This is a genomic window from Novosphingobium umbonatum (assembly GCF_004005905.1).
GTDB classification, from domain to species: Bacteria; Pseudomonadota; Alphaproteobacteria; order Sphingomonadales; family Sphingomonadaceae; genus Novosphingobium; species Novosphingobium umbonatum.
Genome location: NZ_SACO01000010.1, coordinates 1 through 57,671 on the forward strand (window position 1 = coordinate 1; position 57,671 = coordinate 57,671).

At 61.8% G+C, this 57,671-nt stretch carries 45 protein-coding genes (1 of these 45 running past the window's edge); 30 read left to right on the forward strand and 15 right to left on the reverse strand.

Translation table 11 applies throughout. The features are described 5' to 3' along the window. The first annotated feature begins 116 nt into the window (after window positions 1-116). Together EOE18_RS12685 and EOE18_RS12690 are read left to right on the forward strand one after the other, a co-directional pair. On the forward strand, window positions 117-1,001 hold the full coding sequence (locus tag EOE18_RS12685) for a 3'-5' exonuclease (protein WP_127710093.1): 885 nt from the start codon (window positions 117-119) through the stop codon (window positions 999-1,001). Between the two features lie 297 nt (window positions 1,002-1,298). After that, on the forward strand, window positions 1,299-2,102 hold the full coding sequence (locus tag EOE18_RS12690) for a 3'-5' exonuclease family protein (RefSeq protein WP_127710095.1): 804 nt from the start codon (window positions 1,299-1,301) through the stop codon (window positions 2,100-2,102). Between the two features lie 499 nt (window positions 2,103-2,601). Here EOE18_RS12690 and EOE18_RS12695 read toward each other — a convergent pair whose 3' ends face one another. Together EOE18_RS12695 and EOE18_RS12700 are read right to left on the reverse strand one after the other, a co-directional pair. Next, on the reverse strand, window positions 2,602-3,198 hold the full coding sequence (locus EOE18_RS12695) for an SOS response-associated peptidase (RefSeq protein ID WP_127710097.1): 597 nt from the start codon (window positions 3,196-3,198) through the stop codon (window positions 2,602-2,604). Between the two features lie 108 nt (window positions 3,199-3,306). Beyond that, complete coding sequence (locus EOE18_RS12700; protein WP_127710099.1) at window positions 3,307-3,669, reverse strand: excalibur calcium-binding domain-containing protein; 363 nt, start codon at window positions 3,667-3,669, stop codon at window positions 3,307-3,309. A gap of 133 nt (window positions 3,670-3,802) precedes the next feature. On the opposite strand from EOE18_RS12700, the gene EOE18_RS12705 reads away from it, so the two are divergent. From EOE18_RS12705 to EOE18_RS12765, 13 genes are all read left to right on the forward strand, one after another. Beyond that, window positions 3,803-4,633, forward strand: a complete 831-nt coding sequence (locus EOE18_RS12705; protein WP_127710101.1) for an IS5 family transposase — start codon at window positions 3,803-3,805, stop codon at window positions 4,631-4,633. A gap of 129 nt (window positions 4,634-4,762) precedes the next feature. Then, a complete protein-coding gene (locus EOE18_RS12710; protein WP_127710103.1) occupies window positions 4,763-4,954 on the forward strand; it encodes a DUF6771 family protein in 192 nt (63 codons plus the stop codon). A gap of 1 nt (window position 4,955) precedes the next feature. Next, window positions 4,956-5,282, forward strand: a complete 327-nt coding sequence (locus EOE18_RS12715) for a hypothetical protein (protein ID WP_127710105.1) — start codon at window positions 4,956-4,958, stop codon at window positions 5,280-5,282. A 364-nt stretch (window positions 5,283-5,646) separates the two neighbouring features. Continuing rightward, a complete protein-coding gene (locus EOE18_RS12720) occupies window positions 5,647-6,420 on the forward strand; it encodes a 3'-5' exonuclease family protein (protein WP_127710107.1) in 774 nt (257 codons plus the stop codon). Window positions 6,421-6,598: 178 nt separating this feature from the next. After that, window positions 6,599-8,194 carry a class I SAM-dependent DNA methyltransferase gene (locus tag EOE18_RS12725; RefSeq protein ID WP_127710109.1) on the forward strand — a complete coding sequence of 532 codons (1,596 nt, stop codon included), beginning with the start codon at window positions 6,599-6,601 and terminating at the stop codon, window positions 8,192-8,194. After that, window positions 8,187-9,473, forward strand: a complete 1,287-nt coding sequence (locus EOE18_RS12730; protein ID WP_127710110.1) for a restriction endonuclease subunit S — start codon at window positions 8,187-8,189, stop codon at window positions 9,471-9,473. The genes EOE18_RS12725 and EOE18_RS12730 overlap by 8 nt, the downstream gene beginning before the upstream one ends. Further along, entirely contained in the window at window positions 9,473-10,660 is a 1,188-nt protein-coding gene (locus EOE18_RS12735) for an FRG domain-containing protein (protein WP_127710112.1), read from the forward strand. The genes EOE18_RS12730 and EOE18_RS12735 overlap by 1 nt, the downstream gene beginning before the upstream one ends. After that, window positions 10,653-11,612 (forward strand): pentapeptide repeat-containing protein, encoded by a 960-nt coding sequence (locus EOE18_RS12740; protein WP_127710114.1) that lies wholly within the window; start codon window positions 10,653-10,655, stop codon window positions 11,610-11,612. Before EOE18_RS12735 ends, EOE18_RS12740 begins: the two co-directional genes overlap by 8 nt. Before the next feature lie 45 nt (window positions 11,613-11,657). Continuing rightward, complete coding sequence (locus EOE18_RS12745) at window positions 11,658-14,795, forward strand: type I restriction endonuclease subunit R (RefSeq protein WP_127710116.1); 3,138 nt, start codon at window positions 11,658-11,660, stop codon at window positions 14,793-14,795. A gap of 388 nt (window positions 14,796-15,183) precedes the next feature. Beyond that, window positions 15,184-16,080, forward strand: a complete 897-nt coding sequence (locus EOE18_RS12750; protein ID WP_164852747.1) for a DUF459 domain-containing protein — start codon at window positions 15,184-15,186, stop codon at window positions 16,078-16,080. Further along, window positions 16,077-17,288, forward strand: a complete 1,212-nt coding sequence (locus EOE18_RS12755; protein WP_127710120.1) for a GDSL-type esterase/lipase family protein — start codon at window positions 16,077-16,079, stop codon at window positions 17,286-17,288. Before EOE18_RS12750 ends, EOE18_RS12755 begins: the two co-directional genes overlap by 4 nt. Window positions 17,289-17,297: 9 nt before the next feature. Then, window positions 17,298-18,701, forward strand: coding sequence for an MBOAT family O-acyltransferase (locus EOE18_RS12760; protein WP_127710122.1), 1,404 nt, complete (start codon window positions 17,298-17,300; stop codon window positions 18,699-18,701). 13 nt (window positions 18,702-18,714) lie between these two features. Then, window positions 18,715-19,107, forward strand: a complete 393-nt coding sequence (locus tag EOE18_RS12765; protein ID WP_127710124.1) for a hypothetical protein — start codon at window positions 18,715-18,717, stop codon at window positions 19,105-19,107. 16 nt (window positions 19,108-19,123) lie between these two features. Here EOE18_RS12765 and EOE18_RS12770 read toward each other — a convergent pair whose 3' ends face one another. Further along, on the reverse strand, window positions 19,124-19,678 hold the full coding sequence (locus tag EOE18_RS12770; RefSeq protein WP_127710126.1) for a cell wall hydrolase: 555 nt from the start codon (window positions 19,676-19,678) through the stop codon (window positions 19,124-19,126). Window positions 19,679-20,122: 444 nt separating this feature from the next. Between EOE18_RS12770 and EOE18_RS12775 the strand changes: the two genes are divergently transcribed. The 5 genes from EOE18_RS12775 (at window position 20,123) to EOE18_RS12795 (ending at window position 26,951) form a co-directional block, all read left to right on the forward strand. Beyond that, entirely contained in the window at window positions 20,123-20,719 is a 597-nt protein-coding gene (locus EOE18_RS12775; RefSeq protein ID WP_246027429.1) for an RNA polymerase sigma factor, read from the forward strand. Then, on the forward strand, window positions 20,713-21,654 hold the full coding sequence (locus EOE18_RS12780; protein ID WP_127710128.1) for a FecR family protein: 942 nt from the start codon (window positions 20,713-20,715) through the stop codon (window positions 21,652-21,654). The genes EOE18_RS12775 and EOE18_RS12780 overlap by 7 nt, the downstream gene beginning before the upstream one ends. A gap of 118 nt (window positions 21,655-21,772) precedes the next feature. Further along, on the forward strand, window positions 21,773-24,799 hold the full coding sequence (locus EOE18_RS12785; protein WP_246027430.1) for a TonB-dependent receptor: 3,027 nt from the start codon (window positions 21,773-21,775) through the stop codon (window positions 24,797-24,799). A 120-nt stretch (window positions 24,800-24,919) separates the two neighbouring features. Continuing rightward, window positions 24,920-25,858 carry an alpha/beta hydrolase gene (locus tag EOE18_RS12790; protein ID WP_246027431.1) on the forward strand — a complete coding sequence of 313 codons (939 nt, stop codon included), beginning with the start codon at window positions 24,920-24,922 and terminating at the stop codon, window positions 25,856-25,858. A gap of 10 nt (window positions 25,859-25,868) precedes the next feature. After that, window positions 25,869-26,951 (forward strand): pectinesterase family protein, encoded by a 1,083-nt coding sequence (locus EOE18_RS12795; RefSeq protein WP_127710130.1) that lies wholly within the window; start codon window positions 25,869-25,871, stop codon window positions 26,949-26,951. Between the two features lie 2 nt (window positions 26,952-26,953). Here the strand turns inward: EOE18_RS12795 and EOE18_RS12800 are convergent, their stop codons facing one another. Beyond that, on the reverse strand, window positions 26,954-28,294 hold the full coding sequence (locus EOE18_RS12800) for a sigma-54-dependent transcriptional regulator (protein ID WP_127710132.1): 1,341 nt from the start codon (window positions 28,292-28,294) through the stop codon (window positions 26,954-26,956). Then, window positions 28,291-30,009: a sensor histidine kinase gene (locus tag EOE18_RS12805; RefSeq protein WP_127710134.1), complete on the reverse strand. Its 1,719-nt coding sequence runs from the start codon at window positions 30,007-30,009 to the stop codon at window positions 28,291-28,293. The genes EOE18_RS12800 and EOE18_RS12805 overlap by 4 nt, the downstream gene beginning before the upstream one ends. 259 nt (window positions 30,010-30,268) lie before the next feature. On the opposite strand from EOE18_RS12805, the gene EOE18_RS12810 reads away from it, so the two are divergent. From EOE18_RS12810 to EOE18_RS12820, 3 genes are read left to right on the forward strand one after another with little or no spacing between them, the layout of a single operon-like run. After that, window positions 30,269-31,549, forward strand: a complete 1,281-nt coding sequence (locus tag EOE18_RS12810) for a dicarboxylate/amino acid:cation symporter (RefSeq protein ID WP_127710136.1) — start codon at window positions 30,269-30,271, stop codon at window positions 31,547-31,549. Window positions 31,550-31,575: 26 nt separating this feature from the next. Continuing rightward, window positions 31,576-33,024 (forward strand): alginate export family protein, encoded by a 1,449-nt coding sequence (locus EOE18_RS12815; RefSeq protein ID WP_127710138.1) that lies wholly within the window; start codon window positions 31,576-31,578, stop codon window positions 33,022-33,024. Between the two features lie 17 nt (window positions 33,025-33,041). Beyond that, entirely contained in the window at window positions 33,042-34,658 is a 1,617-nt protein-coding gene (locus EOE18_RS12820; RefSeq protein WP_220446009.1) for an NAD-dependent malic enzyme, read from the forward strand. Between the two features lie 72 nt (window positions 34,659-34,730). Here EOE18_RS12820 and EOE18_RS12825 read toward each other — a convergent pair whose 3' ends face one another. From EOE18_RS12825 to EOE18_RS12840, 4 genes are read right to left on the reverse strand one after another with little or no spacing between them, the layout of a single operon-like run. Further along, a complete protein-coding gene (locus EOE18_RS12825; protein ID WP_127710142.1) occupies window positions 34,731-35,657 on the reverse strand; it encodes a Gfo/Idh/MocA family protein in 927 nt (308 codons plus the stop codon). Between the two features lie 4 nt (window positions 35,658-35,661). Continuing rightward, entirely contained in the window at window positions 35,662-36,654 is a 993-nt protein-coding gene (gene araD1, locus EOE18_RS12830; protein ID WP_127710144.1) for an AraD1 family protein, read from the reverse strand. Between the two features lie 60 nt (window positions 36,655-36,714). Next, entirely contained in the window at window positions 36,715-38,241 is a 1,527-nt protein-coding gene (locus EOE18_RS12835) for an aldehyde dehydrogenase (NADP(+)) (protein WP_127710146.1), read from the reverse strand. 42 nt (window positions 38,242-38,283) lie between these two features. Continuing rightward, window positions 38,284-39,594 carry a sugar MFS transporter gene (locus tag EOE18_RS12840; protein ID WP_127710148.1) on the reverse strand — a complete coding sequence of 437 codons (1,311 nt, stop codon included), beginning with the start codon at window positions 39,592-39,594 and terminating at the stop codon, window positions 38,284-38,286. Window positions 39,595-39,758: 164 nt separating this feature from the next. Between EOE18_RS12840 and EOE18_RS12845 the strand changes: the two genes are divergently transcribed. Further along, complete coding sequence (locus EOE18_RS12845; RefSeq protein ID WP_127710150.1) at window positions 39,759-40,907, forward strand: aldose epimerase family protein; 1,149 nt, start codon at window positions 39,759-39,761, stop codon at window positions 40,905-40,907. Window positions 40,908-40,936: 29 nt separating this feature from the next. Then, on the forward strand, window positions 40,937-42,733 hold the full coding sequence (locus tag EOE18_RS12850; RefSeq protein ID WP_127710152.1) for an IlvD/Edd family dehydratase: 1,797 nt from the start codon (window positions 40,937-40,939) through the stop codon (window positions 42,731-42,733). A 55-nt stretch (window positions 42,734-42,788) separates the two neighbouring features. Here the strand turns inward: EOE18_RS12850 and EOE18_RS12855 are convergent, their stop codons facing one another. Next, a complete protein-coding gene (locus EOE18_RS12855) occupies window positions 42,789-43,544 on the reverse strand; it encodes a FadR/GntR family transcriptional regulator (protein WP_246027432.1) in 756 nt (251 codons plus the stop codon). Window positions 43,545-43,630: 86 nt separating this feature from the next. Then, window positions 43,631-45,787: a beta-galactosidase gene (locus tag EOE18_RS12860; RefSeq protein ID WP_246027433.1), complete on the reverse strand. Its 2,157-nt coding sequence runs from the start codon at window positions 45,785-45,787 to the stop codon at window positions 43,631-43,633. Window positions 45,788-46,123: 336 nt separating this feature from the next. On the opposite strand from EOE18_RS12860, the gene EOE18_RS12865 reads away from it, so the two are divergent. From EOE18_RS12865 to EOE18_RS12875, 3 genes are all read left to right on the forward strand, one after another. After that, window positions 46,124-48,361, forward strand: a complete 2,238-nt coding sequence (locus EOE18_RS12865; RefSeq protein ID WP_246027434.1) for a TonB-dependent receptor — start codon at window positions 46,124-46,126, stop codon at window positions 48,359-48,361. 141 nt (window positions 48,362-48,502) lie between these two features. After that, the gene (locus EOE18_RS12870) at window positions 48,503-50,722 is read left to right on the forward strand and encodes a beta-glucosidase family protein (RefSeq protein ID WP_425464295.1); all 2,220 of its coding nucleotides are present in this window, start codon (window positions 48,503-48,505) and stop codon (window positions 50,720-50,722) included. Between the two features lie 5 nt (window positions 50,723-50,727). Beyond that, entirely contained in the window at window positions 50,728-52,299 is a 1,572-nt protein-coding gene (locus EOE18_RS12875) for an alpha-N-arabinofuranosidase (RefSeq protein WP_127710158.1), read from the forward strand. Window positions 52,300-52,358: 59 nt separating this feature from the next. On the opposite strand, the gene EOE18_RS12880 is transcribed toward EOE18_RS12875, so the two are convergent. Beyond that, window positions 52,359-52,742 carry a copper resistance CopC family protein gene (locus EOE18_RS12880; RefSeq protein WP_127710160.1) on the reverse strand — a complete coding sequence of 128 codons (384 nt, stop codon included), beginning with the start codon at window positions 52,740-52,742 and terminating at the stop codon, window positions 52,359-52,361. A 153-nt stretch (window positions 52,743-52,895) separates the two neighbouring features. Between EOE18_RS12880 and EOE18_RS12885 the strand changes: the two genes are divergently transcribed. Further along, window positions 52,896-54,563, forward strand: a complete 1,668-nt coding sequence (locus tag EOE18_RS12885; protein WP_246027435.1) for a copper resistance system multicopper oxidase — start codon at window positions 52,896-52,898, stop codon at window positions 54,561-54,563. Next, window positions 54,560-55,387 carry a copper resistance protein B gene (locus tag EOE18_RS12890; protein WP_127710162.1) on the forward strand — a complete coding sequence of 276 codons (828 nt, stop codon included), beginning with the start codon at window positions 54,560-54,562 and terminating at the stop codon, window positions 55,385-55,387. The genes EOE18_RS12885 and EOE18_RS12890 overlap by 4 nt, the downstream gene beginning before the upstream one ends. Here the strand turns inward: EOE18_RS12890 and EOE18_RS12895 are convergent. The 3 genes in view from EOE18_RS12895 to lldD are tightly spaced (at most 56 nt apart) and all read right to left on the reverse strand, a layout consistent with a single transcriptional unit that may run on beyond the window. Further along, on the reverse strand, window positions 55,384-56,169 hold the full coding sequence (locus EOE18_RS12895; RefSeq protein ID WP_127710164.1) for a DeoR/GlpR family DNA-binding transcription regulator: 786 nt from the start codon (window positions 56,167-56,169) through the stop codon (window positions 55,384-55,386). The two genes, EOE18_RS12890 and EOE18_RS12895, sit on opposite strands and share 4 nt — an antisense overlap. A gap of 56 nt (window positions 56,170-56,225) precedes the next feature. After that, window positions 56,226-57,293, reverse strand: a complete 1,068-nt coding sequence (gene rhaT, locus EOE18_RS12900) for an L-rhamnose/proton symporter RhaT (RefSeq protein ID WP_127710166.1) — start codon at window positions 57,291-57,293, stop codon at window positions 56,226-56,228. 22 nt (window positions 57,294-57,315) lie between these two features. After that, window positions 57,316-57,671, reverse strand: the final stretch of a protein-coding gene (gene lldD, locus EOE18_RS12905) for an FMN-dependent L-lactate dehydrogenase LldD (RefSeq protein WP_127710168.1). 787 nt of this gene lie beyond the right edge of the window; 356 of the gene's 1,143 nt are visible here — the last part of the coding sequence; its start codon lies beyond the right edge, outside the window; the stop codon is at window positions 57,316-57,318.

Consider the following 57,671-nt stretch of genomic DNA (forward strand, 5'->3'; position numbering starts at 1 on the left):
CATTCCTATTACGATTTAGCAGACAAAGTACCATTCTGGATTGGCCTTTGGGCCGATGGGATATTTTGGAAAATACCTCATTGGTCATCTCAAATGACAATCGAGAAGGCATTTCTATGAAAAAGGACATTGTTTTTAATCAGCCTGCAAGCAATGGCGCGCTGGCTCCTGAATGCGATACCATTATTCTGCGCCGCGTTAACAGGCTGGACCAGTTTCCTCTGGCGGCAGATCCCCGCCCGCCCTTCATGGCGGTCGCGTTGGTAGATTGCGAAACCACGGGCCTGTCGCATGAAACGGACGAGATCATTGACCTTGCCGTGGTTCTTCTGGAGATCGATGCCTATGGGCGCGTGGTCCAGATCCTTGGTTCGGCTCAAAGTCTGCGGCGGCCCGTGGAGGCAACGATCAGCGCGAAGATTTCGCGGCTTACGGGTATTACCCCTGCCGATGTGGCCGATGTCCACTTTGATCCTGCGCCATTCGAGCAATTGTTGGGGGCCGCAGACGTCAGCATTGCCCATAATGCTGCCTTTGATTTGCCTTTCATCGAGCGTCTGATGCCGCAATTGGCGGGCATGCCATGGGCCTGTTCGATGAAGGAATTTGACTGGCTGGAAGGTGGCTTTGACGGCTGCAAGCTCGGCCATCTGCTGATGCAAATCGGGCGTTTCAATGCGGGGCATCGGGCCATGGCCGATGTGGTGAGCCTCCTGCATGTTCTGACCTATGAGCCGGCAGGTGTCGGGACCATCCTCGCCGATATTGTCAAAATGGCGCAGGCGCCCACCGTCGCTATCGAGGCCACCGGCGCGCATTTCGATATGCGTGAGGTGCTCAAATCCGCCGGTTACCGCTGGAATCCGGACAAGAGGGTCTGGTGGCAGGAGGTTTCGGGCGACCTTGCCCCTGGTGAAATCGATTGGCTGCGCTCCAGCGTGATCCCGGCGCGCTATGTGCCCAGGACCTATTCCGTCACCTGGAAAACGCGCCACCGGTAATTTGCCACCGGCAGCGCTCGGGCCGCCGTTCTCGCCGGTTTGAGGTTGGCCAATGCCACAGGTGCTTATGCATTTGTGGCATTGGTCGCCTGCAGCCTCGAGTTTTGATCGGCCGCTACATGCGGCCAAGAAGCACGCGCAACCAGCGCATGCTGCCACGGGTTGGCCCTGCTGCGCGGGCCCCATTCCCTTTGAGATCCGAGATGACTGCTTTGGAGGAGGGGAAAAGACTTCTCCGCCTGCAGGCGGTCCGTGTCGCCAGCAAGGCGGCATGTCCACTGATAACAGGACAAAACCATGATCAAGTTCCTTGTATATGATGCCGAATATAGCCGTGATGTGGCGGGCCATGCGCTTTACCAGCAGGCCGAGCGTTATGAGCCCACCCATGGGCTGAAGCTGCCGACCAAAGATCCGCTCGTCTCCCCGCGCTGGCCCTTCCGGACTGTTGCGGCCATTGCCTGGCTCGAGATTGAAGTGGCTGATGACGGGCAGATCTTCCTCGGCCAACTTGGCGCCGTCTGTGGTCCGGAGTTGACCGAAGCACAAATGCTCCAGCGCTTCTTCAAGACCGTCGATCAACTTCCGGCCCATGCCATGCTGGTGGGCTGGGGAACGGGCAGCTCGGATGATATCCAGATCCGGCTTGCAGCCACCCGCTGCGGCGTTCGTTTGCCCCAGCGGATGATCGTGCCCTTGCAGCCCGGCAAGCGCTATGCTGCTGGCCAGCTTGATCTCATGGTGCATGTTGGCGGCGATGGCGCGCGGGTGCACCTCGCTGAATATTGCGCGGCGTTGCGCATTCCGGCCAAAGTGGTGGCCGCACCGACTGCTGTCAGCGGCCTTATTGCCAGCGGCAATTGGAGTCTGGTTCAGGCGGTGTGTGAAGGCGATGTTCTCTCGACGGCGGCTGTTCTGCTGTATCAATTGCCCTGCCATTTTGATGGCGCGCGTTCGCTGGGGGCATTGCTCAGTCTGGCGCGTCTGGGGGCTGCGAGAATGGACCGGCCTTATGCCGGTGCCTTTGCCGCCTGGCAGGCTGAACTTGTCCGTCGGGAGAGTGGGCGGGTGGTGGAGGCTTTGGCAGCGCTCCACGGTTGAGGTGAGGGGGCTTATCTTGCTTTTTTAGTCTGGGGCGGCTCGCAACTTGCGAGCCGCCTGTATTTCTTAATCGCCATCTGCAAATTTAGACAAACATAACAATGCTATGTCGATCCACGGCATGTGCTGCGACGCAGGCTTGGGCGGCATACTTTGGGTGAGGCGATGGTTGTGCTTTTTGCTTAGGCTAAGCGGCGGCACGATCCGAGTCGGGCTTGAATCCGGTTGTCGCCCTAATTGTGGGAAAAGCTGGGTAGCCCCGTGGTGTGCGTCGTGCCCTTGATAACCGTGATCACTAAACGTCCCGCTCCAGCGAGGTTGTCGCGATGTTTAAGTTCCATATTGTTGATATCGGAGAAAACTGGCTGCGGTGAAGGGAGGTAGGCGCTTACAATTCTCCTGTCTGTGTTCAGACCGGAGCAGGAGCGAATGGCTAAGCCATTTTTCCTTCACTGACCCCGGTCATCGACTGGGGTTCAACGAAGGGGCGGGTTTCTGATTATCCGACCCAGCGGTCCTGTGTGCGCTGGGCCGCCAAGGTGCCTTCCCACGTCTGGCAAAGGGCAAAGGCTTCCTCTGGCTGACCATCAAGCCAGACGGCCCAATCTTCTGTGCGCAGGATCACCGGCATACGGTCATGGACCTGTGCCATCTGGTCGCAACTGGGCACCATGACCATCGTGTAGCATTTGCCCCAATTGTCCGTGGGGCGCCACAGACCAGCCACCGCAAACAGGGCTTGGCCCTCTGGCGCATACCATGTGCGCGTCATCTGGCCATCATCGCCCTCTGGCTCTGCCCATTGCGTCACCGGAATGAGGCAGCGGCGGCGTTCAAAGCTGCTTTTCCAGAATTGGCTATGCAGCTTGTCGTCCCTTGCGTTGGTGACAGGTCTGGGCTTCAAGGACTGCCCCTTCTTGCCTGTCAGCACGAGGGGGAAGCCCCAGTTCATCACCCGTATGTCTTTGCCATTGGTGACAAGGCCGGGATAGCCGGGGTAGACCTCCTGCGGCGTGTTGGCTCCAACTGGGACTTGCGCCCCAAACAGGGCCGCCACTTCGGCGGGGCCGGATCTCATGCGGTATAAATTGCACACGACCAGAGTTTTTCTAGCCAGCACTTACCTGTCAAGCAGGCAATGGCGCGTCGTTCATGACTGGGCTTGGCGGGAATAGGCTGGCTTGGCAGTCAGGGTGCTGAAGCATTACCCATGCGATTCACAGGCAATGCCGTCGCTGTCGCCGTCCATATCGCTGCGATAGCCTGGTTCGCCTGCGTAGATGGGGGCCGTACCGGCTGCTCTGGCGTCATTGCAGCCCGCCCAATAGTCGCCCGATTGAGGCTCTCTGACCCTTGTTAAACCAACTGAAACCGCCACGGGACGAGCTTTGGCCAACCACGCCGATGCACCTGTGGGGTTGGACAGAATACCGGCACCGGCACCGATTACTGCCGCCAAGAGCAGTATTGGCCACCAGCTTCCGCTTTCTTCATTGCGACGCTGCTGGCGAATTGGGTTGGGGCGCGGCCTTCTTTTGCGGCTATGCTCTGGGTAATGCTTAGTCATCACGAAAGGATTTATGGTAGCAAGGTAAACGTAAGGTTGCGAAATCTGTCGGCCTTAGAGGCCGTTTCGAAAGGGGTTGAGCGGCTGAGGTTCCTGTGATTCCGGGGTTTTTGCAGACAACCCGGAGATCTTGATGTGGACCCCAGCCACCCGCGCGCAGCATACGCGGGTTTCGAAGCGTTACCAGACGGATTTGAGCGATGCCGAGTGGGCGCTGATCGCGGCATTTGTTCCAGAGGCGCGCACGACGGGGCGACGACGGCAATGGCCGATGCGCGAAATCGTGAACGCAATCTTCTACGTTCTGCGCGGCGGGATTGCATGGCGGTTGCTGCCCAAGGACTTCCCGCCTTGGCAGACGGTTTACCGCTGGTTTGCCCGGTTCCGTGACGAATGCCTGTTCGAGCAGATCAACCATGCGCTGGTCGCGCTCGACCGCGAGCGAGCCGGAAGGGACGCCTCGCCAAGCGCAGCCATCATCGACAGTCAGAGCGTCAAGACCACCGAGAGCGGCGGGCCGCGCGGCTATGATGCTGGCAAGAAGATCAAAGGTCGAAAGCGCCATGCTCTGGTCGATACTGACGGCAGGCCGCTGCTTGTCGAGCCGCACACCGCCGATGTCCAGGATCGTGATGGCGGCGGCGCGTTGCTGCAAGTCTCGCGCGGCCTCTTCCCGTTCATCGAGAAGGTCTGGGCCGATGGCGGCTATAACCATCACCGTGTCACCGAGGCGACCAGCATCACCGTCGAGATTGTCAGCAAGATCGCCGGACAGTCCGGCTTCGTCGTCCTCCCTCGGCGCTGGGTGGTCGAGCGGTTCTTCGCTTGGATCAATCGAAACCGCCGTCTGGCCAAGGACGTGGAAGCCACCCTCAAATCCGCCGCAGCCTTCCTCTACGCCGCCGCCGCCATGCTCATTCTACGCCGTTTGGCTCGGTGTAGCGCGACAGCTCGGTCAGCGTGAGTTTCGAAACCGACTCTTATGAAACCGGCCTGTGTGGGCCGGTTCTCGCTTGATGGTTGCATTCTTGCCAATTGCGCTCTGCGTTGGGCAGGGCTTGCGATGTCGTTCTATATATGTTCCATTGCGCCTATGAAACGAATCGACCCCACCCAGATCGCAAAGGCCATTCTGGCAGCGCCAGGATGGGCTCGTGTTGGTATCACCGCCCCATCGCCAGTCATGCGTGATGATGCTGCCGACGAGATGGCGCGTGTCATCCTCAACCATATCGAGCAGCCTCCCATGGAAACTGATGAGCGCCAGATAGGGCTGGCCCTGTGACGTGGGGCGCTGGTCTGCGGATGGCTTGCCCATCGCCACGCATCTGTTTGAAGCGGCAGCTTGGCATCAGGCTATAAAGCCGGTCTGTGCCTGTGGGCACAGCAACACCTTCGATCCCCATGGTCTGTGGTGGCATTTTGAACGCCGCCATTGGGACACACGCCTTGAAGCTGTTCGCTTGCGGTTCTGGTGCCTGATGTGCAAATCCAGCACCAGCCAGCGCCGCCATCCCCAAAAGATCGAACTTGTTCGCCCCAGCGATGCTGATGTGCAATTGCCCCTGCCGCCCATGCATGTGTGGAAGAGGGCAAAGCGGGCGTTCCGGTAAGCCCGGTTATATGCCGATGCAGGGCAAAGCTTTGCCTTATTCTGATGGATCATACTGACAGAATTGTACATTCCGACGCTCGCCCCGGCGCGTGTATCGTCACCATGCCTTGGCTTTCAAAACTAACCGGTAAGGGGAAGGCGCCCCGCTGTCAGGCAATTCAGCATGTGGTGGCCCCCAAAGAGCCTGCCCTTACCAGCGTCCATATCAACAAAAACCCATACCACGGTGCACTGACCAGCAGGCCGATTACCAAACCAACCCACGACGGGGGCGCCACCAGCAAGGTGAGCGCCCCCGTCGCGCATCCAGAGCACACCATTCAACGCGCGGGCGCCATGAGCAGCCCCCAAGGGAGGAAAACATGCCAAAATTCGTAATCTTCGACGTCGAGACCACCGCCGATCACACCTATATGGCCGATTATCGCATCATCGACCCCAAGCCGTCTCCTTATCTGCGTGATGCCGCCCGGCGCATTACTGCTGCTGCCTGTCTGGCGGTGGAAATCAACGCCCAAGGTGTCCTCGAGATCGGGCGTCTCGACGCCTGGTCCTGGGGAAGCGTGGGCGGCGAGGCCGGAGTGGTCGAGCGTCTGTGCCGCTTCATGGAACAGCACGCTGACCATGGTGCTGTTTCATGGTCGGGTCTGGCCCATGACCAGCCAATCGCGACCATGGCGGCAATGCGACATGGTATCACCCTGCCGCAGCAACTGCGTCTCCATCACCGCAAGCCCAGCGCCGATGACCAACTGCGTGGTATCAAGGTGCCGCGCTACGCCTTGGGGCCGCACTATGACCTTGCCCTCGCCATGAAGGGCAAGTCGGGACATTATTGCCATCTCGCCGAGGTCTTGCTGAATCTGGGCATCCCAGCCGCGATGCTGCGCCATAAGTTGTGGTATCAGAACCCACATACCGCCGCAGACTGGACTTTTCTCGAAGGCCATGTGGCGCAAGACTGTGTCTTCACCGGCATGGCACTGGCGTCGTGGCTCGCCGCGCAGGGGCTAGCCAAGGTCAATCCCCGCATCGCTATCGGCCAGTTGGCCGCGATGTATGCAAAGGCGGGTCGGTCGCAGGGGCTCGTCAGCAACAGGTTCCACAAGCTCAGCGTGAGGATGTTGACGGTTTGAAAGCGTATGGGCTTACCGAGAGGGCTTGGCAGTTCGGTCGCCTTTCCGTGAATTCCTCATGACGTTTCGTCGAGCGCTAGGCCCGCCACCTTTTCCCCGGCAGGTGGCGTGCGATTGTTTGGTTGCTCAACCGTATGCCTTTCCTATAAGCCGGTTCTGCAAAGGGGAAGATGATTCAATGGCATCTCAATTGAATAGCGGCAGTGATCTTGGGTTTGAAGCCGATCTCTTTAAGGCAGCGGACAAGCTGCGCGGCAATCTTGAACCATCTGAATACAAGCACGTCGCCCTTGGCCTGATTTTCCTGAAGTACATCTCCGAAGCATTCTCTGCCCACTACAAGAAATTGGGCGAGGAAGAATATGCCGATCAGGAAGACCCGGAGGAATATCTCGCCGCCAATGTGTTCTGGGTGCCGCCCGAAGCGCGCTGGGAACATTTGCAGGCCAACGCCAAGCGCCCGCAGATCAATTTCACCGATGTGAACACCGGCAAGGAGCGGGTGGGCGACATCGGAAACCTGATCGACAACGCGATGGACTCCATCGAGCGCGCCAACGCCGCCGTGCTCAAGGACGTGCTGCCCAAGGAATATGGCCGCCCGCAACTCGACAAGACGATGCTGGGCGAACTGATCGACCTGTTTTCCAAGGTCGGGATGCACAGCGCCGATGGCAAATCGAAAGACCTGCTGGGCCGCGCCTATGAGTATTTCATCAGCCAGTTTGCCGGGGCCGAAGGGCGGCGCGGGGGCGAGTTTTTCACCCCACGATCCGTTGTGCAGACCATCGTGGAGATGCTGGAGCCGCATCATGGTCGGGTTTACGATCCCGCTTGCGGTTCCGGCGGCATGTTTGTGCAGTCCGAACGGTTCATTGAAAACCATCAGGGCCGCCGCAGCGACATCGCCATCTATGGGCAGGAGCGCAACCATACCACGTGGAAGCTCTGTAAGATGAACCTCGCCGTGCGCGGCATCGATGCGGACATCAAGTGGAACAACGAAGGTTCGTTCCTCAGCGACGCCTTCCCCACGCTCAAGTTCGACTATGCGATGGCCAACCCGCCGTTCAACATTTCGGATTGGTGGCAGCCCCAGCTTGAGGGCGACGTTCGCTGGAAATACGGCCAGCCCCCAGCGGGCAACGCCAACTTCGCGTGGTTGCAGCATATCATCCACCACCTGGCCCCACGCGGCACGGCGGGCGTGGTGCTGGCCAACGGTTCGATGTCGTCGCAGCAATCGGGCGAGGGCGACATTCGCAAGGCGATGATCGAGGGCGACGTGGTGGACTGTATGGTCGCGCTGCCCGGCCAGCTTTTCTATTCCACGCAGATTCCCGCCTGCCTGTGGTTTTTGGCCCGCGATAAAAGCGCGAACGGCCACCGGGATCGTCGCGGCGAAATCCTGTTCATCGATGCCCGCAACCTTGGCCACATGGTGGACCGCACCCGCCGTGAGTTTTCGACAAGCGACATCGCCACGATTGCGAATATCTATCACTGCTGGCGGGCCAAGCCGGATGCGGGACTGGGCGCGTATCAGGACATCCCCGGCTTCTGCAAATCGGCCACGCTTGAGGAAGTCCGCAAGCACGGCCATGTCCTCACCCCCGGTCGCTATGTCGGGGCGGAAGATGCCGAGGACGATGGCGTGCCCTTCGCCGAACGCTTCGCCGCGCTGACCGCGACCTTGGAAGACCAATTCAACGAAAGTGACCGGCTGACCGCGCTAATCCGCGAGAAGCTGTCAATGGTGCGCTACGATGTCTGATGCTTGGGAGACGATGACACTCGGTAAGGCGGGAGTGGAATTGATCGATTGTGTCCATGCCACGCCCAAGCCCGCACCTATCGGCTATCCGTATATTGCTATTCCTGAAATGAAGGATGGCAGGCTGAATTTCGACGCGGCGCGGAAAATCACCAGCGACGATTTCGTTGCGTGGACGCGCAAAGCACGGCCACGCAGGCACGACGTTGTTCTCTCCCGCCGCACCAATCCCGGTGTGACGGCTCCAGTTGGCGAACAGGCAGATTTTGCATTGGGGCAAAATCTGGTGCTGCTGCGCACAGATGGAACGAGGGTTGCGCCGGAATTTCTGCGTTGGTTGGTTTCCAGCCCGCAATGGTGGAACCAGATCCAGAAATTCATGAATGTCGGAGCCGTATTCGATAGCCTTAAGTGTGCCGACGTTCCTAAATTTGAGCTGCCCATCCCGTCTAAGGAGGCGCAGGCAAACATTGCATCGGTCCTTTCGGCGCTGGACGACAAGATCGAACTCAACCGGCGGATGAATGAGACTCTGGAGGGGATGGCGCAGGCGATCTTTCGGGATTGGTTTGTCGATTTCGGCCCCGTTCGTCGTAAAATTGCGCTGCAAGGCAGCGCGGGCCGCAAGGCGGCTGGCGAGGCCGATCCGGTGGCGATCATGGGCGGCTTGACCCCAGACCCCGCCCGCGCCGCCGAACTCGCCGCCCTCTTCCCCGCCGCCTTCGGCGACGATGGCTTGCCGGTGGGGTGGTCTCGCCGAACCGTCGAAAGCATTATGGAACTCGCTTACGGGAAGGCATTGCCCAAGACGGTGCGCAAGGATGGCCCATATCCGGTTTATGGGTCTGGCGGGATTTCCGGGACGCACTCCATTCCACTTGCCAGCGGCCCCGGCATCATCGTCGGGCGCAAAGGGACCGTGGGTAGCCTCTATTGGGAGGCCGGGGATTTCTTCGCAATCGATACCGTTTTCTATGTCGTTCCGAAGGATGGCGTCCGGCTCAACTTCGCTTGGTATTTGCTTCAAACGCTGGGCTTGGAAAACATGAACACGGACGCCGCCGTTCCCGGCTTAAACCGTGGCAACGCCTACCGATTGGAATTTGCCTATGGTGGTGCACCATTGCTTGAGGCTTTCGAGGCGTTCGTTGGCCCGTTGCGAGCAAGGCAGGATGCCTGCAATGCCGAAACACGAACCCTCGCCGAAACCCGCGACTACCTTCTGCCCCGGCTGATGTCCGGCGCGGTGCGCGTCGCGCCGAAGGTTGAGGCCGCCTGATGGCCGATCCCTATTTCCGCTCCTTGCCGCTGTTTCCCACCTACACATTCGGGGATGTGGCGATTGACGGGCTGGTGCCCGCCTGCCGGGTGGAAAGCTGGCAAGACTTTATCGAGGCGATGCGCTCACCCGATCACAACCGGGCGGCGGGTGAATTCGTCTATCGCGGGCAGGCGGGGCACAACTGGCACCTGTCGTCCACGCTCGCCCGCCTGTTCGATGGCGGCGCGGTGCCGGGGCAGCATCAGGAAAAACTGCTGGCGCAATTCCGCCTCGCCATGCGCGGGCGCGGGCTGGATTGCAGCAAGCTGGAGGATGAGGAGGTTTGGGCCTTCGGTCAGCACCACGGATTGCGCACCCCGCTGATCGACTGGACCAAATCGCCCTATGTCGCGCTGTTCTTCGCCTTTGACGAACCCGACGTGGAAGGCGTGGAGAACCCTTCGCGCGCGGTGTTCTGCCTGAACATGGCGGCGATCCGTGCCGATGAAAACCTCTCGCAAATCATCTTTGAGCCGACGCACCACGAAAACGCGCGGCTGGTCAATCAGGCCGGGCTGTTCACGATCACCCCCAGCGGCAAGGACAATCTGGTTTCGGCGATCCTCAACGAACTGGCCGAGAACGAGGTCATCACCCCCGACGATCCGATGGACGTGGCCCGCTATATCGCCAAGATCCATGTGCCGAACGAGAACCGGGTGGAATGCCTTAACACCCTACGCAAGATGAATATCCACCACGCCAATCTCTTCCCCGATCCGGGCGGCGCATCGAAATATTGCAACGACTGGCTGGCGCGCCTGATCGACGAGGAAAAGCGCGACGCGGCGGAAGCCCGCGCTCTGGAAGTGGCGGCGGATCAGGCAGCGGCGGAGCCTGATGTCGCACTGATCGCAGACAGCGAAATTTCGGCAGATGCCATTGCCGGTTTGCTGCGCAATACGCTGCGCAATGACAGCGAATTCCCGCCGGAAACGCTGGCCGGATGGGCGCCAAAGCTGATCGCGCTCTATGAGCGGCTGGCCGATACCGACTGGCCGGAGCGCGCCGCATCGGAAACCCGGCTCAAGATCGAATTCCGCAAATGGCTGATGAGCAACGGCGTCCACCGTGCCGTCGCCGAAACCGGCACGCGGCGCTTGGTGGAGTTCTTCAAGGCCAGTTGGAAGGCGGCGAATGCGTAGTAAGCCGACACGCCTTGAGCGGTGGCGCAAGCGAATAGGCCAATCGCGCTTCGTGGTCGGTGGCACGAACTATTGCCGGGAGACCAATTTCCCGTATGCCGTGGGCCTGCTCGCCGTCTGCGCGTCGATCACGGTTGGCTGGTGGTGGATCCAGCCACAGAGCGTCAGCAATTTGTGGCCCGAAATGGGCGGCATGACGCTGGACGTGTTCTTCATCCTGATCGTGTTCGCTTGGTTCGAGCATCGCGGCGAAAAACGGCAGGACATTGCCCGGCAGCGCGAGATCATCGACGATTACAAGCGGTGGGACCAGCCGGAAGCCCATTATCGGATCGCGGGGGCCATTCGCCGACTAAACCGCTTGGGTGTATTCGCGCTGCACATGGCCGGTGCTCGGCTGAGCAAGTTCGCCTTTGCAGAGCAGGGCATCGAGAAAATTGATGGATCAATGTTCTTTAATGGCCAGTGGGGCGAGCGTTTCGGCGATAGCACCGTGCACATGGTCGAAGTTGATTTCGACCGGATCAGTTGCCGGAGTGTCATCTTCTCGCCGTTTAACCCGCTTGGAGGATTTGGCCTTTCTGGCTCAAATTATGCGCGCTTCGAGGACTGCTCGTTCAACGAAACAGATTTGAGCAGAGCCATATTCAATGGTGCGGAATTGACTTGGTCAGAGTCGCCTCCGGAAGAAATTGGGTATGCTGAAGATATGGGCGATGGCCAATGGTGCTGGAATCAAACGCACTATGGCCCCTTTTATCTTGCCGATCTTCAACAAGCCTCATTCAAAGATTGCTGGTTTAAGAACGCCGATTTCCGTAACGTCGATAATATCTTGGAAGCCGACTTTACCGGCGCGAAGGGCCTGGAGGACGCTTTCTTCGACAATGACGAAATCAGGGTGGCCGTGCTGGCCCAAGCCGTTGGCAGGCCAGCACCCGCTACGCAGTAACCAGCCCATGACCAATCCCTATCGTATGAACGGCGAACCGTCGAGATGAGCATAACCGAAGACATTGTCGAACTGGCGGCCCTGGAAACGTTACAAGAGCTTGGCTGGTCCTACCTCCACGGCTCCGTGATCGCGCCCGATGGCAGCGCGCCGGAGCGGCGTTCGTTCGGGGATGTCGTGCTTGTCGGGCGGCTAGAAGCGGCAGTCGCGCGGATCAATTCCGATGCGCCCGAAGCCGCGCGCAATGAGGCCATCCGCCGCGTGCTGACCGGCGAACTTCCGTCGATGGTTGAGGAAAACCGGCGTATCCACAAGCTGTTGACCGATGGCATCGATGTCGAATTCCGAGACGATAATGGCAAAACCACCGCCACCAAAATCTGGCTGATCGATTTTGGCCGCGCGGATGCCAACGACTGGCTGGCGGTCAATCAGTTCACCGTGGTTGAAAATCGCGCCAATCGCCGCCCGGACGTAGTGCTGTTTGTAAACGGGCTGCCACTCGCAGTGATTGAGTTGAAGAACGCGGCGGCGCAGAATGCCACGATTGCCGACGCCTTCAACCAGCTTCAGACCTATCTGCACCAAATCCCCAGCCTGTTCAGTACCAACGCGGTGTTGATCACCTCTGACGGCATGGAAGCCCGCATTGGGTCGATCACTGCCGATGCTGAGCGCTTCATGCCGTGGCGAACGGTGGATGGGCAGGAATTTGCCCATAGGGGCACGCCGGAACTCGAAACCCTGCTGCGCGGCGTGTTCACCCGCGAAAACTTGCTCGCGCTGATCCGCGATTTCATTGTGTTTGGCGATAAGGGCGATGGGCCGTTCAAAATCATCGCGGGCTATCACCAGTTTCACGGCGCGCAAAAGGCGGTGGGCCAAGCGATTGAGGCAACGCGCCCTGATGGTGACCGCAAGATCGGCGTTATTTGGCACACCCAAGGATCAGGCAAGAGCCTGTTGATGGCATTTTTCGCTGGGCTTGCCGTCAAATCGCAGGCGCTGGAAAACCCGACGCTGGTTGTTTTGACAGATCGCAACGATCTGGACGATCAGCTTTTCGGCACCTTTGGCTTGTGCCGGGACTTGATCCGCCAGAACCCGGAACAGGCCGACAGTCGCCAAGACTTGAAGCAGCTTCTCGACAAAGCGGCTGGCGGCGTGGTGTTCACCACGGTGCAGAAATTCTCGCCTGAGCGTGGCGAGGAAAACTTTCCGCTGCTGTCCGACCGGCGCAACATCATCGTCATGGCCGATGAAGCGCACCGAAGCCAGTACGGCTTTGAATCCAAGCTCAATCGAGAAACCGGCCTGCGCCGGTATGGCTACGCCCATTACATTCGGCAAGCGATGCCGAACGCTTCGTTCATCGGCTTTACAGGCACGCCAATTGAAGCGGCTGACATCAATACTCCGGCTATCTTTGGTGAATATATCGACATCTACGACATCAGCCGCGCGGTGGAAGATGGCGCAACGGTGCCGATATACTACGAAAGCCGCCTTGCCCGCATCGAATTGAACGATGATGAAAAGCCGCTGATCGATGCCGAGATTGAAGCGTTGATCGAAGATGAATCGCTGACCGAAGCCGAGAAGATGAAGGCGAAGTGGTCAGCGGTTGAGGCGCTGGTGGGGGCAGACAAACGGCTGGCCCAGGTGGCGGCGGACATGGTGGCACACCTTGAAGCGCGCATCGATGCCATGAACGGCAAGGCCATGGCCGTTTGCATGAGCCGCCGCATCTGTGTGGCGCTTTACGACCAGATCGTCGCTTTGCGCCCCGACTGGCATTCCACCGACGATAGCAAGGGCGCGGTCAAGATCGTGATGACCGGGGCAGCCTCCGATCCTCTCGACTGGCAGCAACATATCGGCGCGAAAAAGCGGCGCGATGATCTCGCCAAGCGGGCCCGCAATCCCGACGATCCACTGCGGTTGGTAATCGTCTGCGATATGTGGCTGACTGGCTTTGACGCGCCGTGCATGAACACGATGTATATAGACAAGCCGATGCGCGGCCATGGGTTGATGCAGGCCATCGCTCGCGTAAACCGGGTATTCAAGGACAAGCCCGGTGGGTTGGTGGTCGATTATATCGGTGTGGCGCAGAATTTACGCAATGCGCTTGGCCAATATACCGAATCCGACCGGGACAAGACCGGGAAGAACGGAGACCTCGCCATTGCGGCCATGATGGAGCGGTTCGAAGCGATCCGGGATATTTTCCATGGCTTTGATTATCGGCCCGGAATCGATGGCGCGCCACGCGACCGCCTGATCTGCCTTGGTGCTGCGATTGATTGGGTGCTGCGGTGGCAGGAAGCTCTGGCGGCCAAGCAGAAGGAACCAGAGGACAAGAAGCGGGCGCATCGCCGCTATTGCGACATGGTGCTAGGTCTCTCCATGGCCTATGCGCTCGCCGCCGCCAGCGATGAAGGCCGCGCCATCCGCGATGATGTCGGATTCTTTCAGGCAATTCGTGCGGCCTTGGTCAAAACCACGGCCGCCGGCAAGATCAGCGAGAAGGATCGCTCCTTCGCCGTTCAGCAATTGGTTGATCGGGCCGTCGCATCTTCTGAGATCATCGATATTTTGAAGGTGGCGGGCATTCAGTCGCCCGACATCTCTATTCTTTCCGATGAATTCCTGATGGAAATCGGCAAGATGGAGAAGAAGAACCTTGCCTTGGAGGCTCTGAAAAAGCTGCTCAACGGGGAGGTAGTCAGCCGATCCCGGACCAATCTGGTCGAAGCCCGCGCGTTTTCCCACCGGCTGGAAGACGCCGTTGCGCGGTATCACGCTGGCGCCATTTCTGCGGTCGAGATGCTTCAGGAACTCATTGCGCTGGCCAAGGACATGCAAGCTGCCCGAGCTCGGGGTGAAGAGCAGGGGCTAAGCCCAGAAGAAGTCGCGTTTTATGATGCGCTTGCCGAAAATGAGAGTGCGGTTGAGGCCATGGGGAACGACAAGCTTCGCCTGATCGCCCATGAACTGCTTGAGCAATTGCGCGGTAACGTCACCGTGGACTGGCACCAGCGGGAAAGCGCGCGGGCAAGGATGCGCGTATTGGTAAAGCGCATCCTCAAGAAGTACGGTTATCCACCCGATTTGGCCGATGAGGCTGTCCAAACCGTTCTCGCTCAAGCTGAAATCCTTCTCCGAGAAATTTCGGCGTAAGAGTGGCTATGGCGCCGCACTTTACAGGCTCGAAGGCTGAACAGATCTTAGCTGAGTGCGGTATTCGGTCGTTCTACGTCAGCATAAATCGCGAGCATGGCGTTGGAAATGCATGCCGGTCGAGACAGCGCAATGCCGTCTGGCCACGCCGCCTGTTGCCTCTGGTAGAGGCTCTGAGTTGCAGTGCGGTGCCATGCTCGAGCCCCTAGGCGAATACCAAACCATCCAAAGTTTCAGCTTTGAGGTGCAATTCAGGTTCGCTCCATGTAGATTTCCCATTGATCTGAGTGCCCATTTCTTTCATGTCGGGTGCACCACTTCCCCACCATAGTCGCCTTGGGCGCTCGGCACTTGCGGCGGGGCGGAGACGGGGCTTGGGGTTTTGCAAGTGTTGCGTAAGGTGAAAAGACTGGCTCTGGCCGATCGGGGCGGCGTGCTGTTTGTGGGCATTGCCGTGGGCGCGGTGATGGCCTTGTCTTTCCTGACCTATGGCAAGCCGGTTTCGGCGCTGATGCCTGCCGAAACGGCCAAGGCGCCGACGATTACCTTGCCAGCAGCAGCCCCCGCCAACGCCCATGACCTTCAGTGCAGCGCCGATTTTCCGCTCTCGCCCCGCGTGCTTACCGGCCTGCGCGCCAACCGGCCTTTGCGCATTGGCGTGATTGGCGACAGTTTCGGCGAAGGCATTTATGCCGCCACCAATGGCCTGTTTCAGGAAGCGGACGGGTTTCAGGTCTATAGTTTTGCCAAGGAAGGCATCGGCCTGACCCGATACCAGAGCCTTGACGTGCTGGCCCATGTCAAAAGTCGTTTTTCCGAGACGCCGATCGACATTGCCATCATCGATTTCGGCGCCAATGACACGCAAGGCGTGCGACAGGGCGGCCATGGCGCGGCCTATATGACCCCGCGCTGGCAGGCGGTGGTGGGTGGACGCGCGGCGGAACTGGTGGCCTATCTGCGCCAGCAGGGCGTGGCGGTGGCATGGGTGGGTCTGCCCCGCATGCGCAAGCCCGATTTCGACCGCGACGTACAGGCGATGAACGCTTTTTACACCGGCCTGATGTGCAAATTGGGCGTGCCTTTCGTCAATCCCGTGGCGGCCAGCGAGGATCACCAGCACCGTTTCGCGATGGAATTGATCGATAGTAGCACCAAGCAACCCTATATCGCCCGCGCCGAGGATGGCGTGCATATGAGCTTCCACGGCTATCGCGAGATCACCAAGCCGGTGTTGCAGCGCATTGCGCTCCTGTCCAAAAACGCGCCGGATGAACAAAGGTGATCCGCTGGCTGTCGTCGCTGGCGCTGGTCCTGTCCGCTCCTGCCGCCATGGCGCAGGACGATAGCGCGATCATCAACCCGCAGGCCATCGCCCCCTTCCTTGCCCGATTGCCGCAGGCGACAGAGCGTCCGCTGCATATCCTGCAACTGGGCGACAGCCATACGGCGGGCGATATGCTCACTCAAGGCTGGCGGCAGGCATGGCAGACGGAATATGGCGCGGGCGGACGCGGGATGATGGCAGTGGGGCGGCCCTATCAGGGCTATCTGACTTGGGGCGTTACGGCGGGGCAAAGCGAGGGCTGGAGCGTCCAGCCCCTGTTCGGCAAGCAGCGCGTGGCGGGTGGGCCTGCCAATGGCCTTTCCGGCTTTACCCAGAGCGCCCAGCAGGCCGGAGCCAGCCTGACCCTGCGCGCCGATAGCGTAGATTTTGCTTTCAACCGCTTCAGCCTGTGCGGTCTGACGGGGCCGGACAAGGGCGCGGTGCATATCGTGCTGGGCGAGGTTTCGGGCGATGTCAGCTTTGCCGCGCCGCAAGCGGGGGTCACTTGTTTTGACCTATCCAGCGCAGCGCCGGTAACGCAGGCCAGCATCACGACGCTGGAGGATAGGCCGGTCAGCCTGACCGCGTGGGATAGCAGGCGCGATGCGGGGATCGTCCTGTCCAATCTGGGCGTGGTGGGCAGCAAATTGTCGATGCTGGCGCGGATGGACGAGGCGGTGTTGGCCACGGAATTGCGCCATGCCAGCCCCGATCTGTTGGTGATTGCCTTTGGCACCAATGAAGGCTTTGATCCCGCGCTCAAGCTGGAGGAGGCGGAGGCGGCCTTCCGCAACCAGATCGCGCGGCTGCGGCGTCTGGCGGGGGCGGATGTGCCGATCCTGTTGCTTGGGCCCCCCGATGCCGCGAGCAGCCGTGCCGATGTGGCCCGTCCCGACTTGCCCGAGACCGTGGCTTGCGGGCAGGGCTGGGCGGTTCCGGCCCATCTGGCGCAGGTGCGGGCGATGGAGCAGCGTTTGGCGGCAGACTTGAATCTCGCCTTTTGGGACTGGCAACAGGCGATGGGCGGGGCTTGTTCCTCCTCCACATGGGTGGCGCAGGGGTTGCAACGCGGCGACCATGTGCATTTTTCCAAGGATGGCGGGCGGCGGCTGGGCGAGACTCTGGCGCGGGCGCTGGACAGGGCGCGGGCGCAGGTGGTGAAATAAGCCCCTATCATGCTGTTTCCCACGCTGGCCTTTCATGTCTTTTTTGTTCTGGTCTTCTGCTGCAACTGGCTGATGCGGCGGGCGGGGGATTGGCGGCTGATCATGCTGCTGGTGGCTTCGTGGATCTTTTATGGCTGGTTTGACGCGCGTTTCGTCGCGCTGTTGCAGGCCAGCGCTTTGCTTAACTGGGGCGCGGGGCGGCTGATCCTTGGCCAGCCAGAGCGGGCGCGGGGCTGGCTGGTGGCAGGCGTTTTCGCCAATCTGTTGATCCTTGGCTTTTTCAAATATTACGGATTTTTCGTCCAGCAGGTGAATGACGCGCTGCTGGCGCCACTGGGCATGGGTCGGATCAGGGCGCTGGATGTGATCCTGCCGGTGGGCGTGTCCTTCTTCACCTTTCAGGGCATCAGCTATGTGGTGGATGTGGCCAAAGGGCGCAGCGCGCCCGCCCGCCTGCTGGAACTGGCGCTGTTGATGAGCTTTTTCCCGCATCTGGTGGCAGGGCCGATTGTGCGGCCCGCGCATATCCTGCCGCAATTGCGCGAAAGACCCTGGCTCAGTCAGGGCGCTGCGGCCACCTCGCTAGTGCTGATCCTGTGGGGGCTGGTGAAAAAAACCGTGATCGCCAATGAGCTGGCGGTGCAGCTGGTTGATCCGGTGTTCAACAATGCAGCCCATCATGGCGCGGCTGATCTGGTCTGGGCTTCCTATGGCTATGCCATCCAGATCTATTGCGATTTTTCCGCCTATAGTGACATGGCGATCGGCTTTGCGGGCCTGTTGGGCTTTCGCTTTCCGGCCAATTTCAACCAGCCCTATCGCGCGGCCAGCCTGCAGGATTTCTGGCGGCGCTGGCATATCAGCCTGTCCTTTTGGCTGCGCGACTATCTCTATATCGGCCTGCTGGGCGGTTCGCGGCAAAGCCTGATCCGCACCTGTGCGGCGCTGTTCCTGACCATGCTGTTGGGCGGATTGTGGCATGGGGCCAGCTGGAATTTCCTGATCTGGGGCGCGATCCACGGGGCGATGCTGGTGGTGGAGCGACTATGGGCGCAGTTCCGCCCTGCTGGCCTGCCCAAGGCGCCCTTGTGGCTGGGGCGTCTTTATACATTCCATGTCGTCACCGTCGCCTGGGTCTTTTTCCGCATCAAGGATTATGGCGATGCCATCGGTTTCCTGTGCCGCATCGCGCAGGGGCAAGATGGCGCGATGATCGCCTCGCCATGGACGGCCGCGATGATTGCCATCGGTCTGGCCTGTCAGTTCGGCCCGCATGATGGGGTGCAGAATCTGGGGCGCTGGCTACGCGGACAGAGTTTCTGGGCGGCGGCGGGGCTGGTGGCTTTGGTGTTGCTGGTGGTCGAAGGCTTGCGCGGGGCGGGCGTGGCCCCTTTCATCTATTTCCAGTTCTAGGGGGGGCGCAGCGATGGACCACAGCCTATATTGGGGCCAATCCCCGATCGATCTGGCCGAGGAAGCGCCGGGCGAGGTGAAATTCCTTGCCGCGCTGGCCGAGGATGCCAGGCCTGACCGCGACATGGGCGCGTTGGAGCGCATGGCGGCTTGGGAGGATTCGGGCATCCATGCGGGGCTGGGCTGGGCTGCCAAGGCGCTGGTGACCAGCTCGCTGGCGCTGCTATTGCTCAATACCCACGCGCTTTACAATTGGGCCGAGCAATTGCCGGTAACCCCGCTAACCGAGCCTGTGGTCAATGCCATCAGCACATGGCACCAGACGGCGGAGGACATCGGCCTCAACGCCGTGGTCGACAGGGTGGAACAGGCGGCCAAGGCGATGCGCAAGGCCCCATGGCCCTGAGCATCACGGCGCTTTATCAGCGATAGAAAATATGGGCGTCGATCTGCGCGATCCGCAGTCGGCCCTTGAACTCGCGCCCGCCAGAGCGGAAGAACAGCGCGCCGGGCACCACATCCTTGCCCTTGCCCGCCAGAGTCAGCCGCGCAATGCCCATCGCCTCGCGCCATTGCGCGCTGCTACGGTCGGGACGGAAACGTTCGATGTTGAAGAACTGGCCCGCCTCATGCACCACGCTGCAGGCATCGGCGTGCTTTTGCTTCATGCGGGCGCGGATAACCTGCGCCACGGCCAGTTTGCCCTTGTGGATCTGGTTGCCCGCTTCATGCAGGATCACCTTGGCCACGCATTCGGCCTGGGCTGTGCTGGCCAGCTTGCCGGTTTTTGCGGGTGCTTTTGTGATGGTTTTGGACGGAGATGCAGCGGCGCGGGTGCTAACCGTAGGCTGACTGACATTCTGGGCTTCTGCGGCCTGATGTTCCGTGGTTTGCGCTGCGCCATCGATAGCAAGGCCGAGGCCGAACGCACAAGACAGCAGCGACAACAGGGCGCGGCGCGCCAGAAGATAATTCATCCAACAAGATCACGAAGGCGAAAAGTCGTCGGGCGAGCGCGGGGCAACTCGAATTAGGCGCAGGCCAACTTCTCTTCGTCTCGCTCATGGCGGGCACGGCCTCATTACCGCCGCCAACCATCAAGCTGGGCGCCCTGTGCCGTTAACCTTCTGCCGAGTCAATGCGTAGCGGGCCGGAAGCAATATGGCGGTAAAGTTTAACCTTTGTGAAAGTTCCCGTTTCTGTGCGGCTTAGGCAGAAAATGGGTGATGCGAATTTTCGCCGGTTTTCTGCCGCAGCTGGCGCGAATCACCCCCTTGAAACGGGATTCGCGTCCATGCTGAAATATTTTTGCCACGCCTGCGAAGGATTTTGCGCGCCCATGTCTCTTTCATGGCAAATGGAGTCCGATCAAAAGGGAGAATAGCCCCATAAAGGCTCCGGCGAGGAAGTAAGGGGAGGGTGTGACGCAGGGGGATGTAACCGGTGCTTTGGCGCGCAGGCGGATGCTGGCGGCGTGGATGGCGCGAGAAATCGTGCCCCACGAGGCGGGCATGCGTGCCTGGTTGGCGCGGGCGCGGGTTTCGGCAGAGGATATTGATGAGCTGATGCAGGAAGCCTATTGCCAGATCGTCTCGCTGCCCAGCGTGGACCATATTACCGCGCCGCGCGCCTATTTCATGGCCAGCCTGCGCCATTTGATGCTGCGCCGGATCAAACGGGCGCAGGTGGTGGCGCTGGACGCCTTGGGCGAGGTGGAGAATTGGCGCGATGACACGATGGTCTCGCCCGAGGATGCCGCCGGTAGCCGGATCTCCTGCCAGCGGGTGATGGCGATGATTGCCAGTCTGCCCGAACGTTGCCGCCGCGTGGTGGAATTGCGCAAGATCGAGGGCTGGTCGCAAAAGGATATCGCCGCGCATCTGGGCATGAGCGAGAAGGCGGTGGAAAAGCAGGTATGGGTGGGTGTGCGCGCCATCCGCGAGGCCTGGGCCAGCGCCGAGGCGGAAAGCGCCGACCGCATGGAGCGTACGGAAAGCAAGGCGGGGCGCGTATGGTGAGGCCCTCCAGCGAACATGACCGCGACATGGCCGCCCGTTTCGTGGCGCGCATGGATGGCGAGAATTGGGGTGAGGCCGATGAGGCCGAATTGCAGCTCTGGCTGGATGGTAGCCATGGGCGCGAGGGTTTGCTGTTGCAGACCCATGCGGCATGGATCGCCGCCAGTCCTGTGGCCGAAGCGGTGGAGGAGGAGGCGCCCGAACCGGCCTTCTGGAACCGCCGTCGCGTGCTGGGGGCTATGGCGGCCTCGGTGGCGGTGGTGGCGGGCGCGGCCCATTGGATGCAGGCGCGCAGCAGCTTTGCCACTCGTCTGGGGGAAATCCGCCGCGTGCCTTTGGCCGATGGCAGCGTGATGACCATCAATTCCGGTTCGGAACTGACCGTGCGTATGGCCGCCCGCAGCCGCGAGATCGAGATTGCGCAGGGCGAGGCCTGGTTTGACGTGGCCAAGGATGCCTCGCGCCCCTTTGTGGTGAGCGCGGGCAAGGTGCGGGCGCGGGCGGTGGGCACCGCCTTTTCGGTGCGGCGGCGCGAAACCGGCGTGGAAGTGCTGGTGACCGAAGGCGTGGTGGAAAGCTGGGCCGAGGGCAATGAAAGCCTGCGCCTGCGTCTGGTGGCGGGTGAACGCGCGTTGCTCAGCGAACATGCGGTGGTGCATCATGAAAGCGATCGCGCTTCGGCGGTGGATCGTTCGCTGGCGTGGCGCAACGGGATGATCGACCTCAACGGCACCAGCCTGAGCGAGGCGGCGGACGAGTTTAACCGCTATAACCAGCGCCAGATCATCATTGCCGATGCGTCCCTTGCCGATGAGGAGTTTGACGGATTGTTCCGCATCAATGATCCGCAAGGCTTTGCTGAGGCGGTGCAGGTGAGCCTTGGTGTGCAGGTGGATATGCATGATCCGGCCTTTATCCGGCTGATCAAAAAATAATGAACGGAATATGAATTTTTGACGAAGGATTTTTGCGGCCCAGGTCTCTTTATGGGTGCTGACAAAAGCAAGTAACAATATCCGAGATATTCGGGAGGGATGGATCATGTATTCCACAATGCGTGGAGCTATTCTTGCGTCTTCGGCTTTGGTGGCGGTGGTGGCGATGCCAGCACAGGCCGCAGGGCAGGCGCGTCAATTCGCGATTGAAGCGCAATCGGCCACCACGGCGATCGGCGCTTTGGGCCATCAGGCCGATGTGCAGATCATCGCCCCGCGCAAATTCACCCAAAGCGTGCGCACCAATGCCGTGCGCGGCGATATGACGGTGGATGAGGCGCTGGGCCGGATGCTGGCGGGCACCGGATTGGTGGCGCAGCAGATCGGGCCGCATTCCTACGCCATCACCGCGCGCAACCAGACGCCGGTGATCCAGCCCATCCGCGCAGAACCCGCCAGCCATGCCGGTCCCGCGCTGATGACCGGCGCGCATACGGCGCTGGCCGAAGCGCCCGCCATGTTGGCCGAAGCGCCCTCTGCCCCTGCCGAGCCTAGCGCGCAGGATATTGTGGTCAAAGGCTTCCGCCGCACGCTGATGAAGGCGCAGGATATCAAGCGTTCGGCGGTCAATCTGACCGAGAGCATCGTGGCCGAGGATATGGCCAAGATGCCCGATCTCAACCTATCGGAATCGATCCAGCGCCTGCCCGGTGTGGCCATCACCCGCGAAGGCGGCGAAGGGCGCAATATCACCCTGCGCGGCTTCTCGCCCGATTTCACCCGCACCACGCTCAATGGCATGGAAGTGCCCGCCAGTTCGGACGGTCTGGATTCGGGCGGATTTACGCTCAATGCAGGCCGCGCCTTTGACTTCCATGTGTTTGCCTCGGAATTGTTCAACCGCATCGATGTGAACAAGACCCAGCGCGCCTCGATGGAAGAAGGCGGGATTGCCGGTTCGGTCGATCTCTATTCGGCCAAGCCGTTTGACTTCAAAGGCTTCCATTTCGTAGCCAGCGGGCAGGGCGGCTATAACACCATGTCGCGCAAGGTGGACCCGCGCCTGACGTTGATGCTGTCCAACACCTTTGCCGATGATACGATCGGCCTGCTGGTCTCGGCGGCCTATTCCAAGCGCACCGTCTATCAGGAAGGCTTCTCCAGCGTGCGCTGGACCTCGCCCTATGTGAATGGCGATAGCTGGGCCAATAGCAACCCGACGGTGAAGGGTACGCCCGCCAATTGCGGCGCGGCCAATGCGCTCAACTGCCTGTGGGCGCCGCGCCTGCCGCGTGCGGACTTCTTCGGCAATGACCAGAAGCGTCTGGGCGTGACCGGTTCCTTGCAGATCAAGCCCAATGACCGGCTGCAGGTCAGCTTCGATGTGCTTTATTCGCAGCTGGATAATGACCGTTACAGCTACAATTCGATGGAATGGTTGCTGACCCATGGCACGGCGGGCAATTTTGTCGGCCAGACGCCTTTGTCCTTCACCGTGGCGCCCGATGGCAAGCAGTTGATCGCGGCCAGCTTCAACGATGTGACATCATGGTATGAAAGCCGCCACCAGACCTCGGTGTCGAAATTCCAGCAATATGTGGTATCGGGCGATTATCGCATCACCGACAAGCTGAAATTCGACGCCATGGCCGGCACCGCGCGCGACACGGCGGACCGCAACGAGCTGCGCTTCTATGCGCGTTCCTCGCCGCATTTCTATTCCTATGACTATACCGGCAATCAGGACGTGCCGACCATCAGCTATGGCAGCTATAATCCCAATAATACGGCCAATTATATCAACGCCCTGACGGCGGCCAATCGCACCAACAATGTGGTGAAAGAGAATATCACCGCCAAGGCGAACCTGACCTATACGGACAGCAAGTTCAACGCCAAGGTGGGCGCGGTGTTTAACCGCCGCATGGTGCGCTATGCCGAAGGGCAGGGCAATCTGCCCAGCTTCGTGCCCTCGGCCTATATGAAGGCCTTCCCCATTGCCCATTTCGGCGATGGTGTGGTGGCGGGCGGCCTGCCCACCTTTGCGGTGATGGACTTTGACGCCATCGCGCGTTCGGGGCTGATCTCGGGCAGCTATACCAATAATGTGGGTGCAGGCTGGACCGTGATCGAAAAGACCATGGGCACCTATGGCGAGGTGAATGGCGAGTTTGACATCGGCTCGATGGTGCTGCGCGCCAATGCCGGTGCGCGCTATGTGCGCACCACGCTGACCTCGCGCGCGGTGATCGCCGGTTCGCCGGTGGGGGTGGAGCGCTCCTATGGCAATTTCCTGCCTGCGGCCAATCTGGTGCTGAATATCACGCCCGATCTGTTGACGCGCTTTTCCTATGCCCGTTCGATGACGCGTCCGGGCCTGTCCTCGCTCAACATTGCCAGCCCCACCTTTGAATATACCACCCGCACGGTGGGCAATCTGGGCAATCCGGAGCTGAAGCCCTATCAGTCGAATGATTTCGACCTCAATGTCGAATATTACTTCGGCAAGGGCGGGCTGATCGCGCTGGGCGCGTTCAAGAAGGATATTGTCACCTCGCTCACCAATTCGGTGGTGACCAAACCTGTGCCGCAGGAATTCTGGGCCGCGATCTATGCCGATCCGCGTTACAGCGCTTCCTATCAGGCCGATCCGGCCAAGGTGCCCTATACTTTTGCCACCGCGGTCAATGCGCCGGGCGGCAATAGCGTGAAGGGGGTGGAAGTGACGCTCAACGTGCCCTTCACCTTCCTGAAGGGCTGGATGTCCAGCTTTGGCATCGCCTCCAACTACACCCATGTCTCGGCGCGGGATTCCACCGGCCTTTCGCCCAATTCCTACAATTTCACCGGCTATTATGACACCGGTAAACTTGGGGTGCGCGTCTCGGTCAACAAGCGTGACGATTATCTGCTGAGCCAACCGGGCGGCAATGGCCATGTGCAGGAACGCAAATATGGCCCGACGCAGGTGGACTTCTCAGCCTATTACAATCTGACCAAGCGTTTGAGCCTGAATATTCAGGGCATCAACATCACCAACGAGAAAGAGCGCATTTATGGCACCGGCGACGGCACGCAATATCTGACGCGGGAATTTACCAAGACCGGCGCGCAGTGGTTTGTCGGTGCGCGCTATCAATTCTGAACTGTGACCCGAAAGGCCGGATACGACTCCCACACACTCCACTGTCCGGCTATCAGGGGGCCAAAGGTGATGCAAATCACTGGAGGTCCCCTCTTTTTGTGGGCTTGGGAACGACAGGGCATGAGCATGTTTCGCGCGGTTATGGCGGCGGTGCTGGTTATGGCTGGCGGAGTTGCGCAAGCGCATGAGGTGGATGAAAGCTACAGCATCGCCCGCCGCTTCGAACAATATCGCGGCCAGTATCAAGGGCTGAAATGGCCCGCCATGGCGCCGCAGGCGGGGCAGACCATGCTGCTTGACCGAGTGTATAAATCCATCGGCCAACGCGACCTGTTGATCGACATTTTCCGCCCCGCGAAAGCGCGGAGCAAGGGCGTGGGCATCGTGCTGGTGCATGGCGGGGCATGGCGGTCGGGCGCGCGCAGCCATTTCCACCCTTTGGCCAATCTGCTGGCGCAGCGTGGGCTTACCGTGTTCATCCCCCAATATCGCCTCTCGCCAGAGGCGCCCTATCCGGCGGGCGCGCAGGACATTCATGACGCGATGGTCTGGGCCAAGGCGCATAGCGCGGAATACGGGCTAAAGCCGGATCGCATCGCGCTGGGCGGGGCATCATCGGGCGGGCAACTCGCCTCGCTGGTGGCCTATGGTGACGGGCTGTTTGGCGCAGAGGGTCATGCCTACGCCTTGATCGACATGGATGGCGTGCTGGACTTCACCACGCCCGAAGCCTTGCAATACGAGAATGCGGCGGGAGCGTCTTCTTCGGCGGCCAAATGGCTGGGCGGATCGTTTGAACAGGTGCCCGACCGGTGGCGCGAGGCCAGCGCGGCCAGCCATGTCGGCCCGCAATCGCCGCCCACGCTGATTATCAGCAGCGGAAACCCGCGCTTCACCCAAGGCAAGGACAAGGTGCTGGGTGAACTGGCGCGCCACCATATCCCTGCCCGCTACTATGCCTTTGCCAAGGCCCCGCATGACATCTGGTTCTATGATCCCTTCCTGAGCACCACCGCCAACCAGATCGCGCTTTTCCTGCAATCCCTGCCCCAGCGTTGAAAGACTAACCATGCCCCATGCCCTGATCCTTGCCGCCGCTTTGGCCAGCAGCCCCACTCAATATGACGTGCGCCCCATGTGCGGCGCGCAGGCGGCCCCTTGCTATACCAAGCTGCAAGCCGCGCTGGACGCCGCCGCGCGCGACATTAGCGGGCGCTGGATCACCATCCGGCTGGCGGCGGGGGACTATGCGGAAAAGCCGGTGATCACGCGGGGGCGGGTGGCGCTGGTGGGCGCAGGGCGGGCCAAGACGCGGGTGCATTTCGGCGCGGTGGCGCAAACGGCCAAGGATTATCACCGCAATGGCTGGGGCACGCCCGGTTCGGCCACGCTGACGATTGACGCGGATGAAGTGATTCTGCGCGACATGACCATTGAGAACACATTTGACTATCTGGCGCGGGACAGGCTGCCCGTGGGCGATCCGGCGCGCATAGCCAATCCGCAGGCCGCCGCCCTGCTGGTGGATATCCATGCCGACCGCGTGTTGATGCAGCGTGTGGCCATGCTGGGCTATCAGGATACTCTGTTCACCAATGGCGGGCGGGCCTTGGTGCAGGACAGTCTGATCGCGGGCAATATCGACTTCATTTTCGGCAATGGCCAAATGTTGATCGAACATAGCGAGATCCGCAGCCGCCCCCGCGCGCAGCCGCCCGAGGCGGACGGTTTCCAGTCCTTTGTTGCCGCGCCCTCCACGCCTTTGTCGCAAGCTACCGGCATCGTATTCTATGCCTCGCGCCTGACGCGGGAGCAGGGCGTGCCTGATGGCGCCGTGGCTTTGGGGCGGCCATGGCACCCCACCACCCGCTTTGCCGACGGGCGCTATGCCGATCCGGCGGCGGTGGGCATGGCGCTCTATATCCACTGCTTCATGGACCGGCATATCCACCCCGCCCGCTGGACCAGCATGAAGGGCACCTCGCGCGATGGCACGATGGCCACGGTGTTTCGGCCCGAGGATTCGCGCTTTGGCGAGATCGGCTCCACGGGGCCGGGCGCGGGCAGCAAGGGCGTTGCGATTACCTGGCGCGAGACGCGAAATTATGCCCTGATCAAGGCGGAGTTTCTGAAAGGCTGGAGCCTGAAATAGGCTCAGCCCTGTTTCAACCCGTCCTTCACACGGCGCAGGTCAATGCCCAGCTTGCCCACTTTGTAGTAAAAGGTCTTGCGCGGGATACCCAGCTGGGCAATCGCCGCGCCGATCTCGCCGCCTTGCGCGGCGATGGCTTCAAGGATGGCCTCGCGTTCAAACGCGTCCAGCCTTTCGGGCAGGGTGAGGGCAGGGTTTTGCGCGGCAGGCGTGGGGCGAGCGGCGCGGTCTTCGGCCAGACCCAGCACAAAGCTTTCGGCATAATGGGCCAGTTCACGCAGGTTTCCGGGCCAGTGATGGGTCCGCAAGCGGCTTTGCACCGGCGCGGTCAAGGCCGGCGGGGGCAGTTTGCGGCGGCTGGCGGCTTGCTCGACGAAATGGGCGAAGAGCAAAGGCACATCCTCCATCCTTTCGCGCAAAGGCGGCAGGCGCAGGCGTAATCCGCTCAGGCGATAGAACAAAGATGGCAGCATGGCGCTTTCATCCAGCGCCCCTTGCGCCCCGCCGGTGGCGATGATGCGCAGGTCCAAGGGCGCGGCATCGCGCATGGCGGCGGCGCGCAGCACACGCTCCTCCACCACCGGCACCAGACGGGCCTGCAGGCTGCGCGGGGCCAGATCGATATCGTCCAGCAGCAAAGTGCCGCGATGGGCGGCCATCACGCTATGCTGGCCGATGGGGGCAAACAATTGCTCCTCCAGCGCGGGCGGCATGCCGGCGCAGGCCACCGACACCAGCCTTTGCCGCCCCCGCCTTCCGGCGCGGTGGATCATGCGGGCCAGATGCTCCTTGCCGGTGCCGCTTTCCCCTTCGATAAAAATGTCGATATCGGCATCGCCCAGCACGCCGACCATTTGCCGCAGGCGCTGGATTTCCGGTGATTGGCCGATCAACCCGCCTGCCGCCTCGCCATCCTCCAGAGCGGCGCGCAGGCGGCGGTTTTCCATCACCAGCGCGCGGGCGGTGGCGGCGCGCTTGACCGCGGCCACCAAGGCCTGCGGGTCAAACGGCTTGGCCAGAAAATCCCATGCGCCGTTTTTGAGCGCCTCCACCGCCATGGGCACATCGCCATGGCCGGTGATCAGGATGACCGGCAATTGCGGATCGCGCGCCATCCATTGCGCAAAGGCTTCCAGCCCCGACACATGCGGCATACGCACATCGCAGACCACCACGCCTGCCCAATCGGCATCAATGGCCGCCAGCGCTGGCACGGCATGGTCAAAGGGCGTGACCGCAAAACCGGCCAGTTTCAGCAATTGCGCGGTGGAATGGCGCAGGTCCGCATCATCCTCGACCAAGGCTACGGGCAGGGGGGCAACAGGGGGCAGGGTCTCGCTCATGCGCGCAGCATTTCTATCTCGAAAGCCGCGCCTTCCTCCGATGGAACAAGGCGCAAGGCCCCGCCCAGATCCTGCATGATATCCTGTGCGATCACGAGGCCAAGGCCAAGGCCGGAAGGGCGGCTGGTGGTGAAAGGGGTGAACAGGCGCTGCGCCACATCGGGCGCGATGCCGGGCCCATTGTCGGACAGGGTAAGGATGATCCGCTCTTCCGTTTCGCGCAGCGCCAGCGTCAGGCGGGGCTTGGGCAGTCCCTCCATCGCCTCCAGCGCATTTTGCATCAGATTGACCAGCACTTGTTCCAGACGCACATGATGCCCGCGCACTTTGCCGGTAGGAGGTAGCGTGGGGGCGATAAAGGCGACATGGGAAAGGCGCTCTTTGAGCAAGAGGCAGGCGCCTTCCACCACATCACGCAGCGCGGCGGTGTCGCTCTGGTCCGCCCTTGCGCCTCCCTTGCGGGCAAAGCCGCGCAATTCGGCCGTGACCAGCCCGATGCGCGTGGCAAGCCGGTCAATCGCGGCCAGATTGGCTTCCACTTCCGCTTTGTCATCGCGCGCCAGAAAGCTTTGCGCATTCTGGGCATAGTTGCGGATCGCGGCCACCGGCTGGGCGGTTTCATGCGCGACGCTGGCCGCCACTTGCCCCAAAGTGGCCAGACGGTTGGCCTGCCGCAACCCTTCGCGCAGGGTGGAGGCGCGGGTTTCCAGTGCGGCGCGCTCGTCCATCTCGCGGCGCAATTCGGCGGTGCGGATGGCGACGGCTTCCTCCAGCGCGGCGGTCTGTGCGCGGGCAAGGGCGCGGCGGCGGCGCAGGCTGGCCAGCGCGCCCGATAGCACCAGCACCAGCAAGCCCGCCCCCGCTTTCGCCAGACGCACCAGCCCCGCGCTGCCCTGCGGTTGGGGCAGGGCCAGATGCACCCGCCAGCCTGTGCCATCGGCCTGCGTCCCGACCATCACCATTGGCGGCGCGCCTTGCAGGGTGAAGCGACCCTGCTCCACCATGGCAAAGGGGGCGGGGGCCAGCCTGCTGGCGGCGGTGCGGGTCAGGATTGCGCTTTGCCGGGCTGCGGGCAAAGGGCGAGTGGTGGTAAAGCGCCATGCGGGGCGACTGGTGACAAGGATCACCCCATCGGCATCGGTGACGAAAGTTTCACCCCCGGCGCGCCGCCATTGCGCCTCCACCGCGTCAAATTCCAGCTTTACCACCACCACAAAGCCTCGCCCCGTGCGCCGCGCCAGATAGAGGCCGGGGCGGTGGCTGACCGTGCCCAGCGAGAATTGCTCGCCCGCGCCTTTGGTTTGCGCATCGTGGAAATAATCGCGCGGGGTGTAGTCGCGGCCGACGAAACTGTCCGACTTGCGCCAATTGCTGGCGGCAATCGCGCGGCCATCGGGGGCGATCACATAAAGCACCGCCGCGCCCGTCTCCCGCGCCATATGTTCCAGCTTGGCCGACAGGCGGTGGTCATGGCCTTGCGCGCTTGCCGCCACCACATCGCGATCATCGGCCAAGGCCAGCGGCAGCAGGCGATAGCGGGCAATCTCGCTGTCGAGCAGGGCTTGGCGCAGGCGCGCATCGCTGGCGGCTTCGGCCAGCAGGCGCGTTTCCAGACTGCGCTGCATGATCAAACCGCTGCCCCATGCGGCCAGCAGGGCCAGCAGCAGCACGATCAGCAGCGGGGCCCATGGGCGAAGGGAGCGGGCGCGAATCATAACGTAGCCATGTTTAATCGCGCGCCAAGCAATGTGCAAATTTTGACACATTGTGCGCGGAGGAAGGCAAAAATTGACACAGGGTTAACCGCAAAATCACCCGCAAAGCCTTGGAAATCCGCCAATCGCTGTGATTCATACCAAAGCCTTCCCCCGCATTCTCCCTAGGCTAAACCCATGGGCAGAACACGCGCGGCACCAATCGCGCCCCCTGCCATTTTCAACGATGGCCATTCGAGGATGAAAGGCGTTACGACGCATGCATTACGTTGAACAGGATTTCGCGCCCGCACCCAAGGGGCGCTGGTACACCCATCTTTATGTGCAGGTGCTGGCCGCGATTGCTGCCGGTGTCGCGCTGGGCCATTTTGCCCCCGATATGGGCGAGGCGATGAAGCCCTTGGGCGATATTTTCATCAAGCTGGTGAAAATGGTCATCGCTCCGGTGATCTTCCTCACCATCGTCACCGGCATTGCCGGTATGCGCGATCTGGGTTCGGTGGGCCGCGTGGCGGGTAAAGCCTTTGCCTATTTCTTCACCTTCTCCACGCTGGCGCTGATTGTCGGCATGGTGGTGGCCAATGTGGTGCGCCCCGGTGCCGGCCTCAACATCGATCCGGCCACGCTGGATGTTAGCAAGATCAGCAGCTATGCCGAAAAGGCGCATGAAACCACCATCATCGGCTTTATCAACGCCATGGTGCCCGAAACTTATGTCGCCTCGCTGACCGATGGCAACATCCTGCAAGTGCTGGTGGTGGCGATCCTGTTCGGTGTCTCGCTGGCCTCGGTGGGGGAACGTGGCGAGCATCTGCTGTCTCTACTGGAAGATGTGTCGGTCGCTTTCTTCAAGCTGGTGTCGATTGTGATGAAGGTGGCCCCCATCGGTGCCTTTGGCGCGATGGCGTTCACCATTGGCAAATATGGCCTGCATAGTCTGGCGCATCTGGCCGCGCTGGTGGGGACTTTCTATCTCACCTCGCTGATCTTTGTGCTGGTGGTGTTGGGTCTGGTGGGCAAATTCGCAGGGTTCTCGATTCTGCGCCTGATTGCTTATCTCAAGTCCGAATTGCTGCTGGTGCTGGGTACTTCCTCTTCGGAAAGCGCGCTGCCCGCACTGATCGAGAAGATGGAAAAGGCCGGTTGCCCCAAGGCGGTGGTCGGGCTGGTGGTGCCCACCGGTTACAGCTTCAATCTGGACGGCACCAATATTTACATGACCTTGGCCGCCCTGTTCATCGCACAGGCCTGCAATGTGGACCTGACGCTGGGTCAGCAATTGCTGCTGCTGGGCGTGGCCATGCTCTCGTCCAAGGGCGCGGCGGGTGTGACGGGCGCGGGCTTCATCACGCTGGCGGCGACGCTTTCCATCGTGCCGAGCGTGCCGGTCGCAGGCATGGCGCTGATCCTGGGCATTGACCGTTTCATGAGCGAATGCCGCAGCCTGACCAATTTTGTCGGCAATGCGGTGGCGACCATCGTGGTGGCGCGCTGGGAAGGCAAGCTGGACCGCGAAGCGCTGGACGCGGCGCTCAACTAAAACAAGATTCCAAGAGGACTACTGAAATGACGGCTAATTACGGGCGCCTTCGGGTCGCATCGGGTGCGCTCGCCCTTTTGACGCTGGGTGCTGGAACGGCGCAGGCGGAAACCACCTATCCCACCTCGCTTAATGGCGATGGGGCGGTGTCGGGTGGCTATAACATCTCGCGCTGGGGCGAGGATTGGCGCGCCATGGCCAACAAGGCCAAGCGCAATGATCCGCTCGACCGGCTGAAATTCCTGCCGCTGGACAAGGATGGCGATATTTACGTCACCCTGTCGGGCGAGTTGCGGTTGCGGGTGAACGAGACCACCAACCCCAATCTGCGCGATGCCGAGGCCCAAAGGCAGGATATTGTGCGCGTCACCGGCGGGGCCGACCTGCATCTGGGCGAGCATTTCCGCTTCTATGGCGAATTGGCGCATGGGCGGATCACCGGCATCAATCTGGGCGCGCCTGCGGCCACCTTGCGCAATGACCTGACCGTGCAACAGGCCTTTATGGAGGCCAAGGCCACCGTGCAGCATGTCGATATCGGCCTGCGCTATGGCCGTCAGGAATTTGTCGACGGGCCCAATCTGCTCACCTCGCAGCGGGACAATAACACGATCCATTACACGCTGAACGGGCTGCGTATGTGGGCGCGCGGTTCCAAGGCGCGGATCGACCTGTTTGATTTCAAGCCCACCGCCTATGGCGACCTTGGCCTTGAGGATGATGTCAGCGATCCGGCGCGCCGTTTTTCGGGGGTGACCTTGGGCTTCATCCTGCCCGAAAAACTGTTGGGCGGATCGAAACTGTCGTTTGATCCCTTCTTCTGGCGCCGCCGCAACACGGTGGGCGCATGGGGCGGGCGGGTTGGCCCTGCCACGCGCTATTATCTGGGGGCCAAGCTGGCGGGCGATATTGGCCCTGTCACGCTGGACTGGAGCGCCAACCGCCAATGGGGCAGCTATCGCAACCAGTCGATTGACGCCTGGCAGGTGATGCTGGCGCAGAATATCCGCGTCAGCAAAGGCCCGATGGCGCCGCGCATCGGTTTCCACGCCGATTATGCCAGCGGCGGCGGGGGCTATGGCGATGGTTCGCTGCGCGATGCCTATGCGCCCTTCGGCAACAATATCTATTACAGCTACCAGCTCTATCTGACGCCTTCCAACCTTGTCGCTCTGGCGCCGACGTTCAGCCTGACGCCGGTAAAGCCGGTGAAGTTGCAGGCTGAGTATCAATTCACCTTTCGCGACAACACCTATGACGCGGTCTATCGCGCCAATGGCCAGCCCTTTGCCGGCACGCAGAATTTCCATGCGCGCAAAATCGGCGATGTGGCGCGGCTGCAGGCGATCTGGACCATCAGCCCGCGGGTCAGCATCACTGGCCGCTATGAGCATCTGGCCGCTGGCCCCGCGCTCAAACAGGCCGGTTATCGCTCGTCCGATTTCCTCGCCAGCTGGATCAGCTTGCGCTTCTGACCTTTAAAGGAAACATCTTGTCCGCTGCCCATTATGCCGCCGCCCGCGCCTTGCTGGCCGATCCTTTGACCAACAAGGGCACCGCTTTTAGCGAGGCCGAACGCGACCGTTACCATTTGCACGGTCTGCTGCCGCCCCATGTGGGCACGTTGGAAAGCCAGATTGCGCGGCGGCGGCGGGTGATGGAGGCGATGGGCAGCGATTTCCAGCGCTATGCCTTCCTGCGCGAGTTGCAGGATTCCAACGAGGTGCTGTTCCACGCGCTGGTGCAGAGCGACCTGCCGCGCATGTTGCCTCTGGTCTATACCCCCACCGTGGGCGAGGGTTGCGAGCGGTTCAGCGAGATCTGGCGCCGCCCGCGCGGCCTGTTCCTCAGCTGGCCCAACCGCGACCATATGGCCGATATTCTGGACGATACCGCGTTTGACCGGGTGAAGGTGATCGTCGTCTCCGATGGCGAGCGCATTCTGGGCCTTGGCGATCAGGGGGCGGGCGGCATGGGCATCCCGATCGGCAAGCTGGCGCTTTACACCGCCTGCGCGGGCATCCACCCGTCCGAAGTGTTGCCGATCCTGCTGGACGTGGGCACCGATAATGAAGCGCGGCGCGAAGACCCGCTCTACGTCGGTTGGCGCGCGCCACGGGTGCGCGGGGCCGATTATGACGCCTTTGTCGAGCAATTCGTAACCTTGGTGGCCAAGCGCTTCCCCCATGCCTTGCTGCAATGGGAGGATTTTGCGGGCAAGAATGCCTATGATCTGTTGGGCCGCTATCGCCACCGGCTGTTGTCCTTCAACGATGATATTCAGGGCACGGCGGCCACCACGGTGGGCACTTTGCTGGCCGCAATCCGGCGCAGCGGGGCGGCACTGGCCGATCAACGCGTGGTGCTGTTTGGCGCGGGCGCGGCGGGCAGCGGCGTGGCCGAGATGCTGGTGCAGGCCTTGATGGCCGAGGGCCTCAGCCAGAGCGAGGCCCGCGCCCGCCTGTGGGCGGTGGACCGCGAAGGCCTGATCCTGACCGAGATGGCCCAGCGCCCGGAAGGCCTGCCCCCACAGCAAGTGGCTTTGGCCCGCGCCCGCGAGGGGGGGATGGCGGACAAGATGGATCTGCTGGCCACGGTGCGCCATGTGCGGCCAACGGTGTTGATCGGCGCCTCGGGGCAAAAGGGCGCCTTTGACGAGGCGGTGGTGCGCGCCATGGCCGAACAGGTCGAAAGGCCGGTGATCTTCCCGCTGTCCAACCCGATCTCGCGTGCCGAAGCCCATCCTGCCGATCTGCTGGCATGGAGCGAGGGCCGCGCGATTGTCGGCACCGGCAGCCCGTTTGGCGTGGCGGGCGTCACGCAGGTCAACAATGTCTATATTTTCCCCGGCGTGGGGCTGGGCGCCTTGGCCTGCGGGGCGCGGGAAGTGTCCGATGGCATGTTCATGGCCGCTGCGCGCTGTCTGGGCCAGTTGGGCGGCGATGGAGAAGGCCTGTTGCCGCCGATTGAATCCCTGCGCGATGTGGCCTTGGCGATTGCCATTGCGGTTGCTGATCAGGCGCAAAGCGAAGGCTTGGCCATGGCGCGCCCCGAGCATTATACGCCCGAAGCCATCGCTGCGCGCATGTGGCAGCCCAATTACCGGTAACACAAAAACGGGGGCGGCCTACGAAAAGGCCACCCCCGCTTCTGCTACAACCGCCCTTGCGGAACGGTAATCTTAATCCTCGAAGGCCTCCACGCTGATGCGGGTGCCGCGCAGATTGGCGTCCGCCACATGGCGCAGAGGGGCCACATCCACATCGCTTTGCCCTGCGGCCACCAGCGAGGCGAAATGGGCATAGAGGCCGGCATATTCCACATCGCCATCGCTATGCGTTGAATCGGGCAGGAACAGGTCCGCCCCGCCGCGCGCCAGACGCAGGGTGCCCGCATCGGTTTCCACGATAATGTCCCAGCTTTGCGGGCCGGTCTGGCGCCAGTCCAGATCCATGGTGATCGGCGTGCCTGCGCCATCGGTGAAGGTCAGGTCCGCCGCAATCGGTGCCGCGCGGTTGGCGGGAACGCTGAGCGTGGCGGCCGTCAGGAAGAAGGGGCGCGGCAGGATATGGGTGGCGATGGAAAGGGCATTGATGCCCGGATCGAACACGCCCAAGCCTTCCGGCTCCCAGATCCATGCTTGGCCCGGATGCCACACGCGCACGTCCTCGCGCCAGATGATCTGCACCTTGCGGATATCGCGCTCGGTCAGCCAAGCGCGGGCAGGAGCCACCCCAGCGGCAAAGCGCGAATGCCACGAGGCAAACAAAGTGACGCGATGTTCATCGGCCAGCGCGCGCAGGGCTTCCACTTCGGACAGGGTAGCGCCGGGCGGCTTTTCCAGAAACACATGGCAACCGCGCAGCAAAGCCTTGGCGGCCAGTTCATAGCGCACCTGCGGCGGGGTGCAGAGCGCGATGGCGTCCACCTTCACATCGCTGGCGAAGAGCTCGTCCAGCGAGGCGAAGCTGGGTACGCCCTCGATCTGCGGATCATGGCGGCTGACGGCGGCCACCAGCGTGAAAGCGGGATTGCCCGCGATGGAGGGCAGGTGCTGGTCGCGGGCAATCTTGCCCACGCCAACAATGGCCAGACGGATCGGGGCCATGGTCTTACAGCACCTTCACCGCTACGTCCTGCGCGGCGGCGCGGGCGAGCGGGTTACGCAGGGGAAGGGCAAAAGGCGCGGCGCTGATTTCGAACACGTCGCCCTCGGCGGTTTGCACATTGTCGCTGAAGGACAGGGTGGCGGTGCCGAAGAAATGGACATGCACATCGCCCGCGCGGCGGAACAGATCATATTTGAAATGATGGTGTTCCAGATTGGCGATGGAATGCGACATATTGGCCTCGCCCGACAGGAAGGGCTTTTCCCAAACCACCTCGCCCGCACGGCGGATCAGGCTGGTGCCGCGAATATCGGCAGGAACCTCGCCGATCAGCAATTCGGCGCCAAGGGAAGCCACGCGCAGCTTGGAATGGGCCAGCCACAGGTAGTTATGACGCTCGGTCACATGGTCGGAAAATTCATTGGCCAGCGCGATGCCAAGGCGGAAGGGCGTGCCATCCGCGCCGATCAGATAGATACCGGCCAGTTCGGGCTCCTCGCCGCCATCCTGCGCAAAGGCGGGCATGGTCAGCGCCGCTTCTGGGCCGACCAGTTGCGAGCCATCGCCCTTGTAGAACCATTCGGGCTGCTGGCCGACTTGCCCTGCTGCGGGCTTGCCGCCTTCCACGCCTTCCAGGAACATGCGCATGGAATCGGTCAGCTTTTCGCCAGCGGCTGCGGCGGCATGCATTTTGTTTCGGCCTTCTGCCGAACCCAGATGCGTCAGGCCCGTGCCGGTCATCTGCAAATGGGCCGGGTCGGCATGGTCAATCGGGGCCAGCAGGCGGCCAGCGGCCAGTTCGGCGGCAATGTCGACCACCGCGCCGCGACCAGCGATCTCGGCCTGCGCGGCAAGGCTGTTGCCAGCGGCAATCGCGGCATGGGCCAGTTCGAGCGTGGTGGTTACGCCGTTCAGGAAAAAGGCTTGATCGCCATCGGCAAGGATCAGCGAGCGGGCGCCATCATCGGCGCGATGTTGCAACAGGCGAAGAGCCATGGAAGTCGTCTCCGAAATCCCCCGCCGCTGGTGTGGCGGCGGGGGCAATGGTGAGGTGGATTAGAGCGTCAGCACGCCATCGATCAGGCGCGGTGCGCCATCGCCACGCGCGCTATCGCGCAGGGCGGCAGGCAGCAGATTGTCCGACAGGTTCTGATAGCAGACCGGACGCAGGAAGCGGTCGATGGCCATGCTGCCCACCGAAGTGCCGCGCGGATCGGTGGTGGCGGGGAAGGGGCCGCCGTGGACCATGGCGTGGCACACTTCGACGCCCGTGGGCCAGCCATTGGCGAGGATACGGCCAACCTTGCGCTCCAGAATCGGCAGAACGCTGGCGGCCAGCGCCTCGTCGGCATCGTCCATATGCAGCGTGGCGGTCAGCTGGCCTTCCAGACCCTTCAGCACAGCGGCAAGTTCGGCCGCATCGGCGCAGCGCACCAGAATGGAGCTGGCGCCGAACACTTCATGGCCGAGGTTGGGGTTGGCAAGGAAAGCTGCAGCCGTGGTCTGGAAGAACACCGCGCCGCCCTGCGAGCCTTCACCGCTTTCGCCAGCGGCCAAGACTTCCACGCCTTCCTGCTCGGCCAGCAGGGCGGTGCCCTTGCGATAGGCCTCGCAAATGCCCTTGGTCAGCATGGTCTGGGCAGGAGCTGCCGCAACGCCAGCCTTGGCGGCTTCGACAAAGGCGTCCAGACCTTCGCCCTCAATCGCCAGCAGCAGGCCGGGGTTGGTGCAGAACTGGCCCGCGCCCATGGTGAGCGAACCGGCAAAGCCCGTGCCCAGCGCCGCGCCGCGCGCCTTGAGCGCTTCAGGCAGCAGCAGGACAGGATTGATGGCGGAGAGTTCGGCATAGACCGGGACCGGAACCGGACGGGCAGCGGCCAGAGCGGCCAGCGCCAGACCGCCTGCGCGCGAGCCGGTGAAGCCTACCGCCGTAATGCGCGGATCTTGCACCAGCGCCGCGCCCAATTCGTTGGACGGGCCGGTCAAATGGCCGAACACGCCAGCGGGCAGACCGCAAGCGGCCACCGCCTTGGCAATGGCCGAGGCGACCAGACCGCCGGTGATCGGATGGGCGGGATGGCCCTTGACCACCACGGGGCAACCGGCGGCCAGCGCCGAGGCGGTGTCGCCGCCTGCGGTGGAGAAGGCCAGCGGGAAGTTGGATGCGCCAAACACGGCAACCGGACCGACAGGGATCATGCGCAGGCGCAGATCAGGGCGCGGCAAAGGCGCGCGATCGGGCAGGGCGGGGTCGATGCGGATGCCCTGCCATGCGCCAGCGCGCACCACAGAGGCAAACAGGCGCAGCTGGCCCATGGTGCGGCCACGTTCGCCTTCCAGACGGGCGCGCGGCAGGCCGCTCTCGCTCATTGCAGCCACGATCAGATCATCGCCCAAAGCCAGAATTTCATCGGCAATGGTTTCAAGGAAAGTGGCGCGGGCCTCGTTGCTGATGGCGCGATAGGCGTCAAAGGCTTCGTCGGCGGCGGCGCAAAGTGCGGCTACATCGGCCGGACCATGCACGGCAAAGGGCTCGCCCTGCGGCTCGCCGGTCACGGCGTTGATCGAGTGGAACTGGGTCACTTGGGGTCTCCGTGGGTTTTGGTCAGGCGCTGTGGCAGCGCTTTATCCATCAATGGTCGGATCGGGCAGCACATCGGTGGGGCGCGAACCCCACAGGGCGTAAAACAGCACGTAAAGCTCGCAAGCGGCCGTCAGCAGGAAGGAGTTCTGCAAACCGTAATGGTCGGCCAGCCAGCCCTGCACCACCACCAGCGCGCCACCGGCAATCGCCATGATCAACAGGCCCGAGCCTTCTTCCGTCAGCGGGCCAAGGCCCTTGATGCCCAGCGTGAAAATGGTGGGGAACATGATCGAATGGAACAGGCCCACCGAAATCAGCGACCACATGGCCAAGGGACCAGAGGTGAAGGTGGTGATCAGCATCACCACAAAGGCACCGGCAGAGAAAGCGGCCAGCACTTTGCCCGCATCCACCTTTTGCATGATGGCCGAACCGGCAAAGCGGCCCACCATCATCCCGCCCCACAGGAAGGAGAGATAGCGACCGGCTTCTTCGGGCGTCAGTTCGGGGGCGATATTGGGCTGGGTGACGAAATTGACGAACAGGTTGGCCACGCCGATTTCGGCGATCAGATAGATGAAAATGGCCGGAACGCCGAAAACCAGATTGCGATGCTTCCAGAGCGAATGGCTCTTGCGTTCCTCTGCCGCCAGACGGTTGTTGGCGCTGCTCATCGCGGGCAGGGGGAAGCGGATGAACACCAGAGCCAGCACCACCAGCACGCCCGCCACCAGCGCATAGGGCAGGATCACCGAATGGGCGTCGGCCATACGTTCGGCCTGCGTCAACACCGTGCCGGTGGCCGCCGTGCCGCCCTTGGACCGGCCAAGGATCAGATAGGCGCCAAACATCGGCGCCAGCATCGTGCCCGCCGAATTGAGCGCCTGCACCAGATTGAGGCGCGAGGAAGCCGTTTCCGGCTTGCCCACCACCGCTACATAGGGATTGGCCGCGACCTGCAATTGGGTGATGCCGCAAGCGATGACAAACAGCATCGCCAGCGTCACGCCATAGGAGGGGATCGAGGCAGCCAGCATCATGCCCCCAGCACCGCCCGCCATGATCAGCAGGCCCACCACGATCGCCAGCTTATAGCCCACTTTCTCGATCACCTTGGCCGCCGGAATCGAGGCGACGAAATAGGCGATGAACCATACCGATTCGATCAAGGTGGTCTGGGTATAGTTCAGTTCGAACACCGAGCGCAGATGCGGCAGCAACGTGTTGTTGATGACTGTGATAAAGCCCCACATGAAGAACAGCGTCGCCAGCAGCGACAGGGCGGGGCCATAGCGGGAGGGGCCATGAGAAGGGTCGGCTTGAACCTGGGCGGTGGAAACGGGCGGCGCCATAATGTCCTCTCGAAACAGATGTGCCGGACGCATGTGGCATACCGGCTTGCACTCTCATTATTTGTCGGACTATATGGGGCGCGTGTCTGCGTCAATGGGCAAGCTGTAACACGGCGGCGGAATCTGGCGCGAAGTTGGGAGAGTAAGGCGTGAAAAAGGCCGGAATGACAAAGGTTTCACTACTGGTTACCGCATTGGGTTTTGGCCTTGGCCTTGCCGGTGTCGCGCAGGCTGCCAGCGCCGATCAGGCCGTGGCGGGCAAATTGAACGATGGCACGCCGGTTCCGGTGATCACGCTGAAGGGCAAGAATGGCGTTTCGGCCAAGATTCTGGCCTATGGTGCGACTTTGCAGTCTTTTGTCGGGCCCGATGCCAAGGGCCGTCTGGCCGATGTGGCGCTGGGCTATGACGATCTGGATTCCTATATCCATCACCCCAACTATTTCGGCGCCACGATTGGCCGCTATGCCAACCGCATTGCCGGTGGCCGCTTCACGCTGGATGGCCAGACCTATCAATTGCCGCAGAATGACGGGCCCAACAGCCTGCATGGCGGCGGCAAGGGTTTTGACAAAGTCTTGTGGAAAGTGGTCAAGGTCGAATCCGGCCCCGTGGCCAAGCTGGTGCTGACCCATAGCAGCCCCGACGGCGATCTGGGCTATCCCGGCAATTTGCAGGCCAGCGTCACCTACACGCTGGATGACAAAGGTAATCTGGGCATTACGTTTGAAGCCAGCACCGACAAGCCGACCATCATCAACATGACCAACCACGCGCTGTTCAACGTGGCGGGCGAAGGCGCCAAGGGCGGCGCGATGGACAATGTGCTGACCATTCCCGCCAGCACCTATACGCCGGTCGATGCCAAGCTGATCCCCACCGGCGAATTGCGCAAGGTGGCGGGCACGGTGTTTGACTTCCGCAAGGCTCGCCGCATTGCCGATGGATTGCGCGACGGGCACGACCAGCAGATCATCTATGGCCGCGGCTATGATCATAATTTCGCCATCGACAAAGGCCTGACGCCCGACATGAAGCTGGTGGCGCGTCTGGCCGATCCGGCTTCGGGCCGCGTGCTGGAAGTTTTGTCCACCCAGCCGGGCGTGCAATTCTATTCGGGCAATTTCCTTGATGGCACTCTGGTGGGCAAGGGCGGTCACCTTTATCGCATGGGTGACGGCATCGCGCTGGAGCCGCAGAAATTCCCCGACGCGCCCAACCAGAGCGCCTTCCTTTCCACCCGTCTCGATCCGGGCAAACCCTATCGCCACACGATGATCTATCGTCTGACCACCAACGCCGCTTCGCGCTGAACGCCAGCTATTGAAAGAACGAGAGTAGCATGACTGAAAAATCCACGTCCAAGCTGCGCAGCCGCGCATGGTTCGACAATCCCGAAAACATCGACATGACCGCGCTCTATCTGGAGCGTTACCTCAACTTTGGCCTCAGCCTTGAGGAATTGCGCAGCGGCAAGCCGATCATCGGCATCGCCCAGACCGGCAGCGATCTTTCGCCCTGCAACCGCCACCATCTGGTGCTGGCCGAGCGTATGCGCGAAGGCATCCGCGAAATGGGCGGCATCGCGCTGGAATTTCCGGTGCATCCCATTCAGGAAACCGGCAAGCGCCCCACCGCCGGCCTTGACCGCAATCTGGCCTATCTGGGTCTGGTCGAAGCCATGTATGGCTATCCGCTCGATGGCGTGATCCTGACCACCGGTTGCGACAAGACCACGCCCGCGCTGTTGATGGCGGCGGCCACGGTGAATATTCCCGCGATTGCCCTGTCGGTCGGCCCGATGCTGAACGGTTGGCACAAGGGTGAGCGCACCGGCAGCGGCACCATCGTGTGGAAGGCGCGCCAGATGCTGGCCGCTGGCCAGATCGACGATGATGGCTTCATCAAGCTGGTGGCTTCCAGCGCGCCCAGCACCGGCTATTGCAACACGATGGGCACGGCCACCACGATGAACAGCCTTGCCGAGGCTCTGGGCATGATGCTGCCCGGTTCGGCCGCCATCCCCGCGCCCTATCGCGACCGTCAGGAATGCGCATACCTCACCGGCAAGCGCATTGTGCAGATGGTGCATGAGGACTTGAAGCCCTCCGACATTCTGACGCTGGATGCGTTCCACAATGCCATTGCGGTCAATTCCGCGATTGGCGGTTCGACCAATGCCCCGATCCATCTCGCCGCGATTGCCCGCCATGTGGGCGTCGATCTGCCGCTGAAGGATTGGCAGGATGTGGGCCACAAGATCCCGCTGCTGGTGAACCTGCAGCCCGCTGGCGAATATCTGGGCGAGGATTATTACCGCGCCGGTGGCGTGCCCGCCGTGGTGGCGCAATTGATGGGTCAGGGCCTGATCCGCGAGAATGCGCTGACCGTCAATGGCAAGACCATGGGCGACAATTGCCGCACCGCCACGATCGAGGATGAAAAGGTGATCCGTCCCTTCACCACCCCGATTCTGGAAGATGCCGGTTTCCTTGTGCTGACGGGCAATCTGTTTGACGCCGCCATCATGAAGACCAGCGTGATTTCGGAAGAATTCCGCAACCGTTACCTGTCCAACCCCGATGATCCCGAAGCCTTTGAAGGCCCCGCCGTGGTGTTTGACGGCCCCGAGGATTACCACCACCGCATCGACGATCCGGCGGTGGGCATCACGCCCGAAACGCTGATGTTTATGCGCGGCGCTGGCCCGATCGGCTATCCGGGCGCGGCAGAAGTCGTCAACATGCGTCCGCCAGCTTATCTGATTACCGAAGGCGTTTCGGCGCTGCCCTGCATCGGTGACGGGCGCCAGTCGGGCACCAGCGGTTCGCCTTCCATCCTCAACGCCTCGCCCGAAGCGGCGGCCAATGGTGGTCTGGCCCTGCTGCAAACCGGCGACCGCGTGCGGATCGACCTGCGCAAGGGCACAGTCAACGTGTTGATCTCGGATGAGGAATTGGCCGAGCGTCGTAAGGCTTTGATCGATGCGGGCGGCTATGCCTATCCGGCCAGCCAGACGCCTTGGCAGGAAATCCAGCGTTCGGTGGTGGGCCAGCTCAACACCGGCGCCATTCTGGAAGGCGCGGAAAAATATCAGCGCATCGCCCAGACCAAGGGGCTGCCCAGAGACAATCACTAAGGATCATACGAAAAGGGGCGGTGTAAAAACCGCCCCTTTTTGTGTTCTCAATGGCTTAATTCTGAGCCATTTCCTTGCGCGTATCCTCCAGCGCCAGATCAACCAGCACGCGCATCGCTGCTGCTGCGGCCTCGCCATCGCCCGAGGCAATTGCCTCATAGACCTTCACATGATCGGGCAACGGATTGCGCGGTAGGGCGCGGGCGCGCTGCTTATATTGCGTGGTCCAGTTGACCGCCGCGCCAATGCTGGCCGATAGCGTGGTCAGCGCGTCATTGCGGGTGGCGCGCAGGATGGCATCGTGGAAATCGCGGTCCGCCGCGCGGCCAGCCTCTGTGGCCAGCGAATGGCGGCGCATGCCCGCGAGCGCTTCCTTCATCGCGCGCAAATCCTCGCGGTCATGGCGTTCGGCGGCAAAGCGGGCGGCGGCGGGCTCCACCACGGCGCGCAGCTCGAAAATGCCGCGCACGAAATTCTCGTCCGGCTCGCCCGCAAAGGCCCATGCCAGCACATCGGGGTCGAGCAGGTTCCAGCGGTTGCGCGGCAAAACCCGCGTCCCCGCCTTGGGACGGCTTTCCACCAGACCCTTGGCCGCCAACACCTGCATCGCCTCGCGAAAGGCGCCGCGCGATACGTCCAGCGCCTCGGAAAATTCCACCTCGCTCGATAGCACCGTGCCGGGGGGGTAAACGCCCGAAACAATATCCGTGCCCAGCTTATGCGCGATGGCGCCATGCAGGCGGCGGCCTGTGCCACGGCGGGTGCGCGTGGGGGCGGGGTTGTCGTCTTCGGGCGGGGGGGACTGGTCCAAGATCATCCTCTGTTGTCGGGCTCGCTTGCGGTCTAGCCGCAAGCGCCCCTTTGTTCGAGTGAATTATGCAAGGTGGGGGCAGCAGGTCAACGCTTGCCCGCATCCTCCTCCAGAATGGCCACACCCCATGCGCTCAGTTCCACCGCGCCGCCGCTGGTGATTTTCGCGCCGGACAGCAATTCCTGCGCCGGTTGGGGCGCGGTGTAGCGGGCGGGATTGGCGGAGAAATTGAGCACATAGCGGACATTATGCCCGTTCTTCAGCACGCCTTTGCGCAGCACCAGCGGGAAGCGGGCTGCTTCACCATCCGAGGCACCGGCCAGCGCGACCTCTTGTTGCAACAGCGAGGCCAGACCTTCATCGCTGGGCATGAAGCCGACATAGGTCACCTCGCCCTTGCCATAGTGGTTGCGGGTGATGGCGGCATAGGCGGGCCACGAAGGATGCTGGTAACGCGCCACCACCTGCGCGGTGGTCGGCTCCAGAAATTCCATCCACCACCGGACAGTGTTGGCCTTCTCGCCCACTTTCAGCGGATCACCGGCGAGGCTGACGCCCTGCGGCGCGGCGAACTGGCTGTATCGCACACCGGCAGCTTCCGCGATGCGGCCCGGTTGGTCGGCATAGCGGACCTTCACATTTTCATCGGAAAAGCCGCTTTTGAAGCTGTAGAGCAAATGGCCGCCCGATTTGGCATAGGCGTTCAGGCGGTCAATCTCGGCATCGCTGGCGGCATAAAGCGCGGGGACGATCACCAGCTTGTAGCGGTCTAGCGGGGTGGGCGTGTCGGGGGTGATGAAATCCACCTCGACATTCTGGCGATAGAGCGCGTCATAATAGCCGCGCATTACGTCATTATAGGCCACCTGCTTGCCATCGGCGGTGGGCTTGAAGGAATCAAAGCCGGTCAGCGCCGTGTTGCTGACATAGATCGCCACCTTGTTCTGCTTGGTCAGATTGGCCAGTTTGGGGCCAAGGCGGGCCAGATCCGCGCCGATTGTGGCGGCTTCCTTATAGGTGGCATTGGGCTTGAAGTCTTGGCTCAGCAGCCCGCGCCAATAGGTTTCGATCGCATTGGCGGTGGTGCCCCAATGCCAATATTCCAGCATATTGGCGCCATTGGCCAGATGGCTGAACGCTTGCAGGCGCAATTGGCCGGGATAGGGGGTCCATTCGGGGAACCCTTGCGCGGTGGTTTCGATCACCAGATAATTCTGGCCATGCTTGATCGAGCGCGCCAGGTCGCCGCCCAGCGCGATTTCGGTGCCGGTCAGATTGCTTTGGCCGGGGTGGTAAATGTCTATCCCCGCCACATCCAGCGCCTTGGCCGCCTGCCAATGGTTTACGTCGGCCTGCACGCCATAGGAATAGCCGCGCCAGTCGAGATCGAAATTCTGCGTCAGGAACTGGTTCGGCTTGGCATGGGCGCGCACCAAGGCCGCCTGCCAGCCCAGATAGTCGGTGACCAGCCCGCGCTGGAACTGCGCAAAGGCGGCGGACAGGCTGGCGTTGATCGAGCCATTGACGTTGGGAAAGTCTTCCCAGCGGTTGATCCGGTTGCTCCAGTAATTGAGTCCAAAGGCTTTATTGAGAGCGTCAAGGTCGCCGTTGAAGCGCTGTTTCATATGTTCGACAAATGCAGCCTGCACATTGGGGCCGCTGGTGCCATAGGCCTTGGTCTCGTTATCGAGCTGATAGCCGATGACGGCGGGATTGTCCTTCACATGGTCGACCAGAGCGACAATCGCACGCTCGGCGGCCTTGCGGAATTCGGGGCTGGTGATGTCCATGTTCTGGCGGCGGCCATAGCTATAGGGGCCTTGCGCGGTGATCGCCAGAACATCGGGGTGCTGCTTGGCCAGCCATGTGGGCACGGCATAGGTTGGCGTGCCGATGATGACCTTGATCCCCGCCTTGCCCATCGCGGCCAGAACGCGGTCAATATGGTGGAAAACAAACACACCGGGGGCGGTTTCCATCGTGCCCCATGTCGATTCTGCAATGCGCACCACGGTGATATTGGCCGCCTTCATCAGGCGCACATCCTCATCCAACCGGTCGGTGGGGGCATATTCGTCATAATAGGCCGCGCCGAACAGGATCTGGTCGGGCCACTGGTTCGCGGGCGTTGCTGTGGCGGGTTTGGCCGCTGCCATGGCGGGCGAGGGTAGGGCGCAGGCGGGAAGGGCCAAGGCCAGCGCGCCAAAGCTGGCCATTTTCTGGAAATTCGGGGCGAATCGCATCAATTTCATCCTCTATCCCGCCGTTTGGTGGCTCTATTTGATGGAGTAATGCCAACGGAGCCTCATGGCAAGGTGAGCGAGAGGCACGGCGGGCCAAGCTTTTGATCTTGATCAAGAAACCTATGAAAAGGTTGAAAATGGGCTTGGGGGGCTGCCCGAAATCCGTGGCTTCTCTGCAACACAGTGCCGCATAATGACCATTGGAAGGGGTGTTTTGTAAGACATACTGACAGCGCAGTCTTGACAACGCTGCCAATAATTCACAACCGACGGGGCATGTGATCCGGCGGCTCTAGCCACGGACGTACAGCCAGATTCCTAGAGAGAGGAGTTACCGTGAAGTACACCCTGATGGGCAGCGCTGCTGTTGCCCTTGCCCTTTCCGCCACCACCGCCTTCGCACAAGAAGCCGCCCCCGCCCAGGCATCGACCGGCGACATCGTGGTGACCGCCACCCGCCAGTCGACCCTGCTGTCCAAGACGCCGATCGCCATGACCGCGATCAGCGCCGAAGGCCTGCGCAACTCGGGCGTGCAGGATGCCCGCTCGCTGGCCGCTGTAGTGCCCAACCTTGCCATCACCGAAAATGGCGATGCTGTCCGCATCTCGATCCGCGGCGTGACCAGCACCGACGGCACCGAAAAGGGCGACCCCTCGGCGGCCTTCCTGATGGACGGCATCTACATCGCCCGCCCCGCCGACCAGCAGGGCAGCTTCTATGACGTGGAACGCGTCGAAGTGCTGCGCGGTCCTCAGGGCACGCTCTATGGCCGCAACACCACTGCCGGTCTGGTCAACATCATCACCGCCCGCCCCAAGGACAAGTTCGAAGCACAGGTTGACGGCAAGTTCGGCAACTATAACGCTGCCAACCTGACCGGCATGATCAACTATGGTCTGGGCAATGGTCTGGGCATCCGTCTGGCCGCCAACTGGGACACGATGGAATCGACCATCAACCAGCGCGCCGGTGCCAAATATGCTCTGGGCGCCTATCGCAACGTGCTGTCCACCCGCCTGTCTTTCGGCGGCGATCTGGGCAAGCTGAAGTTCGTGATCCGTGGTGACTATGCCCAGCAGAAGGGCAGCCTGCTCAACCAGGTGTCGCTGTCGAACTTCTACAGCGCCGCCACCATCAACACCATCGGCGTTGATCCCACCTTCCTGAACCGTTCGGCTGCTGCCTATGCTGACCTTGGCTACAATCTGGCCAACCCCAGCGCCAAGGACAACAAGAACTATGGCATCATGGGTGAAGCCAGCTATCCGCTGACCGACACGATCGATGTCACCTATGTCGGTTCGTACCGCAAGACCGACCGCAGCGACGTTCGCGAATTGCTGCTGTTCGGTTCGATGCAGAACCCTGCCGTGTTCACCGGCAACTTCAAGCAGATCTCGCAGGAACTGCGCCTGTCCTTCGGCCGCGGCAAGCCGCTGCACGGTCAGGTCGGTGGCTATTACTTCAACGAGAAGTCGAGCCTCGAATATAACCTGGGCAACCCGCTGGCTTCGCTGATCTCGGCCAATGCCATCGGCTATTCCTTCCCGCAGGGTCCGGTGAAGGCTACTTCGAAGGCTGCCTTCGCGCAGGTCACCTATGACGTGACCCCCGAACTGCACCTGACCGGAGGCATCCGCTTCACCCATGACGACAAGAGCCGCAACGGCAAGACGGTGCTGTATTTCCCCACCGCTGCCAGCGCCTATTGCGGTTCGACCACCTGCGTCATGAACCTGAACGTGGCGGCCCGTTCGTTTGAAAAGACGACCTGGAAGCTGGGTCTGGACTATGACGTGCCCGGTCTGGGTCTGGCCTATGCCAGCGTTTCGACCGGCTACAAGGCTGGCGGCTTCAACGACGGCTGCATCACCGGTCAGGGCACCGGCTGCGGTCTGAACGCTTCGCAGCTTTACTATAACCCCGAAACGCTGACGGCCTATGAAGGCGGCATCAAGTTCAAGCTGCTGGGTGGCAAGGTGAAGTTTAACGCTTCGGTCTTCCACTATGACTATAGCAACATGCAGCTGAGCCAGGCTCTGACGGTGAACAACGCGCCCCAGACCCTGATCCAGAACGCCGGTACCGCCAAGGTTGACGGTATCGAAACCGATGCCAGCCTGTCGCCCTGGAAGAACGCCCAGCTGAGCGGCGGTGTGAACTACACCAACGCCCGCTACTCCAAGTTCTTCCCCTCGCTCTCGACCGGTCAGAGCCGCAACTTCGCCGGCATGCCGCTCGATCAGGCTCCCAAGTGGACCGGCACTGTGTCGCTGACGCAGAACGTTCCGCTGGCTTCGGGTGCGCATATCGAAGCGAACGTGATGTCGAAGATCTCGAGCGCTTACTACATGCAGGATCTGTCCTACCTGATCCTGTTCCGTCAGCCCGGCTACACCAAGACCGACTTCACCCTCAGCTACAAGGCCGAGGAAAACCGTTGGTACGTGCAGGGCTTTGTGAAGAACATCGAAAACGCGATCACGGTGGCTTCGGCTGCTTCGGGTATCGCCGCCACGGTGACCTTCCAGGAACCGCGCACCTATGGCGTTCGCACCGGCATCAAGTTCTGATCCGGAGCGCGTTAGCGTGATCTGAAAAGGGGGCAGGCACGGGTCTTTCGGGAACCGCGCCTGCCCTTTTTTGTGAAACCCCCTCTCACTTTTCCCTCCCTCTCCCTTTCCCCCCAACACATCACAGAAATGAGGATATCCATGGGCAAGATGGTTTTGTGGTCCGGCGCCGCGCTGGGCGCGATGGTTTTGGCGGCAAGCACCGCGCAGGCACAGGAAGCTCCCACCGCCGCCACAATCAAGGCGGCTGACGCGCGTGCGGCGGCCACGGTCAAGGCGATGAAGCCGGAAGAAAAGACCATCCTGACCCATGGCATCATGCCGATGGATCTGGGCATGGGCAATGTGGTGATCCCCAAGGATGCCGTGCCGGGCGCTGGCTATATTGCCGGTATTGACCGTCTGGGCGTGCCTGCGCTGAAGGAAACCGATGCCTCGCTGGGCGTGTCCTATGTGATGGGCCTGCGCAAGGATGGCGCCACGGCTCTGCCTTCGGGCGTGTTGCAGGCGGCAACCTGGAACCCTGAAATCCTCTATAATGGCGGCGCCATGATCGGCGGCGAGGCCCGCGCCAAGGGCTTTAATGTCCTGCTGGCGGGCGGCGTCAACCTGATGCGCGATCCGCGCAATGGTCGCACCTTTGAATATCTGTCCGAAGACCCCCTGCTGTCGGGCATGCTGGTGGGCGCGGCGATCCGCGGTATCCAGTCGAACCACATCATTTCCACCATCAAGCATTTCGCGCTGAACGGTCAGGAAACCGGCCGCAAATATGTCGATATCAAAATCAGCGAGGCGGCCGCCAAGGAATCCGACCTGCTGGCGTTCAAGATCGGCATTGAACAGGGCCAGCCCTTGTCGGTGATGTGCGCCTATAACCGCGTGGGCGGCCAGAACGCCTGTTCCAACGATTTCCTGCTCAACAAGGTGCTGAAGAAGGACTGGGGCTGGAAGGGCTTTGTCATGTCCGACTGGGGCGCGGTGCCCGGCGTCGAAGCCGCCATCAACGGTCTGGACCAGCAGTCGGGTGCCGAACTGGACAAGGGGCTGTTCTTTGCCGACAAGCTGGCCGACAAGGCCAAGGCTGATCCCAAATGGGCCGCGCGTCTGGACAATATGAACCAGCGCGTGCTGACCGCGATCTATGCTGCGGGCATTGACAAATTCCCCGCCAAGGGCGGCGAGAAGATCGACTTTGCGGCCCATGCCAAGGTGGCCGAAGAGACCGCCAAGCAGGGCATCGTTCTGCTCAAGAATGAAGGCGGCGTGCTGCCTTTGATGAAGACTGCCAAGTCGATTGCCGTGATCGGCGGCTATGCCGATGGCGGCGTGCTGTCGGGCGGTGGCTCGTCGCAGGTGCAGGGTGAAGGCGGTGCAGTCTATTCGATCCCGCTGTCGGGCACGGGCGTCTGGGCTGGCCTCATCGGCCAGAACTATCACCGTTCCAGCCCGCTGAAGGCGATCACCGCTCAGGCTCCGCAGGCCAAGGTGACCTATCGCGATGGCCGCTACATCACCGATGCGGTGGAAAAGGCCAAGCAGGCCGAAGTAGCGGTGGTGTTTGTCACCCAATTTACCACCGAAGGTCTGGACGTGCCCGACCTGCACCTGCCGCAGGGTCAGGACGAGCTGATCGCCGCCGTCGCCGCTGCCAATCCCAACACGATCGTCGTGCTGGAAACCGGCGGTCCGGTGGTGATGCCTTGGCTGCCCAAGGTGAAGGCTGTGGTGGAAGCATGGTATCCGGGCGCGCGTGGTGGTGAAGCCATCGCTTCGGTGCTGTTTGGCGATACTAACCCTTCGGGCCGCCTGCCGATCACCTTCCCCGCCAGCACCGATCAGCTGCCCCGTCCCAAGCTGGATGGCAGCGACTGGGTTGAACCCAATTTTGCCGGTGATCCCACCTCGGGCAGCGATATCCTGCATGCCGACTATGACATTGAAGGTTCCGACGTTGGCTATCGCTGGTTCGCGCGTAAGGGGCAGAAGGCGCTGTTCCCCTTCGGCTATGGCCTGTCTTACACCAGCTTCCAGTCCAGCGGCCTGTCGGTCAAGGGTCTGACCGCCACCTTCACGGTCAAGAACACCGGCCAGCGTGACGGTGATGAAGTGGCCCAGCTTTACCTCACCACCCGCAATGGTGAAGTGAAGCAGCGTCTGGTCGGCTTTGCCCGCGTGTCGCTGAAGGCTGGCGAATCCAAGCCGGTCAGCCTGACCATCGACCCGCGCCTGCTGGCCGACTGGAAGAATGGCCTCTGGACCAGCCCTAAGGGCACCTATAGCTTTGCGCTGGGCAAGGATGCCGAAACGCTGGGCGAGAAGGTGAGCATCACCCTGCCCGCCAAGAGCTGGAAGGAATAAGGACCATGCGCGGACTCGTGTCTTTGATGGCGGTGGCTTTGGCCACTTTGACAACGCCTGCCGCCGCGCAGGAGGTGATCTCTGGCACGATCCGGGCTGACCAGCCCGGCCCCGTGCTGTCGCGTAATATCCAGGGCCAGTTTGCCGAGCATCTGGGCCGCGATATTTACGATGGCATCTGGGTCGGGCCGGACAGCACCATTCCCAACACCCGCGGCATCCGCAAGGATGTGGTGGATGCGTTGAAAGCGGTCAAAGTGCCCGTCGTGCGTTGGCCCGGCGGTTGCTTTGCCGACATTTACAATTGGCGCGACGGCATTGGCCCCGCCGCCAAGCGCCCTGTGCGCAAGAATGACTGGTGGGGCGGGATCGAAACCAACGCCTTTGGCACCCACGAATTTTTTGATTTTGCCGAGCAGATCGACACCGACACCTATGTGGCGATCAACATGGCCACCGCCACGCCTGCCTCGATGCGCGAATGGATGACCTATCTGACCTCCACCGGCGAGGATACGCTGGCGCAGGAACGCCGCGCCAATGGTCATGCAGAGCCGTTCAAGGTCGGCTTTGTCGGCATTGGCAACGAGGCATGGGGTTGCGGCGGCGCGCAGACGCCCGAATATTTCGCCAATGAATATCGCAAGTTCGCCACGTTCCATCACAAGAACGGGTCGACCTTCCATATGCATAATGACCTTTCGGCTCTTCGGGTCGCATCCGGGCCGAACAATGATGACACCAAATGGATGGAGGTTGTGCTTAAAGAAGCAGGCCCCCTGATGGATGCCATCTCGCTGCATTATTACACGGTATGGCATGGCGACTGGACCCAGCGCGACACCGCGATGGCCACCGGCTTCCCCGTCAGCCACTGGAACGAGATCCTGTATCAGGCATGGCGCATGGACGAGGTTCTGCGCGGCCATGAGGCGGTGATGGACAAGATCGACCCCAAGAAGCGCATCGGCCTGTTTGTCGATGAATGGGGCACCTGGTATCGCACCGAGCCGGGCACGGAACCGGGCCATCTCTATCAGCAGAACACTTTGCGCGATGCTTTGGTGGCGGCCGGAACGCTCAACATTTTCCACGCCCATGCCGACCGCGTGAAAATGGCCAATATCGCGCAAGCGGTGAATGTGTTGCAGGCCATGCTGCTGACGCAGGGCGACAAGCTGGCCAAGACGCCCACCTATTATGCCTTTGCCATGTATCTGCCGTTTCAGGACGCGACCTTCATCCCCGTCAGCGCGCCCGCGCCTATGTTGAAGGCCGAAAGCGGCAGCTTCCCCGCCTTCACGCTCAGCGCGGCCAAGGCCAAGGATGGCAAGACCTATGTTGCCGTGGCCAATGCCGACAAGGACAAGGGCTACAAGCTGGCGCTGGATCTGGGCGTGTTGAAGGCTAGCAAAGTCTCGGGCCAAGTGCTGACCTCGGCCAAGCTGGACGCGCATAATACGCCCGGCCAGAAGGAAGAGATCGCCCCCGCCCCCTATCGCGGCGGCAAGATCAGCGGCGGCAAGCTGCTGCTGGATGTGCCCGCCAAGGCGGTGGTGGTGGTCGGGCTGGAATAAGCGCCCGCTACCGTCACAAAAGGGGGGAGGCCGGTTCGCCCAGCCTCCCCTTTTTTGGTTCAGGGCTTCACGTCAAAGCTGACCTTGCCCGCCACATTCTGCCCATCGGCACCGGCCACATGCCATGGCACATCATAGCTGCCCACCGGCAACGCGCGGGGAAGGCTGGCCACCAGCGCCTTGCCATCGGGGGAAAGCTTGGTGGTGACCCCGCCCATCTTCATCGGCTGGTGATGGTCCATGCCGGGCATGGCGGTCATCAGCACGGAAACGCCCGAAGCTGCAGCGGTGATCGGCTCGCTGAAGTTCAGCGTGATCTGCGTCACCTTGCTGGCGGCGGCGCCTTGGGCGGGCTGGGCGCTGGTCAGCGCGGGGCGGGCCATGGAGGGTTGGGCCAGAGCTGCGGTGGCAGCGGCCAGCAGCATAAGCGGCAAACGTGGCATAATCTGTTGCATCTCCTGTGTTGTGTTGGGTGGTTCTGCCCGACAGGGGTCTATATTCGCCATAGGATATCTGTTCTTATGGCCTATCGTTCAGCAAGAACCAATCTGCTGCTTGCCACAGGCTGAACCATAGATTGCCGCAGGATAGAGCCGATGAAGCATGATATGCCGCCGATGATCGATCGCCGCAGCCTGTTGCGCGGGGCGGGGGGCGTCGCGCTGGCCGGAACTGCCATGCCTGCTTGGGCGAAAAGCGGGGGCCTGCCTGCACCGCAGCAGGAATTGTCGGGCGAGAAGATCACCCTGATTGTGGCGGAGCGCGAGGTGCCGATCGATGGCCGCATGACCCGCGCGGTGACGATCAATGGCAGCGTCCCCGCCCCCTTGCTGCGCCTGCGCGAAGGGCAGGATCTGCAATTGACGGTGGTGAACCAGTTGAGCGAGCCGACTTCGATCCATTGGCACGGGCTGTTGCTGCCTTTTTACATGGATGGCGTGCCCGGCGTATCCTTCCCCGGCATACCGGCGGGGGGCAGCTTCACCTATCATTTCCCCATCCGCCAGAGCGGCACCTATTGGTATCACAGCCATTCGGGCCTGCAGGAATTGCTGGGTGCCTATGGGCCGATTGTGATTGAGCCTGCCGCGCCTGCCGCCGAGCCGATGCGCGAACATGTGATCATGCTGTCCGACCACAGCTTCACCCACCCCAAACGCATCCTCAACAATTTGAAGGCGGACCCCGGCTATTACAACCGCCAGCCCCAGACCACGCTGGACCTGATCAAGGGGCGCGGCCAGTCCTTGCGCGAGCGGATCGAATGGGGCGCCATGCGGATGGACCCAGCCGACATTGCCGATGTCACCGGCGCGGTGCTGCATTATCTGGTCAATGGCCATAGTGCGGCGCAAAACTGGACCGGCCTGTTTGCTGCTGGAGAAGCGGTGAAGCTGCGTTTCATCAATGGCGCGGGGATGAGCTTTTTCAACATCCGCATCCCCGATCTGCCGATGACGATCCATGCCGCCGATGGCGAGCCGGTGCAGCCTCTGGAGGTGGATGAATTCCAGATCGCGCCGGGGGAAACCTATGATGTGGTGTTGCGGCCCGAAAACCGCGCCTACACCATCGTAGCCGAGAGCATGGACCGTTCTGGCATGGCCCGCGCCACTTTGGCCCCTGCCATGGGCATAAGCGCGCCCGTACCGCCGCTGCGCCCGCGCCCGCTGCTGACCATGAAGGATATGGGCATGGATCATGGGGCAGGCGGCATGAAGGGCATGAAGATGCGCGATGGCTCCATCGCTCCGCAGGTCAAGCTGGGGCCGGGGGTGGATATGATTTCGGCCATGCCAATGGACCGCAGCGGCGATCCGGGGATCGGCCTGTCGGGGCTCGATCATCGGGTTTTGACCTATCGCGATCTGGTGGCCTTGGCGCCCAACCCCGATCCGCGTGCGCCCGAGCGGGAGTTGGAGGTGCATCTGACCGGATCGATGGAGCGCTATATGTGGTCCATGGATGGCAAGGTGATGAGTGAGGCGCATGAAGGCATCCCCATGCGCAGGGGCGAACGGCTGCGCATGACCATGATCAACGATACGATGATGGCCCATCCGATCCATCTGCATGGCCATTATTTCGAACTGGTCACCGGCCATGGCGACCGCTCTCCGCGCAAACACACCGCCGTAGTGCAACCGGGGGGCCGGCTGAGTTTTGACCTGACCGCGCAGGATGGGGATTGGGCATTCCACTGCCATTTGTTCCTGCATATGGCGATGGGCATGATGCGGGTGGTGAAGGTACGTGCGGCATGAGGGCTTGGGTGATTCTGGCCGCGCTATGGGCGCAGCCTGTGCTGGCGCAAACGCCGCCCGCGCAACCGGTTGGCACCGATCAGGAAGCGGGCAGCGCGCCTGCGCCCGAACCCGTGCATGACCGGGCGGCGGATCGTTTTTACCCCGCCGCGCAGATGGCGGCTGCCGAACATTGGATGATGCAGGGCGAAGTGCCCTCGCGCTTTCAGGCCTATCGGCTCGATCTGGCTGAAGCGCGGATCGGGAAAGGCGCGGATGGCTATCATCTGGAGGGCGAGGCATGGACCGGCAATCTCCACCGCCTTGTCCTGCGCGTGCGGGCGGAAGGCGATTGGGGGCAAAGGTTGGAGCAGGGCGAGATACAGGCCGCCTATGCCTATGCTTTGGGCCCATGGTGGAGCTTGCAGGCGGGTGTGCGGCGCGATGTGGGCGTAGAGGCGCAGCGCAGCCATGCGATGATCGGGCTGGAGGGCCTATCCCCCTATCGTTTCGACATTCTGGCTTTGGGCTTTGTGTCGGACAAGGGCGTGGTTTCGGCGCGGGTGGAGGCCAGCATCGACGAGCGCCTGACCCGCCGCATCGTGTTGCAGCCCCGCGCCGAACTGGTGGCCTTGGCGCAGGATGACAGACAGGCAAGGTTGGGAGCGGGGCTTTCCAGCATCGAGGCCGGCCTGCGCATCCGTTATGAAATCACCCGCAAGTTCGCGCCCTATGCGGGAGTAAACTGGGGCTGGAGCTTTGGCGGCACGGCCGATTATGCGCGCATGGATGGCAAGCCGGCGGCGCAGCGCAGCTTCGTGCTGGGGGTCAGAAGCTGGTATTAGGCAACGATGAGTTCCACGCCCGCCGCGCGCACCATGGCGGCCATGTCCGGCGTGATCCCGGCATCGGTAATCAACACATCAACCTCGTCCAGCCCGCAGACAATCGCGCCGGAGGAGGAGACGAATTTGCTGGAATCGACCAGCAGGATCACCTGTTCGGCGCGGTCCATCAGGCGGCGCTCAGCGGCGACAAGAATGATGTCATGCTGCATCACGCCCTGCGGCCCCACCGCTGCCCCGCCCATGAACAATTTGGGCGCGTGGAAACGCGGCATGGAATCCTCGCCTGCCGGGGCCAGAATGATATTCTGTTCGCGGAAAACCGAGCCCGAAGGGATCAGGATACGCGTGCCCTTTTGCGGTAGCAACGCGTTGACGATATGCAGCGAATTGGTCAGCACCTGCAAATCGCGCCCGTCCAGATGGGGGCACATTTGCAAAGTGGTGGTGCCGCCGTCGATCATCACGCCTTCGCCCGGATCGCATAAAGCGGCGGCGGCGCGGCCAATCGTCTGTTTGGCGGCAAGATTTTGCGTGATCGACTGGTCAAACGGCGTGCCCAGCAATTGCACGCCGGTGGCGGGCGCGTCGGGCGCGGTGGCATCGGGCAATTTCGCCCCACCATGCACACGTTGCAGCAGACCTTCAGCCTCCAGCCGCGTCAGGTCGCGGCGGATGGTGGCGGGGGATGCCTCAAGCTTGGCCTCCAGCTCGCGATAGGAGATGAAGCCGGACGGAGCCAGCGCTTCGAGTATCAGCCTTTCGCGTTCGGTAGCATGCATGAATTGTGATTATCCCCCTGTGATCCGCCTAATACGCCCGCGCCTGCGGGGCAAGATTATCCCGCCGCCAACATATTGCCGCCGCCGATGATGACCGTGGCCCCCACCAGCAGGCCGATGCCGCTCCACACCAGAGTACGCGTGCGGATGGATGCGCCCAGCCATTCCTTCAGCGCAAAGCCCCAAAGCGTGGAGAACAGGATGATGCTGGCCATATGCAGCGTCCAGCTGGAAAAGCCATATTGGCCCATCTGGCTTTCGCCCATGGTGTAGAAAAAGAACTGGCCATACCACAAGGTGCCGCCCAAAGCGGCCAGCAGCCAGTTGGACAGCAGGGGCACGGGCGCGGGATTGCCAGCTTCCGCAGAGGCGCCGAAGAATTGGCCAAGGCTGCGGTTTTTGGCGATCAGATAGGCGCACCACAGGGCATTGGTGGTCAAGCCGCCCAGCAGCACGATGCACAGCACCGGCAGGCCTTGGGATAGCGGATCGGTGCCCGCGGCAAGGGTGAGATCGCGGATCGGTTGCCCGGCATCCAGACCCCATGCGAAACAGCCCGAAAGGCAGCCCGAGAATGTGGCGATCAACAGGCCCTTTTTGAGGTCAAACTCCGAAACGCCTTGCTCGCTGTTGTCACCCAGTTCCGCCGACTTGGCCTGCCCCGCTTTGGCCACCACCACAATGCCCACCAGCGTCACCGCAATGCCCGCCAGCGTCAGTTGCCCGCTGGTGGTGCTGGCGATCTGGCCGATCGTGCCGTGGAAAATGGGCGGGCCCATCGTGCCGATCACGGTGGTTAGCCCCAGCGCCACCGCCATGCCCAAGGACAGGCCCAGATAGCGCATGGTCAGCCCAAAGGTCAGCCCGCCAAAGCCCCACATCGCGCCCCAGAACCAGCACCATGCCAGCGTTTCGCGCGGGGTCGCCGCCAGCACGCCCAGCAGGTCCTTGGTTTGCAGGGCAGCAAACAGCCATGGCGCGATCAGCCAGCTGAACAGCCCGCCCGCCAGCCAGAACACTTCCCAAGACCACAGGCGGATCTTTTTATAGGGCACATAGAAACTGGCCGAGGAAAAACCCCCGATCCAGTGGAACACCACGCCTAGCGCCGGATTGGGCACCATGATCTTTCTCTCCCGTTTTGTCTTATTCGGCCAGAATGCTGCGGTTGATCTGGTCAATCGCCGTGCAGCCGGTCAGGGCCATGGCCACGCGCATTTCCGCCTCGATTAATTTCAGCATCTTGGCCACGCCCGCTTCGCCCGCCGCGCCCAGCGCATAGGACCATGCGCGGCCCAGCAGCACGCCCTTGGCGCCCAGCGCCAGCAAGCGCACCACATCCAGACCAGAGCGCACCCCGCCGTCGGCCAATACTGTGAGGCCATCTCCCACGGCATCGGCAATCGGCGGCAGGGCGCGGGCGGAGGACAGCACGCCATCTAGCTGCCTCCCGCCATGGTTGGAGACCACCAGACCATCCGCGCCGATCTTCACCGCTTCCT

Coding starts and splice junctions, on each gene's coding strand:
- araD1 (WP_127710144.1), bottom strand. CDS start 36,654: ATGGCTCTTCGCCTGTTGCAACATCGCGCCGATGATGGCGCCCGCTCG.
- EOE18_RS12885 (WP_246027435.1), top strand. CDS start 52,896: ATGAAGCATGATATGCCGCCGATGATCGATCGCCGCAGCCTGTTGCGC.
- EOE18_RS12710 (WP_127710103.1), top strand. CDS start 4,763: ATGAAACGAATCGACCCCACCCAGATCGCAAAGGCCATTCTGGCAGCG.
- EOE18_RS12845 (WP_127710150.1), top strand. CDS start 39,759: ATGACAAAGGTTTCACTACTGGTTACCGCATTGGGTTTTGGCCTTGGC.
- EOE18_RS12785 (WP_246027430.1), top strand. CDS start 21,773: ATGCGTGGAGCTATTCTTGCGTCTTCGGCTTTGGTGGCGGTGGTGGCG.
- EOE18_RS12730 (WP_127710110.1), top strand. CDS start 8,187: ATGTCTGATGCTTGGGAGACGATGACACTCGGTAAGGCGGGAGTGGAA.
- EOE18_RS12705 (WP_127710101.1), top strand. CDS start 3,803: ATGTGGACCCCAGCCACCCGCGCGCAGCATACGCGGGTTTCGAAGCGT.
- EOE18_RS12850 (WP_127710152.1), top strand. CDS start 40,937: ATGACTGAAAAATCCACGTCCAAGCTGCGCAGCCGCGCATGGTTCGAC.
- EOE18_RS12760 (WP_127710122.1), top strand. CDS start 17,298: ATGCTGTTTCCCACGCTGGCCTTTCATGTCTTTTTTGTTCTGGTCTTC.
- EOE18_RS12735 (WP_127710112.1), top strand. CDS start 9,473: ATGGCCGATCCCTATTTCCGCTCCTTGCCGCTGTTTCCCACCTACACA.
- EOE18_RS12860 (WP_246027433.1), bottom strand. CDS start 45,787: ATGCGATTCGCCCCGAATTTCCAGAAAATGGCCAGCTTTGGCGCGCTG.
- EOE18_RS12815 (WP_127710138.1), top strand. CDS start 31,576: ATGACGGCTAATTACGGGCGCCTTCGGGTCGCATCGGGTGCGCTCGCC.
- EOE18_RS12720 (WP_127710107.1), top strand. CDS start 5,647: ATGCCAAAATTCGTAATCTTCGACGTCGAGACCACCGCCGATCACACC.
- EOE18_RS12725 (WP_127710109.1), top strand. CDS start 6,599: ATGGCATCTCAATTGAATAGCGGCAGTGATCTTGGGTTTGAAGCCGAT.
- EOE18_RS12795 (WP_127710130.1), top strand. CDS start 25,869: ATGCCCCATGCCCTGATCCTTGCCGCCGCTTTGGCCAGCAGCCCCACT.
- EOE18_RS12840 (WP_127710148.1), bottom strand. CDS start 39,594: ATGGCGCCGCCCGTTTCCACCGCCCAGGTTCAAGCCGACCCTTCTCAT.
- EOE18_RS12745 (WP_127710116.1), top strand. CDS start 11,658: ATGAGCATAACCGAAGACATTGTCGAACTGGCGGCCCTGGAAACGTTA.
- EOE18_RS12790 (WP_246027431.1), top strand. CDS start 24,920: ATGAGCATGTTTCGCGCGGTTATGGCGGCGGTGCTGGTTATGGCTGGC.
- EOE18_RS12780 (WP_127710128.1), top strand. CDS start 20,713: ATGGTGAGGCCCTCCAGCGAACATGACCGCGACATGGCCGCCCGTTTC.
- rhaT (WP_127710166.1), bottom strand. CDS start 57,293: ATGGTGCCCAATCCGGCGCTAGGCGTGGTGTTCCACTGGATCGGGGGT.
- EOE18_RS12700 (WP_127710099.1), bottom strand. CDS start 3,669: ATGACTAAGCATTACCCAGAGCATAGCCGCAAAAGAAGGCCGCGCCCC.
- EOE18_RS12890 (WP_127710162.1), top strand. CDS start 54,560: ATGAGGGCTTGGGTGATTCTGGCCGCGCTATGGGCGCAGCCTGTGCTG.
- EOE18_RS12685 (WP_127710093.1), top strand. CDS start 117: ATGAAAAAGGACATTGTTTTTAATCAGCCTGCAAGCAATGGCGCGCTG.
- EOE18_RS12800 (WP_127710132.1), bottom strand. CDS start 28,294: ATGAGCGAGACCCTGCCCCCTGTTGCCCCCCTGCCCGTAGCCTTGGTC.
- EOE18_RS12810 (WP_127710136.1), top strand. CDS start 30,269: ATGCATTACGTTGAACAGGATTTCGCGCCCGCACCCAAGGGGCGCTGG.
- EOE18_RS12805 (WP_127710134.1), bottom strand. CDS start 30,009: ATGATTCGCGCCCGCTCCCTTCGCCCATGGGCCCCGCTGCTGATCGTG.
- EOE18_RS12740 (WP_127710114.1), top strand. CDS start 10,653: ATGCGTAGTAAGCCGACACGCCTTGAGCGGTGGCGCAAGCGAATAGGC.
- EOE18_RS12690 (WP_127710095.1), top strand. CDS start 1,299: ATGATCAAGTTCCTTGTATATGATGCCGAATATAGCCGTGATGTGGCG.
- EOE18_RS12895 (WP_127710164.1), bottom strand. CDS start 56,169: ATGCATGCTACCGAACGCGAAAGGCTGATACTCGAAGCGCTGGCTCCG.
- EOE18_RS12870 (WP_425464295.1), top strand. CDS start 48,503: ATGGGCAAGATGGTTTTGTGGTCCGGCGCCGCGCTGGGCGCGATGGTT.
- EOE18_RS12825 (WP_127710142.1), bottom strand. CDS start 35,657: ATGGCCCCGATCCGTCTGGCCATTGTTGGCGTGGGCAAGATTGCCCGC.
- EOE18_RS12880 (WP_127710160.1), bottom strand. CDS start 52,742: ATGCCACGTTTGCCGCTTATGCTGCTGGCCGCTGCCACCGCAGCTCTG.
- EOE18_RS12875 (WP_127710158.1), top strand. CDS start 50,728: ATGCGCGGACTCGTGTCTTTGATGGCGGTGGCTTTGGCCACTTTGACA.
- EOE18_RS12765 (WP_127710124.1), top strand. CDS start 18,715: ATGGACCACAGCCTATATTGGGGCCAATCCCCGATCGATCTGGCCGAG.
- EOE18_RS12770 (WP_127710126.1), bottom strand. CDS start 19,678: ATGAATTATCTTCTGGCGCGCCGCGCCCTGTTGTCGCTGCTGTCTTGT.